The 53,743-nt window shown below is 39.5% G+C and carries 37 protein-coding genes and 1 pseudogene; 17 read left to right on the forward strand and 21 right to left on the reverse strand.

Annotation, left to right across the window (positions count from 1 at the left end; translation table 11 throughout):
- Positions 1-495: alpha/beta hydrolase (locus tag SKA34_RS04930; RefSeq protein WP_006644409.1), on the reverse strand; the 495-nt coding region annotated here is incomplete at its 3' end.
- A 240-nt stretch (positions 496-735) separates the two neighbouring features.
- On the opposite strand from SKA34_RS04930, the gene SKA34_RS04935 reads away from it, so the two are divergent.
- A complete protein-coding gene (locus SKA34_RS04935; RefSeq protein WP_006644410.1) occupies positions 736-1,977 on the forward strand; it encodes an NAD(P)/FAD-dependent oxidoreductase in 1,242 nt (413 codons plus the stop codon).
- Between the two features lie 152 nt (positions 1,978-2,129).
- On the forward strand, positions 2,130-2,345 hold the full coding sequence (locus SKA34_RS04940) for a YdcH family protein (protein WP_006644411.1): 216 nt from the start codon (positions 2,130-2,132) through the stop codon (positions 2,343-2,345).
- A gap of 78 nt (positions 2,346-2,423) precedes the next feature.
- Here the strand turns inward: SKA34_RS04940 and SKA34_RS04945 are convergent, their stop codons facing one another.
- The 7 genes from SKA34_RS04945 to gmtY all read right to left on the reverse strand — a co-directional run bounded on the left by SKA34_RS04945 (position 2,424) and on the right by gmtY (position 12,661).
- Entirely contained in the window at positions 2,424-3,848 is a 1,425-nt protein-coding gene (locus tag SKA34_RS04945) for a sugar porter family MFS transporter (RefSeq protein WP_304412099.1), read from the reverse strand.
- A gap of 637 nt (positions 3,849-4,485) precedes the next feature.
- Positions 4,486-5,556 carry a hypothetical protein gene (locus SKA34_RS04950; RefSeq protein ID WP_006644413.1) on the reverse strand — a complete coding sequence of 357 codons (1,071 nt, stop codon included), beginning with the start codon at positions 5,554-5,556 and terminating at the stop codon, positions 4,486-4,488.
- Positions 5,557-6,330: 774 nt separating this feature from the next.
- The gene (locus SKA34_RS04955; RefSeq protein WP_005366553.1) at positions 6,331-6,552 is read right to left on the reverse strand and encodes a VF530 family DNA-binding protein; all 222 of its coding nucleotides are present in this window, start codon (positions 6,550-6,552) and stop codon (positions 6,331-6,333) included.
- 40 nt (positions 6,553-6,592) lie between these two features.
- A protein-coding gene (locus SKA34_RS04960) for an IS3 family transposase (protein ID WP_086004105.1) occupies positions 6,593-7,770 on the reverse strand; the annotation gives its coding sequence in 2 pieces (ribosomal slippage) (positions 6,593-7,512 and positions 7,512-7,770; 1,179 coding nt in all).
- A gap of 116 nt (positions 7,771-7,886) precedes the next feature.
- Positions 7,887-8,558: a gamma-mobile-trio protein GmtX gene (gmtX, locus tag SKA34_RS04970; RefSeq protein ID WP_006644414.1), complete on the reverse strand. Its 672-nt coding sequence runs from the start codon at positions 8,556-8,558 to the stop codon at positions 7,887-7,889.
- The gene (locus SKA34_RS04975; protein WP_006644415.1) at positions 8,548-11,184 is read right to left on the reverse strand and encodes an integrase family protein; all 2,637 of its coding nucleotides are present in this window, start codon (positions 11,182-11,184) and stop codon (positions 8,548-8,550) included. The genes gmtX and SKA34_RS04975 overlap by 11 nt, the downstream gene beginning before the upstream one ends.
- Positions 11,174-12,661: a gamma-mobile-trio recombinase GmtY gene (gmtY, locus tag SKA34_RS04980; protein WP_006644416.1), complete on the reverse strand. Its 1,488-nt coding sequence runs from the start codon at positions 12,659-12,661 to the stop codon at positions 11,174-11,176. The genes SKA34_RS04975 and gmtY overlap by 11 nt, the downstream gene beginning before the upstream one ends.
- Positions 12,662-12,966: 305 nt before the next feature.
- Between gmtY and SKA34_RS04985 the strand changes: the two genes are divergently transcribed.
- Positions 12,967-13,869, forward strand: a complete 903-nt coding sequence (locus SKA34_RS04985; RefSeq protein WP_006644417.1) for an EamA family transporter — start codon at positions 12,967-12,969, stop codon at positions 13,867-13,869.
- 121 nt (positions 13,870-13,990) lie between these two features.
- Here the strand turns inward: SKA34_RS04985 and SKA34_RS04990 are convergent, their stop codons facing one another.
- From SKA34_RS04990 to trpS, 4 genes and pseudogenes are all read right to left on the reverse strand, one after another.
- Positions 13,991-14,563, reverse strand: coding sequence for a DUF2913 family protein (locus SKA34_RS04990; protein ID WP_006644418.1), 573 nt, complete (start codon positions 14,561-14,563; stop codon positions 13,991-13,993).
- Between the two features lie 280 nt (positions 14,564-14,843).
- The gene (locus SKA34_RS04995) at positions 14,844-15,188 is read right to left on the reverse strand and encodes a hypothetical protein (RefSeq protein ID WP_006644419.1); all 345 of its coding nucleotides are present in this window, start codon (positions 15,186-15,188) and stop codon (positions 14,844-14,846) included.
- 92 nt (positions 15,189-15,280) lie between these two features.
- Entirely contained in the window at positions 15,281-16,939 is a 1,659-nt protein-coding gene (locus SKA34_RS05000; protein WP_006644420.1) for a VRR-NUC domain-containing protein, read from the reverse strand.
- Between the two features lie 100 nt (positions 16,940-17,039).
- Positions 17,040-18,055, reverse strand: a pseudogene (gene trpS / locus SKA34_RS05005) (tryptophan--tRNA ligase).
- A gap of 970 nt (positions 18,056-19,025) precedes the next feature.
- Between trpS and SKA34_RS05010 the strand changes: the two are divergent.
- Positions 19,026-20,555, forward strand: coding sequence for a sodium:alanine symporter family protein (locus SKA34_RS05010; RefSeq protein WP_006644423.1), 1,530 nt, complete (start codon positions 19,026-19,028; stop codon positions 20,553-20,555).
- A gap of 58 nt (positions 20,556-20,613) precedes the next feature.
- Here the strand turns inward: SKA34_RS05010 and SKA34_RS23830 are convergent, their stop codons facing one another.
- Positions 20,614-21,171 (reverse strand): type II secretion system protein, encoded by a 558-nt coding sequence (locus SKA34_RS23830; protein WP_006644424.1) that lies wholly within the window; start codon positions 21,169-21,171, stop codon positions 20,614-20,616.
- Positions 21,172-21,559: 388 nt separating this feature from the next.
- Here SKA34_RS23830 and dbpA point away from each other — a divergent pair, with 388 nt between their 5' ends.
- Both dbpA and SKA34_RS05025 read left to right on the forward strand, forming a co-directional pair.
- The gene (gene dbpA, locus SKA34_RS05020) at positions 21,560-22,945 is read left to right on the forward strand and encodes an ATP-dependent RNA helicase DbpA (RefSeq protein ID WP_006644425.1); all 1,386 of its coding nucleotides are present in this window, start codon (positions 21,560-21,562) and stop codon (positions 22,943-22,945) included.
- A 664-nt stretch (positions 22,946-23,609) separates the two neighbouring features.
- Positions 23,610-25,436 (forward strand): sodium:proton antiporter, encoded by a 1,827-nt coding sequence (locus tag SKA34_RS05025; RefSeq protein ID WP_006644426.1) that lies wholly within the window; start codon positions 23,610-23,612, stop codon positions 25,434-25,436.
- Between the two features lie 479 nt (positions 25,437-25,915).
- On the opposite strand, the gene SKA34_RS05030 is transcribed toward SKA34_RS05025, so the two are convergent.
- Positions 25,916-27,535 carry an ElyC/SanA/YdcF family protein gene (locus tag SKA34_RS05030; protein ID WP_006644427.1) on the reverse strand — a complete coding sequence of 540 codons (1,620 nt, stop codon included), beginning with the start codon at positions 27,533-27,535 and terminating at the stop codon, positions 25,916-25,918.
- A gap of 497 nt (positions 27,536-28,032) precedes the next feature.
- Between SKA34_RS05030 and SKA34_RS05035 the strand changes: the two genes are divergently transcribed.
- Together SKA34_RS05035 and SKA34_RS05040 are read left to right on the forward strand one after the other, a co-directional pair.
- On the forward strand, positions 28,033-28,365 hold the full coding sequence (locus tag SKA34_RS05035) for a tRNA-binding protein (protein ID WP_006644428.1): 333 nt from the start codon (positions 28,033-28,035) through the stop codon (positions 28,363-28,365).
- A gap of 156 nt (positions 28,366-28,521) precedes the next feature.
- Entirely contained in the window at positions 28,522-29,532 is a 1,011-nt protein-coding gene (locus SKA34_RS05040; protein WP_006644429.1) for a substrate-binding domain-containing protein, read from the forward strand.
- 78 nt (positions 29,533-29,610) lie between these two features.
- Here the strand turns inward: SKA34_RS05040 and galM are convergent, their stop codons facing one another.
- The 4 genes from galM to galE form a co-directional block, all read right to left on the reverse strand.
- Positions 29,611-30,672, reverse strand: coding sequence for a galactose-1-epimerase (galM, locus tag SKA34_RS05045; protein ID WP_006644430.1), 1,062 nt, complete (start codon positions 30,670-30,672; stop codon positions 29,611-29,613).
- Positions 30,673-30,713: 41 nt separating this feature from the next.
- On the reverse strand, positions 30,714-31,868 hold the full coding sequence (galK, locus tag SKA34_RS05050) for a galactokinase (RefSeq protein WP_006644431.1): 1,155 nt from the start codon (positions 31,866-31,868) through the stop codon (positions 30,714-30,716).
- 67 nt (positions 31,869-31,935) lie between these two features.
- Complete coding sequence (locus SKA34_RS05055; RefSeq protein WP_006644432.1) at positions 31,936-32,991, reverse strand: UDP-glucose--hexose-1-phosphate uridylyltransferase; 1,056 nt, start codon at positions 32,989-32,991, stop codon at positions 31,936-31,938.
- Between the two features lie 17 nt (positions 32,992-33,008).
- Entirely contained in the window at positions 33,009-34,019 is a 1,011-nt protein-coding gene (gene galE, locus SKA34_RS05060) for a UDP-glucose 4-epimerase GalE (RefSeq protein ID WP_006644433.1), read from the reverse strand.
- A gap of 349 nt (positions 34,020-34,368) precedes the next feature.
- On the opposite strand from galE, the gene ebgR reads away from it, so the two are divergent.
- From ebgR to SKA34_RS05095, 7 genes are all read left to right on the forward strand, one after another.
- Entirely contained in the window at positions 34,369-35,352 is a 984-nt protein-coding gene (gene ebgR, locus SKA34_RS05065; protein WP_006644434.1) for a transcriptional regulator EbgR, read from the forward strand.
- Between the two features lie 293 nt (positions 35,353-35,645).
- A complete protein-coding gene (ebgA, locus tag SKA34_RS05070; protein WP_006644435.1) occupies positions 35,646-38,738 on the forward strand; it encodes a beta-galactosidase subunit alpha in 3,093 nt (1,030 codons plus the stop codon).
- Between the two features lie 3 nt (positions 38,739-38,741).
- Entirely contained in the window at positions 38,742-39,194 is a 453-nt protein-coding gene (locus tag SKA34_RS05075; RefSeq protein WP_006644436.1) for a beta-galactosidase subunit beta, read from the forward strand.
- A gap of 110 nt (positions 39,195-39,304) precedes the next feature.
- Positions 39,305-40,741 carry an amino acid permease gene (locus tag SKA34_RS05080; protein ID WP_006644437.1) on the forward strand — a complete coding sequence of 479 codons (1,437 nt, stop codon included), beginning with the start codon at positions 39,305-39,307 and terminating at the stop codon, positions 40,739-40,741.
- Between the two features lie 631 nt (positions 40,742-41,372).
- Positions 41,373-44,000 (forward strand): alpha-glucosidase, encoded by a 2,628-nt coding sequence (gene ygjK / locus SKA34_RS05085; protein ID WP_006644438.1) that lies wholly within the window; start codon positions 41,373-41,375, stop codon positions 43,998-44,000.
- 483 nt (positions 44,001-44,483) lie between these two features.
- Complete coding sequence (eptA, locus tag SKA34_RS05090; RefSeq protein ID WP_006644439.1) at positions 44,484-46,118, forward strand: phosphoethanolamine transferase EptA; 1,635 nt, start codon at positions 44,484-44,486, stop codon at positions 46,116-46,118.
- A 43-nt stretch (positions 46,119-46,161) separates the two neighbouring features.
- Positions 46,162-46,521, forward strand: coding sequence for a diacylglycerol kinase (locus tag SKA34_RS05095; protein WP_006644440.1), 360 nt, complete (start codon positions 46,162-46,164; stop codon positions 46,519-46,521).
- A gap of 105 nt (positions 46,522-46,626) precedes the next feature.
- Here the strand turns inward: SKA34_RS05095 and speB are convergent, their stop codons facing one another.
- Entirely contained in the window at positions 46,627-47,559 is a 933-nt protein-coding gene (gene speB, locus SKA34_RS05100) for an agmatinase (RefSeq protein WP_006644441.1), read from the reverse strand.
- A gap of 95 nt (positions 47,560-47,654) precedes the next feature.
- Positions 47,655-49,574 carry a biosynthetic arginine decarboxylase gene (gene speA / locus SKA34_RS05105; protein WP_006644442.1) on the reverse strand — a complete coding sequence of 640 codons (1,920 nt, stop codon included), beginning with the start codon at positions 49,572-49,574 and terminating at the stop codon, positions 47,655-47,657.
- A 627-nt stretch (positions 49,575-50,201) separates the two neighbouring features.
- Between speA and SKA34_RS05110 the strand changes: the two genes are divergently transcribed.
- Both SKA34_RS05110 and SKA34_RS05115 read left to right on the forward strand, forming a co-directional pair.
- Entirely contained in the window at positions 50,202-51,116 is a 915-nt protein-coding gene (locus tag SKA34_RS05110) for a DUF808 domain-containing protein (protein ID WP_006644443.1), read from the forward strand.
- A 190-nt stretch (positions 51,117-51,306) separates the two neighbouring features.
- Entirely contained in the window at positions 51,307-51,777 is a 471-nt protein-coding gene (locus SKA34_RS05115) for a glycine zipper 2TM domain-containing protein (protein ID WP_005366456.1), read from the forward strand.
- 370 nt (positions 51,778-52,147) lie between these two features.
- On the opposite strand, the gene SKA34_RS05120 is transcribed toward SKA34_RS05115, so the two are convergent.
- The coding region (locus SKA34_RS05120; protein ID WP_006644444.1) for a flavohemoglobin expression-modulating QEGLA motif protein at positions 52,148-53,743 on the reverse strand (1,596 nt) is incomplete at its 5' end.

The raw sequence follows: 53,743 nt of genomic DNA on the forward strand, positions 1-53,743 counted from the left end.
GGGGGAGTCGAGAATAATACCGTCAATTTCAATGGGATTATCAGCCCAAGCCCGTAAAAAGATATTACTGCCAGTAGAGGTGGCGACAACAAATAACGGCTGGTGGTTATATTGATTGATGTAATTGAGGATAGAAATAGCATCAAGGTATGCATCTTTATCTGTTGCCTTTCCTGTTGAGTGACCAAAGCCTGAATAGTCGAAAGTGATAACGTTAAAACCATAATCTGTCAGCCATGCGACTTTTTCTTGGGTTTGCTCCATTTGTCCACTGTTGCCATGAAAGTGAACCACAGTGCCGCGAGGATCGGCTGACGATATAGAAGAAATAGTTGGATGATAATAGCGATAAGCAATTTTATTGCCAGAGAGCGAATCAAGCCAAACGACCTCTTTACCTGGCTTATCATTATTTGATGGTGAGAAAAATGCTTGGTTTGCACAACCAGATATAAAAGGAAGTAGTAATAGGGTCAGAAGCAAAAAAGAATTCATGGGGATCTTCCTGATTTGTCATGACACATTATTAAGTGTAAGCCTTAAAACAAAAATGAGATCTATCCTTAGAAAAAACAGTACCTCTAATTGCTGCTTTTTAAAATAAAGCTATCCCCTTTGTATGGTGTTAAGAAATAACTTTGTTAAACTCTGCGCTGATAATATATCCAAACAGATCGTTGCTTCTTATCTCACTCCTGTTAGGTAAGACACTTATGGCGTAAACTAAAGGAAAAGATGTTGAACAGTAGACAACGTACCCAAGTTGCGATTATTGGCGCAGGCCCATCAGGCTCTGTTGCAGCAGCCTTGTTAAATCAAAATAATATTGATGTTGTTGTCTTAGAGAAAAACACTTTTCCTCGTTTTTCTATCGGCGAAAGCTTATTACCTGCCTGTATGGAAGTGATCAAAAAAGCCAATATGCTCGATGCAGTAATAGGCGCTGATTTTCAATATAAAAATGGTGCCGCATTTCGTCGTCGCGATATCTACACAGCGTTTGATTTTCGCGATAAATTTACAGCAGGTACTGGTACGACTTACCAAGTACAACGTGGTAACTTTGATAAAGTCTTAGCCGATGAAGCGTCCAAGCAAGGGGTTGAGATTCGCTATCAACACAGCGTAGACGCAATTGAATGTAGTGACACTAGCTCAGTTATTACGGTTCATGATGAGTTAGTAGGGCAAACCTACGAGTTAGAAGCAGACTTTATTTTAGATGCCAGTGGTTTTGGACGTGTATTACCGCGTTTACTCGATTTAGAGTTGCCGTCTTGTTTACCTGTGCGTCATGCTATTTTCACCCATGTGGTGGATCATATTGAAGACAGTGGTGTTGAGCATGATCGTGAAAAGATTCTAATTTCCGTACATCCAACCAATGAAGATGTGTGGTTTTGGCTTATTCCGTTTAGCAATGGTACTTGCTCACTAGGTGTGGTGGCAGAGCCTGAATTTTTAGCCCAATACGATGCTGATGAAAAAACAGCACTGCAGCAAATTGTGGCGCAAGAGCCAACATTAAATAAGCTGCTCAGCAAAGCAGAATACGCGAATCCTGCTGCGCAAATTGGCGGTTATTCTGCCAATGTAAAACACCTAGCGACGAATAACTATGCGTTATTAGGCAATGCGGGGGAGTTTTTAGACCCTGTGTTTTCATCAGGCGTGACCATTGCAATGCAATCGGCAGATTTGGTCGTTAGCGCCTTATTGAAGCAATTAGCAGGCAATGACGTTAATTGGCAGCAAGAATATGCCGATAAATTAATGATAGGCGTAAATACCTTCCGTACCTATGTAGAAGGTTGGTACTCTGGTGAATTGCAAAAAGTGATTTTCTATACCGATCCCGATCCTAAAATAAAACAAATGGTGTGCTCGATTTTGGCAGGTTATGCATGGGATCAGAAAAATCCGTTTGTTTCTCAACCTGAACGCCGCTTAAAAACCCTCGCTGAAATTTGTAGTTAAGACGCCTTGCGCCTATTTCAAGCCATATTCAATGGCTTGAAATAGTAATATTGTTTTTCATAAATAGAGCAGAAAAAGCGTGATTTTTGTCTTAATTTAATTAGATAGAAGGCGTATAACTAAGACATAAGCTATTTTTGAGGAGAGTTACGATGTTTCCAGAATACAAAGAATTAATCGATTCTTTAAAAGGTAAAGAAGTTGCTTTTGATCGTCTATACGATAAACACAGCGAGCTTAATGCTGAAATTGAAAAGATGACAGCGAAAGACGGTTACGACGAAGATATTATTGATAAGCTTAAAAAAGAAAAACTATTGCTTAAAGATGAAATCTTGGCTTATTTGAAAAGTGTAGAAGTAAAATAAAACTGTATTTTTATCGTCTTAAAAAGAAACAGAAAAGATAATCGCGAGCTTTTCTTTTCTGTTTCTACATTGGACGTATTATTTTTTTCCAAGTTTAGACAAAGGTACACCAGTCATTAGGTTTTGCTCAATCTTCTCCAGACTAATCCCTTTTGTTTCAGGGATTAAGATAAGGGTAACAAAAAGGAAGATTATATTAAGCACAGCATAAAGCCAGAACGTTTGCGAATTTCCGAGTACCTGTAAGAAAGTAAGGAAAGTAGCGCCAACAATCATGTTTGCAATCCAGTTAGTTGCAGTACTCACAGTTATGCCAAAGTCACGTGCTTTCAGTGGCTGAATTTCAGAGCATAATACCCAAATAAGCGGACCTGCACTCATTGCAAAACCAACGATAAAGATAAGTAAAACGAAGGCTGCGAAATATTGTTCGAAAGATGTTGTTACTCCTTGGTTTAAAAGAAAACCTAATGTAGCCATACTCGCAGACATGACTAAAAAGCCAAGTTTCAAAATTGGTTTACGACCTAACTTATCAACTAAACCTATCGCAATAAAGGTCGCAAATACATTCACTAAACCTACGATCACAGTTCCCCACATTTGTTGTTCAGTACTTGCAAAGCCGGCAATCTTGAAGATTTTTGGTGCGTAATACATAATTACGTTCATACCAGTAAACTGTTGCATTACCTGCAATGTGACACCTAAATAAACAGCTCGGCGACAATTACGATTGGTTTTAAATAATGACCAGCCACTTTGTTTTACCTTTAAACTTTCACGAATAGCGTCGAGTTCATGTTTTGCAGTCTCATCACTACCACGCAATAATTCAAGCACTTCCTTTGCTTCAGTATGACGCCCTTTTAAAGCTAACCAACGTGGGCTTCGAGGTAGCATAAGTACGCCAATTAATAAAATTAAAGCTGGTACTGTAATCACACCTAACATCCAGCGCCATTGTCCCTCATAGCTAAAAGCGGTATCAGACAAAAAGGCAACGACGATACCAATAGTAATCATCAATTGATACATGGAGATTAAGCTACCACGCAGTTTTTGTGGCGCAATTTCAGACAAATATAATGGGGCAGTGAATGAAGCAACGCCTACAGCTAGTCCGAGGAAAATACGAAATATAATTAATATTTCAGTGTTATTCGCTAATGCACAGCCCAAAGAACCTATCGTAAATAATATTGAAGCAACAACTAAGCTATATTTACGACCAAACTTGTTTGATAGCGGTCCAGAGCCAATCGCACCAAAAGCGGCTCCAAACATCATTGAACTAACAACCCACTCTTGTGTGTGTGTCGCTAAACCGAATTCTTTAGCAATAAAAGGCAACGCGCCAGAAATCACACCAATGTCTAGGCCAAATAATAAGCCCGCTAATGCCGCAATAAGACAGGCAATAAAGACATTTTTATTGAGGTCACTTTTTTCTAAAGAAAGCGTTCCATTGGATCGCTCTTCTGTTATTACTGTCGCCATCATTGAGTCCCTTTATTGGATATTTGGCTGAAACAGATTCAAAAAGTAAAGTAGGTAATCCCTTCCAATGAATGGCCCCTTTAGTTTACTGCTTGAAACTGTTTAAGCACTTTTATCATATTCATAATTTTATTTTTTTAGACTTAACATGAGAGTCGTCTCTGTCTTAGATTTGATCTTTTGACATCGATACAGCGATCACATGCTCAATCATTGAGTGTAATGGTAACGTTTACATTAAGTTTTCAAAGTGACAAGAATCACATATAGAGACATTGTAATAATCATAAGTATGCATACTTTTAGATTGTAATTACTTTGCTTTACCCTAGATTTATTTATTGCGTTAGTCGTTTGGTAAAATCTTTTGAATTGGGACGACGATCTTTATCAGATGATTAAAGGGGAGTGTTATTAGGTTATTGTATAAGGCGAGGATAAGCTGCCTTTAAAAATACGGCTTTTACTATCGGAGTGTTAATTTGACTTTATATTATTTACTATGAGTAGTATTGCTGAGCCTAAGTTAAATCCTCTCCCAAAAAATAGGTCTTGAGAGAGGTAGGTATTGCATGTATACCGAGTAGAGCGTTTAAAGGGCTCTAATTTGATATAAGACTATAAACGATTTAAGACTGGGTTATTTCGTTATATGTGAGTGCAATTTATAGCCGTAAGTATTGTTATTATTATCATTATCTGAACCAAAAAACATTCCTTTCTGTATGCCGTAACCTGTTATTCCTTCAATTTTATCTTCTTTGAAATCAGCAATCTTATCAATATTAACCTTACTGTCAGGTCCAAGTGCTTCCATAAATGGTGTACTCTCAAGTTTAAAGGCTTTGCTACTTCGATATAATGTTGAGCGATGAACGGTTGTCTTATTATCAAAGGAAGCGGCGCCATAAAGAAGATGATCTTGAGTACTATAGAAAAGATCTGAAATATTACGATTGGTTCTCCAATCTTGAGGAGCTTTAATTTCACCAACTTGTTTTAATTCTAGCGTCTCGGAATCAGGGGCTGTAAAGTCGTTAGAGTTTATGCTATCCCAGTATAACTTTCCTGACTCTCTATCTCCTAGCAGGATATTATAGTTGTCAGTCCCATCATTAGCTTTTGCACAAGCTAGGCCTTCAAAATTAACATTTGCAAAGTCTTTTGGATTATTAGCGATATTATAAACTTTTGTAATTTCTAAAATACCATTTATTAATCCATCAGGATCTAATGATGCACTTCGGTGGATAAGGAAAATGCGACCATAAAGGTAATTATCGGTGTTCTTGTCATGGAAATAACCACTTTCAGCGGCTAAATAATAGTCGTTATTTAATTTACAGATAGATTCAAGGTCATTTCCTATAGTGTTACCATTCCATTCAACCTGTTGTGCATTATCCATCTCTTCAACAATCGGTTGGTCATTTTTATCTATATGTAACAAGGCAAACCTTGATTTATTTTCTTCGTTGGATGTATGTTTATTGTCTAGAACGGCTAAGACATAATTATGAAGATTATCTTTACTATCTTCGCTGTTATTCCCTAACGCTAGCCCACTTATTGATTGGCCGATTGGCCCACTAACTTGAATGTCTTTAGTAGTTGTATCTGAACTAGAGTTAGAATCTGAACCGCCACAGCCTGTTAATAAAGTAGCTGAAACCAATAGCCACAGTAAATTTTTTTTATATTTACAATTCATAATTTAGTTATCTTTTTTATTCGATGGTTATATAGAAGTGAACCTTCATTAATCTATTACGCAGCAATAGATTTCCTAAAAATATCATTTATCTTTTGAATGATTGCTGAATTAATATCAATGCGTTAAAAATTAATAGATTAAGAGATTGATAAGTAATTAAATCCAAATATTAGATTGTTGAATTAATATCTATTTTTATAGTTAAACAACTAATAAAGTTAAATTAGATAGTTGAATTCTAAATTATTGTTTTTAGGTTTAATATAAACCATCGGTGTATATTTATTTATTTATATTGATGCTCGAGATGAGTGCTTTTATATTCTAGTATTTCGAAAAGTTATTCAATACGATTTTCTATCGATAGCAGAGATTTTTAGCACTAGGTAGTAATACTTACCTTCTACACCTTTTCTTGAAATTAATGTAATAGGAAAAGTTAGCTGAAGTAAATGTACTTTGATCCCGCCGTAAACAAACCTACTATCAGGTTTGTTTTAATTTCAACGAAAGAGGACTTGCCTTCGAGTCATTCCCTTCAGTGAATTTCCCGTTGAACTTCTTCACCTCAATCAAAGACGGTTTTCATCGGTTGCTATTTTGTCGACTTATGTAGTTCAAACTGAAAACTTTAGCAGTGCTTTTTTTCTAGCGAGTCGTCATCATACCGTTAGCCAAATATTTTGATGGTGTGTTGTTGGAAACTACGAAGAATCGAGGGGAGAGGCATACTTTACTTTTGTATTGGTTAAAGCGCGTATGCCAATCGAGTTATTTACAAAAAGTCTCAATATATAAGGCTTCTACTTTGTCTCTTGCCCATTGAGTTTTGCGTAAAAACTTTAAAGACGACTTAATAGAAGGATCGCTGTAAAAACAGTTAATTTTGATTCTTGCATCCAGCCCTTCCCATCCGTAATGCTCTTGTAAACGTACAAGGATTTTTTCTAACGTTAAACCGTGTAATGGGTTGTTGATTTGCTCTTGGCTCATGATTGAGTTTTCCTACCATCGCGAAGTCTGTCTGTAGTGGTCAACTAAAATTGGCCACGGTTTTAGAGTTTTCCCAATATAATCGTTCTGATTCGTTGGGAGTTAGGCCGCCATTATATTGATGCGGCCTGAGTTGACAGTAATACCCGATAATGTAGCGGATGATCTCTTGTTGAGCTTCAGCAAAACTACGATAACCCACTGTTGGCACCCATTCGGTCTTTAAGCTTCTAAAGAAACGCTCCATTGGTGCATTATCCCAGCAATTTCCTCGGCGAGATAAACTCTGTTTTATCTTAAAACGCCACAGTAATTGACGGTACTTTCGACTTGTATAGTGGCTACCTTGATCGCTGTGGAACATGACGCCTTTCGGCTTACCACGCGACTCATAAGCCATTGAAAGAGCTTTGCCTGTCAGACTGGAATCAGGTGATAAAGACATCGACCAACCAATCACTTTGCGGGCAAAAAGATCAATAACAACCGCTAAATACATCCAGCGATTTCCTGTCCAAATATACGTAACATCACCAACCCAAACTTCATTTGGGGCGGTAACAGCAAACTGTCGGCCCAAGTGATTTGGAACCTCAACATGTTCTTGAGAAGCCTTTCTGTATCGATGCTTTGGCTGTTGGCAACTGACTAAACCAAGCTCTCTCATGAGTTTTGTTGCTCGGTATCGGCTCAGTTTTAAACCCTGATTTGTGACTATATCTGCAATAGTCCTCGCTCCCGCAGAGGCGTTGCTTGCTGCGTGGGCCTCACTAACTAAGCTGCGAAGTTTGACTGTTTCCGCCCTAATCGCTGTTGGACGCTTTAGCCAATAGTTATAACTACTTCGATGAACATTGAAGACTTCGCATAATGTTTTTACGCTATAGCTCTGCTTGAGTTTCTTGATCATCAAGAATTGTTCAGTGAGTCCGACATCAACAGAGCCGTGGCTTTTTTTAATATTTCATTATGCTCTTCAAGACGAGCTAACTTCTTTTTTAATTCCCGAATTTCTATTTGCTCAGGGGTCATAGGCGAAGCTTTTGGCGTTTTGCCTTGTCGTTCTTGTTTAAGCTGACGAACCCATTTATCCATCGTGGATTTACCCACATTCATGGCTTGGGCGGCTTCTGCCACTGAGTAATTTTGATCAATCACTAACTGTGAAGCCTCGAGCTTGAATTCTGCGCTGAATAGTCGTCTTGTACGATTTGTCATAGTGTCACCTGTTAACGTATGAAGTGATGATATCACCTCTAACTAAGTGACCAAATTCACTATGCCACTACAGTTATGAGTTAGGAAGCTAGGCATTAAGCTTCCTACATCAACCTCTATACCTGAGCCAAAACTTTCTGAATAGCCAACACGAACCCATTCTTAAACAGAGGACGACCATCTTCGTCTTTGACCGCTCCATATTTGGATACTGTCCAACCTCGCTGTGCCATTTTGTCTTCGTTGATGGCATCTTCCAAAGCCTCAATGTCACCTTGCAGTAGGACACCATCTAACGATGGTAACACTTCAACGTCTTGATGAACCTGTTCAGCATGGGTGAATTGATTGGGGCGCATATCTACAACGACTTCCGCATTTTGTTTAAGGATACGGTTTTCAGCTTTTAGCTTATTTTTTTCGGCAATGATTTGACCAAAGACAGCTCTCATAGCAGGGTCATCTAATCGCTTTAACAAGTCCATATCAGACGGTGTATCGAGTTTTCTGGACTGAGGCAAAGGCGGCTTTTTCATTGTGGTATTGGCTTTGGTCGCCCATGCATCAATCAATAAACGAAAATGCTCACCTGTTTTGTTACGGATGCTAACTGTACCAACACCGCCTTGGGCTTTTGATACTCGACCAATTGTGGCAATGGAGTAATCTTTTTCACCTGCATTAAATCGAGTTTCTAATAAAGCATTTAGCTTATCTAAAGATTCTTGTGTACGGCTGGTTTTACCCGTTTTAAGGTCATTTAAAATAACGTTAATATCAACCTGCACTTGGGAAGTCTCCTTTAACCACATTGGAAGTCAACGATTTAATTGAAATGCCATCTACAGGCGTATTGATGCTGTTTTCTAAAGCATGAATACCTGTTTCGAGTAGCTTGCTGTCTGCCATAAATTGCCCTAGCTCTAGGTAATTGGCGACTTGTTTATATCCATCCAATTTATCTGTTGGATTGGCTTGTAGAGCCATTTGGCGCATCATGGCGTTGGCAGCAATAAGTTGCTGGTCTTTATCAAGCATGAGTAGTTGTGGCATATAGCCCTTACGCATCATGAATCGACTTAGGCTCTGCGTTCTACGTTCGATAGTCGGTGTTTTCTTAACATCATCGAGCATGTCAGGGTAAAACTCGGCATCCTCACAGAGCAAAGCAAGTTGCAATAGCTCTGATTCGGTTTCCATGAAGCCCACTTTAATGTCGCTTTCTGAGCCAACCGCAACGAGTTTATTGGCGGTATCGCTCTCAGTGCGCCCTTGCTCGATTTCAATAATGCGACGAATCAAACCAAAGGTCGCAATCCAATCTTTCGTGTATTCATCAGCTTCAACCAATTGCTTCTCATATCGACGTTGAAGTGCTTGTAATTCATTATGTTGAGTAAACGGCTTGCCCTCAGATTCCGCTTCGTATTTGAGTTCATCCATTTTCTCAATTTCGCCCTCTAACTTGACCGCTAAATTAGCCGCTTCGTGAGATTTATAACTCATAAAGTTCAGGTGAGCATTGAGTTCAGGAAGATAGCGCGCATCGGTAATGAACCAACGACAACGGGGACAATTTTCAAAGCCGTGAGGGACTGAGGCATAAACTCGTTGTGCTGCATCTCTTGCGTCTTTTAATAACTCACCGCCATTCCAACAGCCTGCAACTGTGTTAGTTTCATCAGAGCGAACTGTATTACCACCCGCTAAACACATACCAATATGACGTTTTTCCCATCCCATCGGGTTTCGATTAACGAGTGCTGCTTCAACGGATTGACCATCGTTATACGCCATTTTGCATTCGATTTGGCGCATTTCAGCATCTTTTAGGAATGTGCGAACGCTTTCTTGTGATTTATCATCAAGCAGTCTATCCGCTTCGGTCATTTTCTCTTTCATTACAGCAGGGGTAAGCTTGGTGTAATAGACCGTCATAATAATGCGTGAATGACCAGCCAACAGCTTTGATACCACAGGCAAGGGTAACTTTGCATCCATGATGTAACAGGTAATCAGAGAGACACGGAGGCTATGCAAGGGAAACTCAGTTTTAACTTTAGGCTCATTATAATCTTCACCATAATCGTGGACTAATCGCAGTGCCGCCCCGTCTGATAAGGTATCACCAGAAACTAAAAGATGTTGCTCAAGTTGTAGGAGCAGTTTGTACCAAAGTTTTTGAATTGGATTATCTTGAATAGGTTTACTTCTATCTTCTTGCTTTCTTGCTGAGGCATCACGAAACAGAAAACAACTGTGACCCATTGGGCTTAAATAGGCTTTTGATTTCTGGTTTCCAGTGTGCTTTTTCTCTAACGTAGTACAGTCCGTCGGCTTGCTTATTGGGTTGTATTTCTCTTGCCAGTTACGCAGTTTTTCAAGCCAATACAACACATCTTCATTTTGCCACGGGATTTCATAACCCCGCTCAAATTCATCCTTGTTTTGGTCTGCGGTTTTGTTTGTGCTGATGTACAAGCCCGTTGATTCAAGCCCTGTCGCATTGTCTTTAAACTGGCGGAATACGCCTTTGCTGTAGTGATTTAAGGCAAAGCCATGCGGGTTTTTAATCCATTTTCCCTTTTCATAGCGAAGTGTATCGGCTTCACCACTATCGAGCATTCGCACCTGATAGGTACGCAGTGGTAGATGCAGCTTAATGAGCAGTACCATGCTGACGACAGGCGACCAGATTTGATGGATAACCGTGGAAACAGCAGTTTTCCCCCCTTTAGGTATACGTAAAACTTCTTTGCTGCGCCACACACAATCAGGGTCGTTTTTATCAATCAGGCTTTCATCGACTTCAAACCAATCGCCACCTTTTTGTCCATGTCCTGTCTGCTCTTGCGCCCACGTCCAATCCGAAAAGTGTCCTCTTGGCTTGGGGCATAAGATATGGCGCAAATCACAAATATAACGATATGGCAGTGGGTTATGAACAGTTTCGGTGTAGTTGCCTTTCTGCTTTACTCGCTCAAAAGGGGTGGCGTACAAGGGGATAGCTTTGCCGTTATCGTTTTTCTCGCTGAAATGAGCTTCTAACACCCAGTCGATGAAGTGTTTGCAATGATTCAATAGTACTGATGTACTTCTATTATCACCACGATTACTCTTTTCTAGCACAACACGTTTCAATTCATCGGTTGAGGCTTGCCAGCCATCCTTACCCTCAAAGAAGCTCGCCACATCGGAGGTAAAAGGCACAGTGTCAACGAGGTAAAGGTCGAGAAACACACACAAAGCATCAAGTTTGTTTGCCGTTGCTGCATCTTGAGTGTTAATCCATTCTTCTGCCAACTGCCGCCATGTTTCCCATTGTTTGCCGTGATTATTTACCAGCCACTGCAAGGTGAAATCACTAGAGCGACCATCAATCTTTTTCTTTCTAGGTGTCGTTTTAGTAGCCATTGCGCTTTCCTAATTTTGGATTTTCACCTGTGAACAGCCCATCGGGGTCAATGTCGTTAAAACCATATTCGGTTAACACTTCCCAACTCGGTGTACCGACTTGCTCAACGGGTTCTGTTGGGTTTAGGAGTTGTTGCGTTGCTGCATTTAAGCAACTTGTCACTTCTTTTGCTGTTGGTGTGGTATACACCGCTTGCGACTCTAAAGAGGCATGGTGTAAACATTTCTTAATCACAATTTCTGATACGCCAGCTTTACGTAGCCGTCTGCCGTAGCTGTGTCGGTGTGAGTGAGGGGATAAGCCATCGTCTTTACACGGCTTTAGCCCAATACGCTTTAAGCCATTACGGTAGCTATCGTGGAACGCATTAAGCGTATAGGGATTGCCTGTATGTTCACGGTGGAAGCTCACAAAGGCATAAGGATGATTGCGCTCAACACCCGTCAGAAATCGAGTGTAGTCTTGCCAAAGTTTGGCAAAGACTTCACCAAAGACAGTCGGAAACCAGTGAACGTCCAGATATTCATCTTTGCTGTCGGTGACTCGACTTTTCCAGCCCACACGTTTCTTACCCATGAGATCATTGCGGGGACTTAGTGCGTATTTCTCTTTAAGATAAGCAGCACGAGTTGTTTTACCTGAGCGTCCACGCCAGTTATTTGGGGCTTTACCGTCCTCTGGATGATAGATACGAACCATTACGCTATCAGGGTTAGACGGGTCGATTAAGACATCTTCAAGCCACAGGTGTAAAGCCTCTGACTCTCGCAAACCCCCGCCATGCATGAGCAGTAAAATCAATTGGTCACGTAATGCAACCCTACGGTCTACAGCACCGCCTAAACCATCGAAGTAAAACGCTTCAAAGTAACGCTCAGGAAACTCTATTGCATCTTGTGACTGCTTACCCAAGGGGCGTTTACCTTGAACGCTACGAGCATAACGGACGGTTGAGTTAATGTGCTTATCTTTGATGTGACCAAGGAAGTTATGTTGATTTTTACGAAACCAAGCAGCGTAGTTAAGGCGTTGTGTCAAACTGTCAGCCTCAACCAGTGGATTCATGGAGGTCGCACCGTGTTTATCAGCTAACCAGTCAGTCACTTTACTTAGGGCATTAATGTGTAATCGGGCAACTTGCTTGCTGCAAGGCAACCAATACAACCCCGACGGATCTAAACCATCATCACCAATCGTGCCTGTGTATAACCGACTACTGAAATTCTCAAATAAGGATTGTGGAGAGTCAAAACCACTAGTGTTAGCAGCCATGTATTCAAGTAGAAGTTGCGTTGCCTTAACGTAATTACTAATGGTTGATTGGCTCATACCATCACGTTTCAACTTCAAAACAAATTCAACCAATGGTTTTACTGGCTCTTTATTCTTATCAAGCAATACAGGTATCTCAGTAAACACCCCTGAATCATCCTGAACTACCTTTGCATTAACCCTTACAACCTCCACCACACTCACTCTCTCTACCTTAATGACTTATGTAAATAATAGTAAAGTAACTAGATTTAACAACTAATAATAAATAAAAAAAAGACCTAAATTAATAGATCTTTTATAAGTCTTATATACTAATAGTCACTAGTAATAATATTTAAATATGCCCTTTAATTGACGGATAAATAACATAAAGAGAATATTTGGAAGCAATGCTTCACTCTTTCTAATTTTAACAAAACATTCAAATCATGTTTGACATAGCTTCTTACTAAATCCTTAAGCTGCGTTTTCAATAATACATATTCAATATCGAGTTGCCTGCTTACATGACTAGTTTTGCTATTGTTCTTGTTATTTTCTCATCATTTTTTCATGCTGGCTGGAATTTACTAGGTAAAAAAAATAAGGGTTCAAGTTTAGCCTTTTGTATTGCTGCAAGTAGTACGGTGTCGATACTACTTTTGCCTTATATTATTTGGTTTTTATTTACTATTGGTATCGGGAATTTCCCTTCTAATTTCTGGTGGCTCGCAATTTTAACGGGGATAGCGCAAGTCGTTTATATCATGGCACTCGTCAAGGCTTATCAATATGCCGATATTGGTATAATTTATCCTATGATAAGAGCTCTTCCTATACTGATAGTCGCGGTTATAACAACTTTACTTGGTCAATCATTGGTATGGTCACAGTGGTTTGGCTTTATTCTCATTACGCTTGGTTGTCTTATTATTCCATTGCAGCGATTTAAGCAGTTTGATGTAGGGGCTTATCTAAATAAGGGGGTCTTTTGGTCATTTATTGCTGCGTTTGGCACAACAGCATATTCTATTATTGATAAATCAGCACTGACCATTGCCACTCATGTTTCAGATTCTGTTTTGGCTAATCAATATACTGCGCTCTTTTATTTAGGGATACAGTTTACAATGATGCTTCCACCACTCCTGATTTGTTGTTGTTATAAATGTGATATTACACCCATCATACAAGCATGGAGAATGAAATATAGTGCTGGTTTGGCTGGGATAGTCATGGCTATAACTTATTGTTTAGTACTACAAGCGATGATAACCACTTCTAATGTCACCATTGTTGTTGCATTAAGACAAATCAGTATTGTGTTTGGTCTTATTATGGGGGTGATATTTTTAGGCGAAAGATGGTATTTAACTCGTAGCGTAGGGGTAGGCTTGATAGTACTAGGGCTTATCGCCTCATTGAGTTGAGGTAGTTATCATAGAAATTCTTATCTTATATTGTAAACAGTCCTATCGCTTTACTTGGGCAATAGGACTGCATTTTAGTTCTGATGATTGTTTGGATCTGAGAAGTTGAAGGTTATTCATTTTATAAACGGAATAGCTCAATTCTAAGGTGACTTTCATCTTCATATGCGATGACTGACTGGAATCCAGCACTTTTTTCGACGATTTCTGAAAAACGTTCTTTTAGCTTCTCATCACCAATAAAAAGGATTTGAGTTGATTTTGTCATCAAGCCATCTTCATCAAAGCTTGATGTTAGATCTTCGTCTACAACACATACCAAGACTTTGCCATAACGCGCATTAAGATCAATGGCATGTGCCAGTGAATACTGTGCTTTAGTATTCAGTTCTGTTTCGATCTCTTGAATAAGGGCAATAAACTGGTAGAGATCGGTTGAGCTCATTTGCTGCAAACGTTCGCGTTCTTGATTTAATGTTGCTTCGAAATCAGTATTTAGCTTTCTACCCATTTGTAGCCAGCTTTTCGTCGTCTTCTTTACAAGTCGATACTGGTGAGATTTAACGATTGGTTTTAGGTATTGAACCAATATATTATTTTTTTCTGCAAGGCTTAATCGTTTATCTAGTTTTTTGAATTCTAGGTGTAGTAAAGCGTGAGTACTAACGTTTAATAATAGTTCTGATTGGTTCATTCGAGTACCGAGTTGAAACAGGTATTAACAATAATATCATACTATTACAGAGGTAATAGTAGAGTCACATAGTGGGCCGTTTTTCAATGACGCTATACTAGCATGTTTGTTATAAGCGTGTCATAAACAAACAGTTACTGATAAAAAGTTTATATTTATAAGCGTGACGTAGGACTTACAGGGATTAATGACGTTAGCAAATAGCGTAATGTTAAGGTTTTAAACGTAGCAATAATGCCTATTATCGTTATTGAGTAATAGGCACTTACAATACGCATTATTAATGAGCGAACATTGTTTTTTCTGCAGGATTGGATGCGGCTAAATCACCTGCGGGGTTCAGTAAATGCGGTAGAATTTTGGGTAGATTTAGCTCGATATCCTTATCTATAACAGGATTAATTATTTTGTTGTACCAGCCAAGCAAGCCTAATACGGCATAGCCGATAGCGTCGTCACTATCACGGTGTTCAATAATGATTTGAAGAAAGCGAAGTATAGCCTTATTCGGTGTTTTTGCTTGTTCTAATGTTTCGTTATACACCGCAGTTGCTTCTGCGATTAGGCCTTCGTACTCAGTATCAATTGCGACCTTAAATGAGCCGCCATTTACAGTAATTTTCATTGTAAACATACCTGTTATTGCTAATCGCAGCATGGTAACGAATTTACGGCTGGCATTTATTACGCTAACGCAAAAAACATCTATTTATTAGCTTAGTCTTCGTTAGGATCTGCAAATGTAATATAAGCTACATGTGCGGGAATTCCATGTTGGTCAAAAAAAGCGAGCCAACGTAGCTGGTGGTCTTGTAACTTATCACCGGGTCCTTTGACTTCTACCCACTGATAACCAGTGTTGTTAAACATGATCAGATCTGGCATTCCTGAACGGTGGTGGCGTAAGTCTTTTAGTAATCGACGAAACATTACTGCTAATTGGGTAGGCGGTATATGGCTTAGTGCTAATGTAAGTGCTTGCTGACTAAATAGCTCCCAATGTACCCAGTAGTTAGAGATCCCTTGTTTTGTCTCAAAGTGTGTTTGCCAACCATCAAAGTGACCTTGTTCAATCGCTTGTAGGCGTTTATCAATTAATTCTTTTCGCTTGAGGTAAAACTCTGAACTGAACATATCTAGTGGCGCTAATTGGTAAGGATTAATAAAGCTGCCTTTGATGGGGGTAAAGATAATATCCCACATTGCTAACCCAAAAAGGCTGTTGAGAAATTGGTTCTCAAGATAGAACACCGTCCAACCTTGGGACTCAAAATAGCGAGCAGTACAGTGTTCAACCCTTTGGTGTTCAGGATTTGCAAGTTGCAGTTGTATAGCTTTTGGAGCAAACGTTTTTGGGGCCGTAAAAATTTGATTTACTGATTTTGCGAGCTTTTTCTCTAACCTAAGACTTACGCCGTATTCATCTTCATTTTTCGGATCATGCTGAATATTTTTCACTACATTATAGGCTGCTTGATATTGCTGCTGTGCCATGAGTATTCGTGCTTGTCGTTCACGGCTTGGTGCACGTTCAGTTTGGCGAAAGAGAGCAAGTGCAGCGTCATATTGATGGTTTCGCTCTAAATCTCGTGCAATATGATTGATAAGTTTTTGGCGTTTATTTTCGAGAGGCAACCATGAAGTAGCCTTTGGCAATAACGGTACAAGGGAAGAAATAGTATCGTAGTCTTTCGTTTCATGTGCACGCCAATATGAGTCAGACAGTTGGGTTAGGGCCAGCCATTGGTCGACTTGTTCTGTGGTGTGGAACAGTTGCGTGCTGGTATCAATCCGGTAATTTTCAAATTTATGTAGCCCTAAATCACTTAATACAAATTGGCTAAGATCTTGATGGCTATTACCAAAAAACAGCAATAGTAACTTTTCGAGCAGTGTTTGTTGTTGCACCATCACAAGTGGCTCGCTAATGATATTAAGCAAGTATTCACTATCATTATTGCTCTCTAACTTTAATAGTATTTCAGCTTTCTTATCTGTTTTTTCAATAAAGGTTGGGAATAAGTGCATTAGCTCTGGTTTGGTATAGAGTGAGAAAATATCACTGATGCTGATAACTTTCTGCTGGTGAAGAACGGTGATCTCTTGGCTAAGAAAATGAGCATGAATAAGCGTATTTTTGGCTAAGTCGATATCTTTAATCTCGCCATAATTGAGCTTGTTAAAACGAAATAAGATCCCTTTACGTGATAGTAAGCGGATCAGTAACATTTGCGCATCGGTTGAAAGCTGGTGGAAAGATTGCAACCAGTGCTTCTCATCAGTAGTTAATAATGAAGCATGATACTGCTCTACGGTTTTAAGCAAAGCCTTAAAGTTATGAAGGTAGTAATCTTGTTCGAGTTCGATGGTTGCCATATAACTGCACTATGTGATTGGACGGCTATGTTTATCTGAAAATCGAGTCAGTATAAACATAGCTTTCTTTATACCCAAGTTACTTAGCTATCGGAAACCATTAGAAAAGGTTAAGCCCAAATGCGCCTTTCACATCATGTAATACGAGCTGAGTTTCTTGATTGGCTTTTTCGGTGCCTTTTTTCAATACTTCAACTAAATATGCTTTATCATTTAAGTATTCTTCACGACGTTGACGAATAGGAGTGATTAAGTCTTGTAAGCACGCTTCTAAGATTTTCTTTGTTGTACCATCACCTAAACCACCACGTTGGTAATGCTCTTTTAGTTCAGCGACATAGTTTTGATCAGGGTGAAAAGCATCAAGATAGGTGAAGACAACATTACCTTCAATGTTACCCGAATCTTCAACGCGAAGGTGGTTAGGATCGGTGTACATTGATTTCACCGCTTGGTTAATTTGTTTGTAGTCTGCGCCTAACGTAATCGCATTTCCCATCGATTTAGACATTTTGTTTTTACCGTCAGTACTGGGTAGGCGTGCCACATTACTGAGTAGTGCTTGGCATTCCACTAAGATCTCTTTTCCGGCAATATGGTTAACTTTCCTAACGATTTCATTGGTTTGTTCTAGCATCGGTAATTGATCATTACCCACAGGGATCAAATTAGCTTTGAATGCCGTAATATCAGCCGCTTGAGAAATAGGATAAGTTAAAAATCCGGCAGGGATTGAACGGCCAAATGCTTTAGATTGAATTTCATTTTTAACGGTTGGGTTACGTTCAAGACGAGAAATCGAGACCAAGTTTGAATAGTACATGGTCAGCTCAGCCAATGCTGGTAGTGATGACTGCAAACAAATGGTGGTTAAGTTGGGATCGATACCTATAGCAAGGTAATCTGCGACCACGTTTAAAATATTAGAAGCGACTTTCTGTGGGCTATGCCCATTATCAGTAAGCCCTGCATATCAGCAACAAGAATGGTTTGTTGATACTGATGCTGTAGTTGAATTCGTTGCTGAAGGGAACCCACATAGTGACCAAGGTGAAGTGGACCTGTTGCGCGATCGCCTGTAAGAATCACATTAGTGCTTTGAATTGATGTTGTCATAGTATTCTCCAGAAACTAATAGTTGCTACCGAAGAGGACTCAAACAAGATAATAATTGTTCATTGCAAACCTTCCGGCAGCGTATGAACATAAAAATAAGGTATGTTAGTTCAGCGCCGCTCTAGTAAGAGCGCCACCAACAAAGAAGGGAGAGAGATGTACTTAATCGTAATGCCATAAAAAAATAATATTCCTCAAATGTTATTATATCAAGCGCTTTATGCTTTACTTTGTTTATTAAAATTGAAAACTAACCACTGATTTTTTGAACATGCGAAAATCGTAATAAAGTATAAAATACCTCACATTAGATTGTGTTGAGGTATAAGCCATGTCATTTAAGTTTACTTATTTCTTTTTCTTAATTTTTGCATCCGTACTTTGGATCGGTATTCCACTACTTGCTGTTTCAGTTTAATCTGTTGTATTTGTTTTTTATTTCGGCTGATTATTCTTATTTAAAAAGAGGTTGTCCGTTAATATTAAGAATATTATTTCACAGTGAATATTCTTAATATTAAGGCTAGTTAAGTAAGCTCATCGCTTTTTTATTCATGAGTATTGATTTTTTATTCTTTATTTTGTGCTGTTACTCTTTCCTTTATCCGATAGTCATCTCATTTATGCAGATAAAAATACTAATCTGTGTAAGATACTCCCCATAATTCGCGCTTTTTTTGTAAGAGATATGCGATTTATATAATTCTTATTCTCATCTTTTTGTTTAACTCCCATTCTTAAAATAGCCGCAGTGGCTGATTTTTTATTTTCATCCTACTGTTTTTAAATGTTTTTTATTTCCCTGTCATTGTTGGTAAGTAAGTTGATTGTTATTTTTGTTATATGAAATGCTTGTTTCATGCCTTTATGATAGGGGCTTTATTCAAATTTAGGATGTTGCTATGTTAAAAGTGTAAACACAATGTAAAACTATAAATGTGAATGTTGAACATTCAAACAAGGATGTTGTATGAATAAATTTTTAATGACAGCTGCCATGCTTGGCGTATCAGGTAGCACCTTTGCTAGCTCTCTCGATGAGAAGATTAATGAAGTTGTTGCCCCGATTGTTAACCCTTTTGTTGGAATGATTTTCTCTTCTATTCCTCTTCCTTTTACTGATGTTCAAGCGCCGTGGATTGTACTTTGGCTTGTTGTAGCTGCTGTATTTTTTACCGCTTACATGGGCTTTATCAATATTCGTGGTTTTAAACACGCCGTTAAAATTGTTAAAGGAGATTATGCTGATCCTAAAGACAGTGGGGATGTCACGCCATTTCAGGCTTTATCAACAGCGCTTTCAGGTACTGTTGGTTTAGGTAATATTGCAGGTGTTGCTGTTGCTGTAACAATTGGTGGTGCCGGTGCAACGTTCTGGATGATCCTTGCTGGTTTACTTGGCATGTCGACTAAATTTGTTGAGTGTTCACTTGCTGTTAAGTACCGTACTTATAATCCAGATGGCACTGTCTCTGGTGGTCCTATGTACTACCTAAGCCAAGGTTTAGAAAAACGCGGTAATGCAGCATTAGGCCGCACGCTTGCAGTTCTCTTTTCAATCTTTGCGATTGGTGGCGCGTTAGGCGGCGGTAACATGTTCCAAGCCAACCAAGCGTATAAGCAAGTTGTTGGTGTAACGGGTGGCGATTTATCTTTCTTTGCTGATAAAGGTTGGTTGTTTGGCTTGATCCTCGCGCTATTGGTGGCTTTCGTTATCATTGGTGGTATTAAGTCGATTGCTAAAGTAACAGCGAAAGTTGTTCCATTCATGGCGATTATCTATGTTGGTGCGGCATTAGTTATCCTACTGATGAACTACAATCTGATTGATGATGCATTTGCTCAAATTATTAATGGTGCATTTACTGGCGAAGGTATTACTGGTGGTGTGATTGGTGTGTTAATCCAAGGCTTTAAACGTGCAGCGTTCTCGAATGAAGCAGGTGTGGGTTCAGCTGCGATTGCTCACTCAGCCGTAAAAACGAAAGAGCTAATTTCTGAAGGTTATGTATCACTGTTAGAACCGTTTATCGATACGGTTGTGATTTGTACCATGACTGCACTAGTTATCATTATTACCGGTCAATTAGGTTCAGGACTTGCAGGCGTTGAATTAACTTCAGCAGCATTTGGTAGCTCAATCTCTTGGTTCCCATTGGTACTTGCTGTCGCGGTTGTTCTCTTTGCTTTCTCTACAATGATCTCTTGGTCTTACTATGGTCTTAAAGCGTGGACTTACCTATTCGGTGAAAGTAAGAAAGCGGAGATGGCGTTTAAACTGATGTTCTGTACTTTCGTTGTTATCGGTGCATCAATGAACTTAGGCCCTGTTATCGACTTCTCTGATGCTATGATCTTCTCAATGGCACTGGTTAATATTGTTGGTCTATACATCATGGCACCAGAAGTTAAACGTGATTTGAAAGATTACCTACTACGTTTGAAAAACGGTGAAATTAAAGAACAAGGTAAAGGTGCAGCGGAACTTACTAAACAATAAGATGTAGCTGTTAGATAAAAAAATGCCGAGCAATATGCTCGGCATTTTTATGTTTGGGCTACTTACAAGAAGTAAACGTTAACTTATAACCTGAGGCTGTTGATGATGCAGGAGTATAGGTTAGGTAACAGTTATCACGATTCATCTTATAACCGATGAAGTCACCGTCATCGTTCTTTGCTTGTTCAGCAAATTGTTTAAATGTGATTCTGTTCTCGCCTGCATGATTGGTGATACGCCAATCAGTAATAAAATTATCAATTAAGTTCTTTAATGTGCCGCTATCATTAAGTGGATAGCCATAAGCAAATACACAGTCATGACCGGGTTTACTCGAACAGCCAGGAATTTTTAGATCTGCGCCGTAAACTCCCGTACCGTCATAGCTACCTTTATTTCTTGTTGCAACGTAAGGCTCATTCTCTAGCCCTGCAACGGCAAGTTTAGAATACGTTGTGCCAAATGCGGATTTTAATGATCCTTCAAGCCCTCTTAATGATGCATCTCTGGCATCATTTTGTAGGTTCATAAATTTAGGCGCAGCGACCACTGCTAAAATACCAAGAATAACAATAACAACGACAAGTTCTATTAACGTAAAACCATTCTTTTTCATCGGGGACAACTCATACATCATTCAAATTGAGTGGTGTTTTTTGTGGATTGTGTTCCTAATTCTCATTTTTGCAACATATTTATTGATTATAGAGGTTTTTTTTGATTTATTATTCATTTTAAGCGCTATTTGTTGGGTCCTAATGAATACGTATTGCTTAAGTTTGTAAAAAGATAACGTTGATATGACGAAAGTTTGATTTTGGTCGGTCAATGAAAACAGATATTAGCGCGGCGTTAAATAAAACAAATGGGGTGTTCCTGTTGAAGTAGATTGTCAGCATGCCCATTAGCTGTTAGTGTCGCACCCCTTACGCATGCTTGCTAAATCAACATGCTGATATTCTAAAAACACGCTGTGGTGTGTTAGTTGTATACAGGACATAATTTTGAGCCAGACTGCTTTTTCTACGTTAAACCTTAACCCTGATTTGCTCAGTAACTTAACGTCATTAGGTTACGACGCAATGACGCCGATCCAAGCGCAAAGCCTACCTTTAATTCTTGAGGGAAAAGATGTTATTGCTCAAGGTAAAACAGGTTCAGGTAAAACAGCAGCATTTGGCTTGGGATTACTACAGAATCTAAAAGTAAAACGCTTTCGTGTGCAGACGTTAGTATTGTGCCCAACGCGTGAGCTTGCCGATCAGGTAGCGAAAGAGATTCGTCGCTTAGCTCGCGCTATTCACAATATTAAAGTTTTAACATTATGCGGCGGTACACCTTTCGGGCCACAAATTGGTTCATTAGAGCATGGTGCACATATTATTGTGGGTACACCTGGTCGTGTCGAAGAACACGTGCGTAAAGGCTTTCTATGTTTAGATGAGCTAAATACGTTAGTGCTTGATGAAGCTGACCGAATGTTAGAAATGGGTTTTCAAGATTCATTAGATGCAATTATTGATGTTGCGCCAAGCGATCGTCAAACGCTACTGTTCAGTGCAACATATCCAACTCAAATTGCTTCTATTGCAAAACGTATTATGCGTAATCCTGTTGAAGTTAAAGTTGAATCTAACCACGACAATAGCAGTATCTCTCAGCACTTCTATAAAGTAGAGAGTAATGATGACCGTTTACGTGCTGTGCGTTTACTACTTAGCCAGCACCGCCCTGAATCATGTGTGATTTTTTGTAATACCAAACGTGAAGCACAAGAGATTTCTGATGATCTTGAAGATTATGGCTTTAGCTCAATTGCATTACACGGTGATTTAGAGCAGCGTGAACGCGATCGTACTTTAGTCTTGTTTGCTAATAAGAGCCGTTCAATTTTAGTGGCAACCGATGTGGCTGCGCGTGGCCTTGATATTGATAATCTTGATGCGGTGATTAACTATCATTTAGCACGTGATACTGAAGTGCACGTGCACCGTATTGGTCGTACCGGTCGTGCGGGTAGTAAAGGTATTGCTTGTTCGTTATTTAGCGATAAAGAGCATTATAAAGTCGCATTACTTGAAGATTACCTTGATCGCCCAATCTCAGGTGAAGCGTTACCAGCCGAGCATCTATTAGATCAACCAACGTTCCGCCCTGAAATGGTAACGTTAATGATTGATGGCGGTAAAAAACAGAAAGTGCGTCCGGGTGATATTTTAGGTGCATTGACGGGTGAAAATGGTATCGCTGGTAGTGATGTGGGTAAAATTAATGTCTTTGACTTCTGTGCTTATGTAGCAGTGAAGCGTGAAGTTGTACGTGCTGCATTGAAAAAGCTAGAAAACGGTCGAATTAAAGGTCGTAACTTCCGCTCTCGTCAATTACGCTAAGTGCTCATTCAATCGAATAAAAAGTCTTAAGAAAAGCCGATAGTAATATCGGCTTTTTTACTATTCAAGAGTAATAAATCACAATATTAAAGTGTTTTATAAAAAATAGTGTTGGTATTGAGAGTAAATTAATTCACTAAGGTAGTAAGTCAGTTGGAATGAATGTTCATCAATACACAAGGTACAGTCACGCTCATCCTCATCAATTGAGTTGAGAGCTATCGCAATTGTTTTCCATAATTGTAATTCGCGATTTAGTGGTATATCAGCGATGAGTTTTTCATCACTATTGAAATTTATTGTTAAAATAGCTATACAGAATAGTGTGGTAGTGAAAGTGAAGCGAGAGTATGCATATATATTCTTTTTAACAATAAATAAAGGTTTTTTATGGAATCAGCATCCCATTTTTTATTCCTTTTTTGTGTTCATCGTGAATGGCTATTACTTTTTATTAGCATAATTACTAAGTTCTATACTGGTTTTCTCTAAATATGAGCAACAAAATGATAAAGTTGAACTCAAAACCTATTTATTAGCCAGTTAGTGGCAAATAAATAGCCTTTAATTATATTGGGCAGATAAGAATATAGGGAGCTATATTCGTTATATTTTAAAACCACATAAATAATGTGATGTGTATTAAGCTATAGAGTATGAACTCATGCATGAAGAAATGATTGGTCTAACCATCGCGGGACTGGGTGTTTTAGGCCTGAGCTGTCAATGGTTAGCATGGCGAATGAAATTGCCTGCGATTTTATTATTATTGATGGCTGGATTAATAATAGGGCCTGTGACAGGAGTATTTAATCCTAATATTCTATTTGGTGATTTACTGTTTCCATTAATTTCATTATCAGTTGCTGTGATTCTATTTGAAGGCAGCTTGACGCTGAATTTTGATGAAATTAAAAATGTAAGGCGTAATGTAAAATCTATTGTCACTGTTGGGGCGATCATTACATGGATGATCACCAGTGTTGCTACCCATTACTTATTGGATTTTAGTTGGCCATTAGCCTTGCTGTTTGGTTCTATGACCGTTGTAACAGGGCCGACGGTGATTGTGCCGCTATTACGTACCGTTAGGCCACAAGCCAAACTCGCTAATATTTTACGGTGGGAAGGGATTTTAATTTATCCCATTGGTGCAATTTTCGTTGTTATTGTTTATGAGTTTATCGTCTCAAGTAGCACCATCCATAGTATTGAAGTTTTTGGTCTTATGCTGCTGGTGGGTCTGGTACTCGGTGGTGTAGCTGGTTGGCTATTAGCACATGTGTTACGTCGTCATTTATTACCAGAATATCTCCAACCTTTTGCTGTTTTAGCATTAGTACTTGGCGTATTTTCAGGTGCCAATGCGTTAGAGCCAGAAGCGGGATTATTGGCTGTTACAGTGATGGGAATGTGGCTGGCCAATGCGAAAGACGTCAATATTCAGCATATTTTGCACTTTAAAGAAAACTTAACAATCTTACTGATTTCTGGTTTGTTCTTGATCCTAGCATCACGCATTCAAATGTCTGACTTCCATGCATTAGGTTGGGGAGCGATCACTGTATTTGTAGTGATTCAACTTGTGTCTCGCCCAGTATCGATTTTCGTTTCCACTATGTTTAGTCAGCTAGCTTTTAAAGAAAAACTGTTTTTAGCTTGGGTAGCACCGCGAGGTATTGTTGCGGCAGCTATTTCAGCCTTGTTTGCGTTAAAGCTTTCAAATGATGGGGTAGCTGGTGCTGAACTATTAGTTCCATTAACCTTTATGGTGATTATTGGCACAGTGGTATTGCAAAGTTTAACTGCACGACCAATGGCTAAATTACTGGGCGTTGCGGAGCCTTCACCTAAAGGCTTTATTATTGTTGGTGCCAATGACGTTGCGCGCAATATTGCGTTAGCATTAAAAAAATATGATTGCCGTGTCGTAGTGACAGACTCTAACTGGGACTATATTCGTGCTGCACGTATGGCGGGGCTTGAAACCTATTATGGTAATGCTGTATCAAGCCATGCGGATGAGTATTTAGATGTGATTGGTATTGGTCACTTGTTAGCGTTAACACCAGATAAGCATTTTAATGCGGTAGCAGCTATGCACTTTGAAAGTGATTTTGGTGGCCGTAATGTGTTCCGTTTGAACGGGCGTCGCCATAATAGTGGTTTAGAGAAACACTCAGCATCTCAAGCGCATAATGGTGCAGCTTTATTTGGTGAGGATATTAGTTATAAGAAATTAGCGAGTTTGATTAACCAAGGTGGTGAGATTAAGCATACTAAGTTGAGTGATAACTTTACGTTAGAAGATTATTACGCGCAGTATAAAGCAAGCCAACTTATTCCAATGTTTGCGATTGATCCTAAAGGTTATATTTATACATATACGATTAACGATGAATTTGCTGTGAAGGCTGGTTGGACAATAGTTTCTCTAATTAAAGAATTAAAAGTCGCAGAAGAAATAAAAGAGATAAAAACAGAAGCTTAGATCTTTTAACTATCATCATAATGATAAGGGCACGTTAAACGTGCCTTTTTTTATATGTTAAAATCTATCACTGATTTCTTAGAATATCGTAGCTTAGCGTGAAATAAAAATAAGCATTTACTTATTAATCTCATCAATTGTTTTACTCGTTATAACATCGATCGTTGTGGTGGGGGAAAAACACTGTAATTAACGATTATTTTTTATCTAATACATGGCCCTGATCATAAGTCGAGCTATTAGGTGCCATTCTTTATTCTTTTGAGTGATAGCCATAAGCATCAGAGACTGTGGTTAAAATAGAACGTTAAATAAAAAGTACATTGAGAATAGGAAAAAGCAGAGATATGAAAGTATATCTGCTTTTTTATCGTTGTACGTCATTATAAATAATAATATTGTCAGGTAGAGAATTATTGAATGATAAAGGCATAATTTGCCTTTATCAAATTATATTGATTATTCGTTTTATTGATAGATTATGGATGTAGATTACGAGTAACAACGGTATTAAATTCTTTAACCCCTACAATATCAGGTAAGCCATTACCATCAATATCACCTATTAATCTAAAATTATCGGCTGAATCAAAACTAGCATCTTTAACAAAGTTTTTCCAGTGGTCTGTCGCGATTGGTAAACGGTTATTTAAAGTATAGACTGATGTAACAGAGCCTAAGTATTCGTAGCGTTTACCTGTTGATAAAGCAATATATATTTCTTGTCTACCAATATTAAGTAAATCGGCACGTCCATTACCTGTCATATCAACGGCTTTTCTGACGTAGATTTTATTTGACCAATCAAGAAAATCTTCTTTATCACCCTCTCCATCATCAGCACGAAGCCATTTTGAACGTAAACTAAAGTCCCCATCATTATCTTGCAAAGATACATAAATACCATGATGTCCATAACTGACAATATCTTGACGTTTATCACCATTAACATCGGCAAATTGTCTTATTGTTGTTTCTTCTGTATCGTTATCAAATGTTTCTGAATGTGCTGGATCTGTCGTACTTTTATGTCCGTATGAATTTGAAATTTTTTCAGGTTTTTCAAAATGGTCACCTTTATTAAATTGAGCATAAGTACCATTTTCACTGAAGATACCAATATCAGTCAGACCGTCACCATCAATGTCTGCCATCTGAATAATATCTTTTGTTAAATCGAAGTTATTTTCCCCCCAAGATATCTCATCATCAAATTTACTTCCTGTTGAGAGTGCTACTTCTATATTTTCATTATTAATTGAAATGGCATCGGCAAAATGATCTTTATTTATATCCGCAACAAAATATCGAATTGGTTTTTGATCATCACTAACATAGCTTCCCCAAGATTGAGGTGAATTGAATTGTTTCCCTGATGATAATCCAACGACTAACTCTCCTGATTTAAAGCCAACCAGATCACTTTTTCCGTCACCATTAATATCTCCTAAAGCTAGAGTACTTTCTTGAGGTGACCAGCCATCCTGAATATTAAATTCTGAAGACCAAAACTCATCTTTACTGAATTCGCTAGAACGATAACTATTTTTCGGTGTAAAAAAGTTCTCACCAAACTGAGCATTAAATGATTTCATTGCTGATTTATCGATTGTTTCATTTCCACGAAAGATATGATAATGGCTTGATACAAGTTGATAAGAGTTAATGTTTACGCCTTTATCTTTTAATTTATCAATAATTATTTTTGCTTCAATTGCATTTTCGTCTGTTGTTGTTGAATTTTGCTCAAGAATTATTTGGTTTTCCTTAACATGGTGTTTTTCTATTAATATTTTTTTAAGAGCTTGAGCTTCGGTACTTTTGCCTTTAATTACGCAAGTTTGAACTGTTGTGGGATTGCCTTTTCCTGTCAATAGGTATATTGGGTTTTCTAATGATTTAGCTACTTCATAAGCTCGATCTGCTCGATACTCTAGTAGCTGTCTAGGTGTACAACTTGTACGATTTACCTCAAGGCCAAGAGTGATTATTAAGTCTATCGGTTTTTCCATCGGGCTTATATTCTTATGCTCTGAATGGCACGCAGTTAAAGATATAGAGATTGCTGTTGAAAACAAAAGTAATTGCTTAAGTGACATATATATTCCATTATCAAATATAAAATATCATTATCTTTACTTGGTGGGATAACTGTAAGCTGGAAATATTCCTATTGGGATGTTAATTCAAGTCTGTATTTATTTAAAAGCTAATTACTTGATATAATTCAAAATAAAATACTAATCTAATTGTTATTGGTAAATCTATCAGCTATCTAAATTTGAATTAATATTTATACCTCTAATTTCTTTTTAACTTATTAATCGGTCTTAAAAATACGTTTTTGTTCTTTGATGTTATAAAGATTATATTTTTATGTTGAGCGTTTCTATTTTCACGTTTTGATGTGTTAATTAAGCTAAAGCAGACACTATCGGATCGTAAAAATATTTTTGTATATCGGCACGTATTTAATGTCACAAATTTCAGAAATAAAGTGTGATCAAGCAGCGTTATAATTATAAATTTTGTTGTTAGTGTAATCGTTTCCACTAGGCTGTTTTTATTCAATAATTAATTAAATATGAGAAAGTCAATGGAAACAATTCAATACGGTGATTTCGCGAAACTAGATATTCGTGTAGGTAAAATCATTGAAGTTTCACGTCATAGCAACGCTGATAAACTTTATATTGTTCATATTGGTGTAGGGGATCAAACGTTACAAACAGTAACGAGTCTTGTACCTTATTATACTGAAGAAGAGCTAATGGGGAAACATGTCGTGGTACTGTGTAATTTAGCCAAAGCGAAAATGCGTGGTGAAATTTCTGAATGTATGTTGCTATGTGCTGAGACTGACGATGAATCTGAAAGCGTATTGCTTACTCCTGAACGCTTCATGCCAGCTGGTGTGAAGGTAGTGTAATGATTAAATAGCTTTTGGGTTTTTGTACTAATCAGGAAGATTTTCTTCATGTAGTATGATGAAAAAACATCAACGAACAATTATCGTATCTTAAAAGTTATTCCGTTATAGCGGTTAGCACAGTTAAATGAGTACCGTTTTAAAAAGAGAGCAATTATGGCAACCATTAAGGATGTCGCTCGTGAAGCTGGGGTGTCGATTGCCACTGTCTCGCGGGTGATCAACAAGTCTCCAAAAGCAAGTAAACAGTCTATTGAAGCGGTAACTAATGCTATGAAACAGTTAGGTTATCGTCCCAATGCGGCAGCCAAAGCGTTAGTGCGACAAAATACCGATACCATTGGTGTATTAGTGGGGGATGTATCTGATCCTTTCTTTGGCACTTTGGTTAAAGCTGTCGATGTTGTGGCTCATCAACATGGTAAGCATATTCTGATCGGTAACGGTTATCACAATGCAGACGATGAACGGCATGCCATTGAGCATTTAATCAACAGTCGTTGTGATGCGTTAGTGATCCACGCTAAAGCACTAACTGACGAAGAACTGATTAACTATGCCAACGAACTGAAAGGCTTAGTGATTATTAACCGTCATATTCCAGCTATTGCTGAGCGTTGCATCTCTCTTGATAACCATAAAGGTGCGTATTTAGCGACCGAATACTTGATCCGTCATGGTCATAGCCATATTGGGTGTATTGCCTCTAACCATGATATCGAAGATGCCAGTGAACGTGTGCAAGGCTATTTGGATGCGTTAGCGGATAATAATATAAGTTTATCAGCAAGCTATATTGAAAAAGCGACCCCAGATAGCGAGGGCGGTGAAACAGCGATGATAAATTTGATCACCAAGTCTTTACCGATGACTGCTTTGGTAGCTTACAACGATTATATGGCTGCGGGCGCATTAGCAGTACTGCAAGAAAACGGTATTACATCTCCGCAGAAGATGTCGCTGGTGGGGTTTGATGATGGCTTAATTGCGCGTTATACCACTCCAGGGCTAACGACTGTTCGTTACCCGATTCAGATGATGGCAGAAAAGGCTGCTAATCTTGCTTTAGCTTTGGCTGATGAGCAAGACGTTGATACTGAAGCAATGCGTTTTTCTCCAACCTTAGTGCGTCGAGGCTCCGTTGAGCGCTTAACATCTGAGTTGTAGTGTCTAATTGATTTAACAAAGCCGACATGATGTCGGCTTTGTTGTTTAGTAGATGAGAGAAATATATCTTAGTGTATGTTATTCATAATCAAATGTGTAAGTTGTGTAATAACTATATTGTTCATTAGGCTTTAGCAAACAACTGGGTTGGTCCCATTCAGGATGGTTAGGGGAATCTGGTAAGAACTGAGTTTCTAACGCTAATCCTGCGTAATCTTGATACTGTTTACCATCTCGGGCTGGAGTACCTGCTAACCAATTGCCGCCATATAGTTGCACTGCTGGTTTATTGGTTTTTACCGTCATGGTTACCATGCTATCAGGGGAAATTACTTCAGCAATAATCTCATCAGGCTTTCTTGCTGGGTTTAACACAAAGCTATGATCGTAACCTTTAGCTTGTTGCTGCTGTTCATTTGCGAGTAAGTTTTTACTTAATGATTTACCTGAGCGGAAATCAAAGCTAGTATTTTCAACTGGTTGTGGCTTATCGAGCGGTATACCAACGCTATTGGTCGGTAAATAGTCGTCAGCATTAATACGCACTGTATGTGAGCGGTTATCACCATCCCATGTCGCCCCTTGCAGGTTAAAGTAACTGTGATTGGTTAAATTAACGGGGGTGATTTTATCGGTGTCAGCAAGATAGTGAATAGTTACGTCGTTGTTATCAGTTAAGGTATAACGCACAGTAACATTCAGTGTGCCGGGAAAGCCCTGATCGCCATCTTCAGAGACTAAACTAAATAAAATGCTATTTTGGTTTTGCTCTACTATGTGCCAACGGCGTTGATTAAAGCCATCTTCACCACCGTGGAGACAGTTGCCGTTTTGATTGATCGATACTTGGTATACTTGATCATCAATACTAAAGCGACCATTGGCAATACGGTTAGCATATCGACCAACAGTTACGCCCATGTAGCTTTGTTGGGCATAAAAATCAGTTAGGTTATCGACACCTAATAGCACTTCACGTTGTTCGCTGTTACTTAAGGGAAGGCAACAACTTAACCAAGTGGCACCAATGTCCATCAGCACGATACGCATTCCATGGTTATTAGTGAGTTCAATTACATTAGCTGGCTTTCCATCATGGGCGAGCTGTTGAGTCATAGCGTGCATTAGTGGATTTTGCATTGGTGCTCCTTACCTGTTAATTGTTTAAGCGACTTAATGAATTAATCAATCTTGCCTGAGCCATCTTTAGCTTGGCATACGTAAATTGACTCTTTTAGCTCTGTTGCTGCTTGGTATTTCGCTTCAACGGCTGCCTTTACATCATCCACTAATGTTGGTGGAACGAGTGCGACAATACAGCCACCAAAGCCGCCGCCGGTCATACGTACACCGCCTTGCTCGCCAATCACGTCTTTCACGATATTAACAAGGGTATCGACTTCAAATACTGTGATTTCAAAGTCATCGCGCATAGAGGCATGAGATTGTGCCATTAGTTCACCCATACGCTTCATATCGTTATTACGTAAGACTTTTGCTGCTTCAATGGTACGATCGTTTTCAGTGATCACATGGCGAGCACGTTTTGCTACGAACTCATCCAACTCATGCGCTTTGGCGTTAAATTGCTCAATGGTGACATCACGTAGTGCTTTAACGCCAAAGATACTGGCGGCTTCTTCACATTGTTGACGACGAGTATTGTATTCGCTGTCTACTAAGCCACGTTTTTTATTGGAGTTGATGATCATAACTGCCATGTCTGCTGGCATGGATACCGCTTGGGTTTCTAGGCTGCGGCAATCTAATAACATCGCATGATTTTCACGACCTTCAGCAGAGATCATTTGATCCATAATGCCGCAATTACAGCCAACGAATTGGTTTTCAGCTTGCTGACCATTCAAAGCGATTTCTGCTTGGCTGATCTCAAGGTTGTAAAGCACTTTAAAGGTTTGAGCAATCACTACTTCCAGTGCCGCAGATGAACTTAATCCTGCACCTTGAGGAACATTGCCTGTTACCGCGATATCTGCACCTTTAAAATTAAAACCACGTTCAAGTAAGCATTTCACTACGCCACGAATGTAGTTTGCCCACATTTTATCTTGTTGGAATTCGATAGGTTGGGTGAGATCAAATTCATCGGTAGCATTGCCATAATCAACAGATACCACACGAATGATGTTGTCAGTACGAGGCGAGGCTGCGACCACGGTTTGGTAGTTGATAGCACAAGGTAAAACGAAGCCATCATTGTAGTCGGTATGTTCGCCAATCAGGTTTACACGCCCCGGCGCTTGAATTAGGTGGCTTGGTTGGTAGCCTAACACTGTGGTGAAGGCGTGTTTAACGTTTGAAATTAAATCTGACATAAAAAACTCTCACAAAATAGGGGAACTCATGCCGCAGTAATATGAGCAGCACGGTGTAAGTAATAACTTATAGTTTTTCTTTATAGTGAATATCGCTGAGATCGCGTAGGCGAAGTGCTGCTTGCTCGGCGGTTAAATCACGTTGGCTCTCCGCTAACATTTCATAGCCAACCATGAATTTACGGACGGATGCGCTACGTAGTAGTGGTGGATAAAACAGCGCATGTAATTGCCAATGATCAATATCAGTGCCTTGCTCAAAGAAAGGGGCGTAATGCCAGCCCATGGAGTAAGGGAAAGAGCATTGGAATAGATTGTCATAACGGCTTGTCAGCTTTTTGATCGCTAACGCTAAATCGTCACGTTGCGCCTCTGTTAGTTCACTCATACGACGGATATGCGTCTTTGGTAAAAGCATGGTTTCAAATGGCCATGCTGCCCAGTAAGGCACTAACGCTACCCAATGTTCGGTTTCAACGACAATGCGTGAACCGTCTTTCAGTTCGGCTTCAACGTAATCGACCAATAAGTTACGACCATTTTCTTGGTAATAAGTCTTTAGGTTGTATTCTTTACGTTCGATTTCATTAGGTAAAAAGCTATTTGCCCAAATTTGGCCATGTGGGTGAGGTTGCGAGCAGCCCATAGTCTCGCCTTTGTTCTCAAATGCTTGTACCCAAATGTAATCTTTTCCAAGCTCTTCAATTTGTTCGTTCCAGGTATCAATTACGCCGCGAATTTTTTCAACGGGTAGCTCAGGTAAGGTCTTACTGTGATCGGGAGAGAAACAGATCACACGACTTAAACCACGTACCCCTTGGGTTTTAAACAACGGATTAGTCGATTGTGGTGCTTCAGGTGAATCTGCCATTAGTGCGGCAAAATCATTACTAAATACATACGTGCCTTGGTAATCAGGGTTTTTATCGCCAGAAATACGTTCGTTCGTTGGGCAAAGGAAACACTTCTCGTCATAGGTTGGTAGTTGTTCGGCTGATAGCTTTTCATCTTGACCACTCCAAGGACGTTTAGCACGGTGTGGTGAGACTAAAATCCATTGACCAGTCAATGGGTTATAACGGCGATGTGGATGATCAACAGGGTTAAATTCAACTGCAGACATATGTTTTACTCTCTTAATTAGTAACCGTTAGGATTGTTTGATTGCCAGTTCCATGTATCGACCGTCATTTCTTTTATGCTGCGCGTCGCTTTCCAATTGAGATCACGTTCTGCTTTGTCTGTGCTTGCCCAACATTCTGCAATATCACCCGCACGACGAGGGCAAATAATATAAGGCACTTGATTGCCGCACGCTTTAGCAAATGCATCGACCATTTCTAATACGCTTGAGCCTTTGCCTGTGCCGAGGTTATAGATATGTAATCCAGCTCTATCACACAGGGCGTTGAGTGCTGCAATGTGACCATCAGCAAGGTCCATGACGTGAATATAGTCTCGAACACCTGTACCATCTGGGGTGGGATAGTCGTTGCCAAAAATAGATAACCGATCACGGCGACCAATCCCCACTTGGGCAATAAATGGCATCAGGTTATTAGGGATACCTTGTGGATCTTCGCCCATGGTACCTGAAGAGTGTGCTCCTACTGGGTTGAAGTAACGGAGTAGGGTAATGCTCCAATCGTTTTCAGCATGGAACAGATCTTTAAAGCACTCTTCCACCATGTATTTGCTACGACCATAGGGATTGGTGGTTGCTCCTGTTGGTGAGTCTTCAGTGATTGGTACAATCTCAGGATCGCCATACACGGTAGCCGATGAGCTAAAGACAATGCTTTTCACACCAGCTTTACGCATTGCGCGAGCTAATACTAAAGAGCCATTGACGTTGTTATCGTAGTATTCTAATGGTTTTTCGACTGATTCCCCCACCGCTTTTAAGCCAGCAAAGTGGATCACTGCTTTGATGTCGTGCTTAGCAAAGACACTATCGAGAAATGCTTCATCTTGGACGTTACCTTGATGAAACACTGGCATCTTACCGGTTAACACTTCGATACGTGCCAATACTTCGATTTTTGCATTGGATAAGTTATCGATAATGACTGGAGTGATGCCTGCTTGGATCATTTGTACGCAAGTGTGGCTGCCGATGTATCCCATGCCGCCGGTAACTAAAACTTCCACTATTTCCGCCTCTGCTGAATTTTGGGAGAGAAGAGCCGCGCTTTGCGGTTCTCGACTTTCTGCTAAAAAGTTTATCAATTAATTGAACTTACGATCTGTGATCTACCTTGCAATGTGTAAACGTTTACACTTCGACCATAAGAGTTTGAGTGTTGAAGAATAAAGGGAAAATACTGTATTTGTTGTAAATTATTGAATATTAATAATTTTATGCGTTTTATGGGTTTTTATATAATGTGAGGTTTTTTACTAAAATAATCAGGAACAATATAAAACAACAATAAAAAGTGTTATTTTTAATAATATATCACTAGGATAGTGAGCATTGTTGATGGGAAGCAAAGTAAGTATGGCGACATTAAAAGACATAGCTAATGAAGCAGGGGTTTCTCTTGCAACGGTATCGCGTGTACTTAACGACGATCCGTCATTAAGCGTAAAAGAAGAAACCAAACAACGAATTTTTGAAATTGCTGAAAAACTCGAATATAAAACCAGCAGCTCAAAAAAAGCCGTAGCCGAAAAAAAGCAGCAACATTGCTTTGTGGCGCTTTATAGTCATAAGCAAGAAGCAGAAGTAAATGATCCGTATTATCTTTCTATTCGTCATGGGATTGAGACCCAATGTGATAAGCTAGAAATTGATTTGATCAACTGCTACAACGGTAAGTTAGATGCCCATAATTCAAAGGTTTCAGGAGTACTGATTGTTGGGCGATGTTCAGATAAGTTATTGAAAGAGTTATCAAAGAAAACAGATAATATCTGTTTTGTGGATTTTTCTGATAATTCAAAATGTTACGACAGCGTGGATATTGACCTCGAAAGGATTAGTAAACAAATTGTCGATTTCTTTATTGAACAAGGCTACCCACGCATTGGCTTTATTGGTGGAGAAGATCAGGCAAATACTGCTGATATTCGTGAAATCGCGTTTTCTGAATACGGTCAGTTAAAAGGTGTTGTTGATAATAAAGACATCTACCGTGGTGATTTTTCTAGCGCTTCTGGTTATGAGCTAGCCAAGCTAATGTTTGCTAATAGTGATTATCCCAGTGCGCTGTTTATTGCTTCTGATTCTATTGCCATTGGTGTTCTGCGAGCGATCCATGAGCAAGGACTGGCTATTCCAGAAGATATTGCGCTGATCAGTGTTAATGATATACCGACGGCTAAATTTACCTTCCCCTCACTGTCTACCGTGCGTATTCATGCTGAAATGATGGGGATACAAGGGGTGAATTTACTGGTGGAAAAGTCACGAGATGGGCGGGTTCTGCCACTACAAGTTTATGTACCAAGTAAGTTAAAGTTACGCGGTACCACTAAATAGTATAAATTAAGTAGTTATAAGGCACTGTTCTTACAGTGCCTTTTTATTTTCTGTGAAAAGTGTTGTGTTATTTACACTGTTTTCTTTCTTTTATCTTACCTTCTGTCACTTCCTTTAAGCCGATCACAGGATTGGTCTAAATCCCTTCGTAAAATGTGACTCGCTTAATGTAAAACGTTTTCACTAATTTATTTTAGTAAAACTTTTACTAAAATAATTCCCAGCAGATTAATCATCATTATTGCGATTGATCACAGATTAAAAAAATGTCAGTTTGAGCCGGGAGGCATAATTTGAACAACTGGGAAAACTTCCAACATCTGCATGAGAGCCGCATGGCACCACGTGCTTATTTCTTCTCATACGATTCAGTTAAGCAAGCAACGACTTTTCAACGTGAACTAAGTAGCCGTTTTATGTTGCTTAGTGGTCAGTGGAAATTTGAATACTTTTCAAATCCATTATTAGTACCAGAAGAATTTTACAACCAGCCAATGACACAGTGGAAACAAATCACGGTTCCTAATATGTGGCAAATGGAAGGTCATGGCGAGCTTCAATACACAGATGAAGGTTTCCCATTCCCAATTGATGTACCGTTTGTGCCGTCTGATAACCCAACAGGCGCTTACAAACGCACATTTACATTAAGTGCTGATTGGAATAATAAGCAAACTATTATCAAGTTTGATGGCGTTGAAACTTACTTTGAACTGTATGTGAACGGTCAATACGTTGGCTTTAGCAAAGGTAGTCGTTTAACCGCAGAATTTGATATCAGCGCGTTTGTTAGACAAGGTAATAATTTACTGTCTGTTCGTGTAATGCAGTGGGCGGATTCAACTTATATTGAAGATCAGGACATGTGGTGGACTGCGGGTATTTTCCGTGATGTTTACCTTGTGGGTAAAGAGCAGTTAAATGTACGTGATTTTACTGTACGTACTGACTTTGATAGCGCATACCAAAACGGCATATTAAGCTGTGTTGTTGAGTTAGAAAATTTAACGGCAAGCGCACAAACTGGATTGGTCGAATACCAGTTAATGGATGGCACAACACTTGTCGCAGAGGGTGCTGTGGCTGATATTCATGTTGTTGATAGAATTAAAGTGCAGTTTGTCATTGACGTTACAGCACCTGTGCAATGGAACGCTGAAAATCCATACCTTTACCAGTTATTGCTGACGCTAAAAGACAGCCAAGGCAATGTACTGGAAGTGATCCCGCAGCGTGTTGGTTTCCGGGACATAAAAGTGCGTGATGGTCTGTTCTATATCAACAACAAATACGTGATGCTACATGGTGTGAACCGCCACGATAACGATCATCTTAAAGGTCGTGCGGTGGGTATGGATCGTGTCGAGAAAGATTTAGTGCTGATGAAGCAGCACAACATCAACTCTGTACGTACGGCTCACTATCCCAATGATCCACGTTTTTACGAATTATGTGATATATACGGTCTGTTTGTAATGGCTGAAACCGATGTGGAAACACACGGCTTTGCTAACGTCGGCGATTTAAGCCGTATTACTGATGATGCAGAGTGGGAAACGGTGTTTGTTGATCGTGCTGTTCGTCATGTTCACGCCCAGAAAAACCATCCATCAATCATCATGTGGTCAATGGGTAACGAATCGGGCTACGGTTGTAACATTCGTGCTATGTATGCGGCAACTAAAGCAATTGATAACACTCGCTTAGTGCATTATGAAGAAGATCGTGATGCTGATGTGGTGGATGTGATCTCTACTATGTATTCACGTGCACAATTGATGAATCACTTTGGCGAGTTCCCGCATGCGAAACCTCGCATTATCTGTGAATACGCACACGCAATGGGTAACGGTCCCGGTGGTTTAACTGAATACCAAAACGTGTTCTACAAGCACGATCATATTCAAGGTCACTACGTATGGGAATGGTGTGATCACGGTATTCTAGCTTGTGATGAAAACGGCACTGAATTCTACAAATACGGCGGTGACTACAACGATTACCCGAACAACTACAACTTCTGTATGGATGGTTTAATTTACCCAGATCAAACTCCGGGACCTGGCTTGAAAGAATACAAGCAAGTGATTGCACCTGTGAAAATCCGTGAAGTAGATGCGAAACAAGGTCAATTCATGGTTGAGAATAAATTATGGTTCTCAAACATTGATGATTACACCATCACCGCAGAAGTACGTGCTGAAGGTGAAACCTTGTCGGTTGAGCAGATCAAACTAACGGATCTGGCTGAAAACTCAGAGCAGATGATCACCTTGGCGTGGCCAGAGCTTGATGAGCGTGAAGTATTTGTAAACTTCATTGTACGTAAAGATTCTCGCACTCGCTACAGTTTAGCAAACCATGATATTGCGGTTTATCAGTTCGAGCTAAAAGCGAATACCGCACAGTTGGAAAGCTTTATTAATCAAAATGCGATTGAATTAGCGATTGAAGAAACACGTTTAGATTATGTTGTTAAAGGTTACAACTTTGCGCTTAACTTCTCGAAAGTGAACGGTAAGTTAACGTCTTGGTTAGTCGATGGAAAAGAGCTTATTCAATCGGCCCCTAAGCTGAATTTCTTCAAACCAATGATTGATAACCATAAGCAAGAATATGAAGGTCTTTGGCACCCAGCTCACCTGCAAATCATGCAAGAGCACTTCCGTAGTCTAAATGTGGAAATGATCGATGGTCAGTGTGAAATCATCGTCACTAGCATTATCTCACCGCCGGTGTTTGATTTTGGTATGCGTTGTCATTACCGCTACCAAGTGAATGCACAAGGCCAGTTAAATGTGGAATTAAGCGGTGAACGTTACGGTGATTATCCACATGTGATCCCAGTGATTGGTTTGGATTTAGGCATTAATGGCGAGTTTGATCAGGTGCAATACTACGGTCGTGGGCCTGAAGAAAACTACCAAGATAGCCGCCAATCTAACATGATTGATGTTTACAGCACCACGGTTGCTGACATGTTTGAAAACTACCCGTTCCCACAAAATAACGGAAACCGCCAACATGTTCGTTGGGCTGCATTGGCTGATAAACATGGCACTGGTGTATTAGTGAAACCACAGCAAGAAATTAACTTCAGTGCATGGTTCTACACTAACCAAAACCTTCACCAAGCACAGCATACTCATGAGCTTGAGAAGAGTGGATACATCACGTTAAACCTAGATCACCAAGTGATGGGCTTAGGCTCTAACTCTTGGGGTAGTGAAGTGCTGGATTCATTCCGAGTGTACATGGATAGCTTCCGCTACGGTTTAACGATTCTGCCAATCACTGCTGGCGATTGCCGACCACAAGCTTTGGCGAATCACAACTTTGATTCAGCGTTTTTCACAACAAAGGCTCCAAAAACGAATAAGGCGTAATCCATGATCGTATTAAATAGCTTAGCGCAATTTAAATTGGTGTACCGCAATGGACGTAAATGGAACCGTTGTGTAGAAGCCATTGAAAATATAGAAAACATCAAAGAGGGTGTGATGCATTCGATTGGCGATTCATTGGTGTACATGGTGCAAAACGGTGTTACGCCAACCAATGGTATGTTTAATGGTAACCGTCGTTATTTTGATGTGCATTACTATCTTGACGGTAGTGAGCAAGTGGAAGTCTCAGAGAAAGCACAATTAACCACTGAAGTAGCTTATCAAGATGAAACAGACTATGAAACTTTGTTGGGCGGTGGTGAAGTCATTGTGTTATCACAGGGGCAAATTGCGATTTTTGAAAATGATAAAGCGTACCGTTTCTTAGGTGAAAGCAGAGTAAGGAAAGTGGTGCTAAAAGTGACCATCGAAGATGGCTACTTCTTGAATAAATAGTTCCAAGCAAGCGTAACAATCAGGCTCACAGTGTGGGCCTGAACTTTTGATATTTATATTCATGAGATTGGCAACGAGTTCCATGGATAGTTTGTTTTTTTGGAGTAAACATGACGGAAGCAACACGAGGCACGATAGGTAAATTTGCCTTATTGTCGATGACATTCGCAGCGGTATTTAACGTTCGTAATATCGTTAACAACAATATCGAATTAGGATTAAGCTCTGCGCCAATCTTCTTATTGGCGACCATGATCTATTTCATTCCTTTCGTATTCATTATCGCTGAATTTGTATCTGCGAATAGAAACTCAGAATCAGGCATGTACGATTGGCTAAAGCAGCCGTTAGGTACCAAAATGGCGTACATGGGCTCTTTCTTATACTGGTTCGTTAACCTATTTTTCTTTATCTCATTACTGCCAAACGTGATTGCTTATGCTTCATACGCCATGATGGGGTATGAGTACAGCTTCTCACCAATTGTAACGTCAGTGATTTCGATTGTGTTATTTGCCGCAGCAACCCATATTTCAACCAAAGGCTCATCATGGTTAGGTAAGATAACCGAAGTGGTGGCTTATGGTGTTTTCTCACTGTTTGCGATTTATGTAGTAGGTGCATTGCTGGCGCTTGGTAGTGATCACCAACCAGCACAACCAATCTCATTAGAAGCGATGAAGCCAACCATTAATTGGGCAACATTAGGTATCATGTGTTGGATTTTCCAAGCCGCTGGTGGTGCAGAAACTGCAGCGGCATATCTTAACGATGTCAAAGGTGGTCATAAGTCATTTATTAAAGTGATTATTGTAGCGGGCATCATAATTGGTGGTATGTATGCGCTTGGTTCGCTACTTGTGAACGTATTCGTTGCTCGTGAAGATTTAACTTATGCGGGGGGGATGGTTGAGATCTTCACGGGTATGGGGAACTACTTTAATATATCTGAAGCCTTAGTGGGTCGTTTGGTGGGTATCGTACTATTCATAGCGATGTTTGGCTCAATGATGATGTGGACGGCTGCACCTGTGAAAATCCACTTCTCTGAAATTCCTAAAGGTGTTTATGGTGAGAAAACGACGGAGTTAAACGAGCATGGTGTGCCGGTACGTGCAGAATGGTGGCAGTTTGCGTTTGTATTCGCGATGTTAGTGGTTAATGGTTTTGGTTCTGAATCAGTACAGCAGATGATGAACACCGCTATTAACTTAACCGCAGGTACGGCAATGTTACCGCCAATTCTTATCATGATCGCTTACTTTGTTTTCCGCTGGAAACATGACGATACGCCACGTGATTTCCGTATGGGCTCACAAAAAGTAGGTATGAGTGTGGTATCTGTTCTTATCGTGATTTTTGTGGTGAGTATGACTGCATCTGCGTTCCCTCAGGGTGTGGATTTAGTTCGTGCATTCTTTATTAATGTCTTTATGACGGCGGTATTCTCTGGTCTTGCTTGGTTGTGGATTTCTCGCTTTGAGAAAAAACAACAAGTCATTATTCAAGCTGAAGAAAATAAACCGACAGTGGTAACACAGCACTAAGCATTACCGCTAAATAACTAAGTAAATAAGCCGTTCATTTTTGTGAACGGCTTTTTTATTTTAACGAAAACCGCTGTTTTTACCCTTTGACTATTATTTTTTACTGAAATTTTTAGATTTATGTAAATCCGAAACAACAAGTAACAACAAAATAAAGATAAATGCTGAAATGTCGTATTTTAATGACTGTGATGTATCTCATAAAATACTACAAAAGTCAGAGCTTTAAACGGTTACACTAAGCTCTTTCGCTGTTGCGAATGTTACATAAGTTATATGTTTTTAAATGATATTTTTCAGTTTATATTACGGTGGATATTATTATTTTGGGCGAAGATCTACTTTTTTATTTCATGAGTTAAGATAGATAAATAGATAAGCAATGGCTGTAATTTAATAGTGTGAAATTTCTTCAAAAATAAAAATAACATTGCTTTTTACCTTTATTTAAAATTGTCACACGGCATTATAAAATTTAATTTTAGTAAAATAATATATGTGATTTACTTCAATTTTAGTTTTTTTATTTGTCTTTAATATTCCCTCTGCTTATAGCGTAATACCAAAATACTCTATCCATAAAATAATATTAATTCCATACGGAATGTCTCTTTATACTGAGGTTGTAATAATGACGAATAAACAAATAATAACTAATAAAACATTACTTGCAGCAGTGATCGGTTCTTTACTCTTTGCTACTGGGTGCAATAGTGATTCGTCAAACTCATCGTCTGATGAGAAAAAGAAACCAGAATTAGCTGCACAGTTTAAAGATATTATTGATCGTACTGGTACGCCAAAACATCTAGCAGAAGTTGGATCTGGTAATCACATGGCTTATACGCCATTGCATGATGACGGTGCGTGGCATGGTCACCTATTACCAGATTTAAAAGCAAATCCAGAAAATAAAGGTGGCTTTGGTGTGACTGCTATTGCTGAAGAATATAATACTTCGGTAGCAGAGTATTTCGATAAATTATCTATTTTAAAAGATGGTCAGACTGTTGATTTTAAAGCGGTTGCTTACAGTATTCCAGGCGCGTTAATTCAAACATTAACCGCCGATGGTATTCGTGTTGAGATGACGTTGCAGTTTGTTTCTTCTCGTTCATCATTAGTTGAGACGGTTGTTACTAATAATAGTGGTCAAGATCTTACGTTATTGTGGGACGGCAAACTAGTTGAAGGTTTCTATGCTAAAGATGGTGTTGAAAATCCAGAGGATTATAGAGCGACGGTTGCAGAAGAGTTACCAGATTTAACTCGTACTTTAACAACGGATAATCATGGGGATATTACTCTGCAGTTTGGTAAAGAACGTGATTCATGGTGGGTGAGAACCCGTGGTGATTCAGCTTTTTATATTGATCGTAGTATTGCAGCTAACACAACAGTACAAGGCTTAGAGTATCAATCAACGTCAGATATTGGTGACGAGAAAGAAACCAAGATATATACCGTATTTAGCCATACTTTAACCGCCGATGAGTGGAAACAAGAGCAGCCAGTTGTGACTGACATTTTGAAAAATCCAATAAAATACATGAATGCAACTACAACGCGTTGGGAAAATTACTTAAGCCACGGTTTAGTTAATGATAATGCCACTGCAGATCAAGAGCGTGTTGCGGTGAAAGCGATTGAAACCTTAACCGGTAACTGGCGAAGCTCTGCAGGTATGGTAAGCCATGATACGGTAACGCCATCTGTAACCGCACGTTGGTTCTCTGGCAACTTAACATGGCCGTGGGATACATGGAAACAAGCGTATGCAATGGCGCATTTCAATCCTGATCTGGCAATGGAAAATATTCGCACAGTATTTGAACACCAAGTTCAGGCTGATGATGTGCTGCGCCCTTACGATAGAGGCTACTTGCTAGATGTTGTAGGGATGAATATGTCTAAACAACGTGGTGACGCTCTGGGCTTAAGTGAATTTAATGATGCACAAACATGGAATGAGCGAAATACCAAACCATCATTGGCTTCTTGGGCGGTATGGGAAGTTTATACGTCACTGAAAGATAAATATAACCGCCCTGATGATGCTAAAGCGTGGCTTGAAGAAATGTATCCACAGTTAGTGGCTTATCATGATTGGTGGTTAGCTGCGCGTGATACTAACAGTAACGGTATTCCTGAATACGGTGCAGCGGTCGACCCTGAACATACAACTGACGATGGCCAGATGATTTATCAATATAAATTAGAAGGAGATTCTGAGTGGAGAGTGGACTCTGGTATTGAAAAATACAATGCGCTATTAGAATCTGGTGACTATGTTGCAATTAGCAGCCCGGCACAAACGGCAGCGTCTTGGGAATCAGGTCGTGATGATGCAGCGGTATTTGGTTTTATCGACACCATTGCTGATGCACAAGGCTTAACTGATGCTAATGAAATAAAAACTATTGATCAGTTAGGTCGTTATGCTAAAGATAAGTACGGTTTTGATAATAGATACGTAATTAACGATGGCACGGTTGCTTACAGTAATAACAATACTGATAACACCGATAAACTGAAACTTGCGAAAAAAGATTGGCAGGTGAAGTTTAGTGAGAACAAAGATGCTTCTGGAGAAGTGATTGGTTACTCATTACTGCAAGAATCTGTTGATCAAGCGTCATATTGGTACAGTGATAACAAGTATCTTGCTCAAATTGCCGAGGTATTAGGTCATGACGATGCTGCTGAAACATTCACGCAAAAAGCAGCAGAGACGAAGGACTACATTAATAAATGTATGTTTGATACTGAAACTGGTTTTTACTATGACATCAGTATTGATAGTGCAGAAGCGAATACGTTGAATAATGGATGTGCTGGTAAGCCAATTGTTAATCGAGGTATGGGGGCTGAAGGTTGGTCGCCATTGTTTAATGGAGCAGCAACTGATGCAACCGCTAAAGCCGTTGTACAAAATATAATGGATACCAGCAAGTTTAATACGACTGTGCCACTGGGTACGGCATCGGCAGATAACCCCGCTTATGGTGCTGATATTTACTGGCGTGGCCGTGTATGGGTTGATCAGTTTTATTTCGGTGTGAAGGGGATGGCGAATTATGGCTACACCAAAGAAGCGAACGAGATGGTCAATAAGCTATTTACTAATGCAGAGGGCTTAACTAAGCAGCTTCCAATTCAAGAAAACTACAATCCAGAAACGGGTGCAGTGCAGGGCGCAAATAACTTCTCATGGAGTTCAGCTCACCTGTACATGTTGTACAACGATTTTCTAAAATAACCCGTTTAGTAGCATTATGATTTGATCTGCACTTATTCCTTTAGTGCTGACAAAAAAACGCCGATACCTATGTGTGTCGGCGTTTTTTTATCTATTTCTATACAAATAGAGCTTATAGCGATATCTACATATCTTTTGTCAGGATACTAACAGCTTGGTTGTTCATAATACGGCGGCGTTGATGTACCTCTTCAAGTTTTTACTTATCGATAGAGGTGCTAACAGCATATTTCTTTTATTTTTATTAAAGGAGCAAGGAAACCGAGATGAGAATATTACTTTTCATTAATTGAATCTTTGTTTTTATTTTAAACGTCATTCAATATATATAGATATTAGAGAGTTATATGTTTTTGGCTATATAATTCGCCGCCAAAATGGAACCCGTTCGCCAAGGCTGGCATAACCTATATCGTGAACATCTTCTATCATGGTTATGTTGACGTTATATAACTATGATAATTATTCTTGGGAATAGATATAATGAAACTCCGCTTAACCAGTGTATTATATACACTGCTTGTCGCACTCTTTTTTACGGCAATACAGAATATTGCGCTATGGCAACATATCACAGAGCTATTTGAGAGCCAGCCCCCCAAGAGCATTATTTTTGCTATTTCTATTCCTATTTTTATTTGTGCAGCGCTGAACCTTATTTTCACACTGCTCATTTGGCCTCGCATATATCGCATACTTATTCCGTTACTGATTGTTTTGTCATCATTGGCAACATATGGCATGTATAGCTATGGTGTGTTCTTTGATTACGGCATGATCGTTAATATTTTTGAGACGAACACTGGTGAAGCAGCAAGCTATTTATCTTTAGATGGTGGGTTATGGTTACTAGCCATAGGTATTGTTCCCGCGATTATCTTTACTTCGATTAAGGTACAATTTAAGCCTTTTATCAAAGAGCTTGCCTCTAAATTTCTATCAATTGTGATTTCGTTGGCAGTGATCGGCATTATTGCGGCTGGCTATTATAAAGATTACGCTTCATTAGTACGTAATCATTCAGAAATAAAAGCCCTAATTAATCCGACCAATTACTTATCAGCGACGTATCGTTATGCGCATTACCAGTTAATTGAAGCGAATATGCCATTTACCCATATTGGTACTGATGCAGTAAATGAACATGCGGCAATCACAGCGAAAACCAATAAACCCAATGTGATGGTAATGGTACTTGGTGAAGCATCACGTTCTATGAACTATTCATTAAATGGCTACACGCGTGATACCAACCCACAATTAGCAACCCGTAATGTGATCAGTTTTCTCAATGTGAAATCTTGCGGTACAGCAACTGCCGCTTCAGTGCCATGTATGTTTTCTGACATGACCAAGGCGAATTATGATCCTGTTAAAGCACGTCATCAAGATGGTGTGTTAGATGTTTTGCATCATGCAGGTATTGATGTGTTATGGAAAGATAATGATGGTGGCTGTAAAGGGGCTTGTGATCGTGTTAAGCATATTGAAATGAGCGCTGAGATTGATCCTAGCTTATGTCATAACGGCTCTTGTTATGATCAGATTTTACTTAAAGGCTTACAGCAATATATTGATGATGCTAAGCAAGATACGATGATTGTTTTACATATCATTGGGAGTCATGGACCAACGTATGACGATCGCTATCCGGAAAGATTTAAAGTGTTTACCCCCACGTGTGATACTAGTGATTTACAAAACTGTACTGAGCAGCAAGTGAAGAATACGTACGATAATACGATTCTATATACTGATCATATTTTGAGCCAAGTGATTGATATATTGAAACAAGATGATCACCATGCCAATACAGCGATGTTCTATATGGCCGATCACGGTGAATCTTTGGGTGAAGATGGTGTGTACCTGCATGGTTTACCTTATGCTATTGCACCGAAAGAGCAAACGACGGTACCACTGATATTATGGTTATCACCTGAATACCAAAAAAGTCAGCATATTAATCGTGGGTGTTTAGAAAAAGAAGCCGCCGCAGGGAGATATTCTCAGGATTATTTATTTCATTCATTGCTTGGCATGATGGATGTTAAAACGAACGTTTATGATCCTAAGCTAGATATATTTTCACAATGTCGTAATATTAGCGCCCACTAAGGCAGTACTCGCTAATGATTAAAAATAAGAGAGATAAACAACAATGAAACCGGGCGCAACAGGGATTACTCGTATAATTAATGCTGCAGGCTACTCGGCAAAAGGGCTAAAAGCTGCATGGATAAATGAAGCAGCCTTTCGTCAAGAATCAGTGTTATTAGTGGTGATGACTGCGATTAGCTTTTTCTTACCTGTAACGGGGTTAGAGCGAGTGATCATGATTGCTTCACTGTTATTAGTGATGATTGTAGAGCTGGTTAACTCGGCAATTGAGGCGGTGGTTGATCGTATTGGTCCTGAGCATCATGAGCTGAGCGGTCGAGCTAAAGACATTGGTTCAGCGGCGGTATTTGTTGCTATGGTTGTGGTTGTATTGGTGTGGGGCGGTATCTTAATTAGTTAATTAAGTAGCAAGACTTATAGCGATACAAAGAAAATACTGAAAAAAAGCCAGAGCTTAGCTCTGGCTTTTTTGTTTGTAACTTGCCACGTTTATTCAAGCTAAAACTTATTTGATGTCTGCTTTTTTATGTGTCAGTGCCCATAGGTGAAGCATATCGGTTGCGATTGTTGCTGCAGCCAGTGATGTCATGTCAGCATGATCGTAGGAAGGGGCGACTTCTACCACATCCATACCTACAAGGTTAATTCCTGCTAAAGCGCGAATCACTTTTAACGCTTTATCTGATGTCATACCGCCACAAACAGGTGTTCCTGTTCCTGGTGCAAAAGCAGGATCTAAGCAATCAATATCAAAGGTTAAGTAAACAGGCATATCGCCCACTTTCTCTTTGATCATGGAAACGATTTGATCTACAGACCAATCATTGGCTTGACCTGCATCTATTACATTAAAGCCCAGCTTATCGCTGTGCTCAGTACGAATACCTATTTGTACGGAATGCTGAGGATCAATTAACCCTTCTTTTGGCGCATGGTAGAACATGGTGCCGTGATCAAACTTGCTACCTTGATCATAAGTATCGGTATGCGCGTCAAAGTGAATCAATGCCATTTTGCCGAACTGTTTAGCATGTGCGCGTAGGAGAGGGAGTGTCACAAAGTGATCACCACCAAAACTTAGCATTGCCTTACCTTGCTCTAATAAGCCTGTCGCGTGAGCTTCTAGACGTTCACACATTTGTGCGGCATCGCCACAATCAAACACCAGATCACCACAGTCAGCAACCTTGATTGTTTTAAATAAATTAAATGTCCACGGCCAGCGTTTACCTTCCCAAGCAAGATTAGTGGATATTTGACGAATTGCGCCTGGGCCCATGCGACTACCCGAACGACCAGTGGTTGCCATATCAAATGGTACACCAGTGATCACCACATCAGCATCTGACTCCACTGGAGAAAAGTTTAGTGGTTGACGTAAAAAACCAAACGCATTGGCGTATAGTGAGTAATCTGGGTAGTTAGCTAGTGTTGTCATGGTTTTCTCCTAACAACAATCTTGGGCAAAGCCCCGTTAAGACGGCCTACTACACATGACCTGTGTAGTAGGAACCTTTTTATTTAGTACTTTAGTTAAATAGCGCGAACATCTTCGAGGTAGGTATAACCTTCGAGGCCTTCAGCTAATTCTTGTAAAATTGCATCACGTTCGTGATTCGCTAAGTGTTGCCCAGCCATTATTTGGTATTGGCGTAAAAACTCTTGCGAGTCTAAATGCACGTAACGTAAAACATCGCCAACACTATCACCACGATCAATTTTTTCTATGTTATAACCACCGTCACTACGGGTACGGACAACGGCAGTGTCGGTATCACCAAAGAGGTTATGCATATCGCCTAAGATTTCTTGATAAGCACCGACCATAAAGAAACCAATACGGTAAGGCTCTTCAGCTGACCATGCTGGAACCGACATTGTTGTTTCAATACCTTGGCTTTCAACATATTGATCAATGGCGCCATCTGAATCACAAGTAATGTCTAAAATAATGGCACGACGCTCAGGGGCTTTATCCAAGTTGCTTAATGGCAAGATAGGGAAGATTTGATCAATTCCCCATGCATCAGGCAATGATTGGAATAAAGAGAAGTTCACAAAGAACTTATCAGCCAAGCGCTCGTGTAGTTCATCTAAAATCGGGCGGTGTGCACGATTTTTATCTGATAGTTTTCTTTCTAATTCATAGCATAAGCGTAAACTGACTTGCTCTGCCCACGCACGATCGATAAAGCTAATCATTCCAACCCCAAATAAGGCGTGAACTTCGGCTAAATCATTTTGGTTATCATGATAAATCTCGACCAACGAACGTTGCTCTGCTTGTTGTGAGAGCTCATTCCACGACATCCACATGTTATGTAGCACTTGTGGTGCGTCAAATGCTGGGGCTGAAATATTCTCAGGTTTGTAACTTTCAATCCCCACAACATCAGTGATTAGGACTGCGTGATGTGCCGTTAAATTACGCCCAGATTCTGAAATAATGCGTGGCATAGAGATATCGTATTCAGTACAAATGTCGCCTAATACATAAACAATGTTGTTTGCATATTCGTTAATACTGTAGTTCATTGAGCAACTGTTCTGACACCGGGTACCTTCGTAGTCCACGGCCAAACCACCACCAACATCGACAGTTGTAATACCGACACCGATTTTTTTCAATTCTGCGTAAACACGGCCAGCTTCACCCACACCATTTCTTACATCACGAATGCTGGCAATTTGCGACCCTAAGTGGAAATGCAGCAATTGCAAACAATCTAGCATATCGCGTTGGCGCAGTTCATCTACCACAGTTAAAACCTGAGATGCCGATAACCCAAACTTAGACTTCTCGCCACCACTGGCTTGCCACTTGCCTTTACCTTGCGAGGCTAAACGTGCACGTAAACCAAGACGTGGAGTAACGCCAAGCTCTTTCGCTTGTTCTAAGATAATGCGTAGTTCTGATAGTTTTTCTAGGACGATATACACTTCGTGTCCTAGCTTTTCACCAATCAGTGCAAGACGAATGTATTCTTTATCTTTATAGCCATTACAGACAATGACGGAGCTCGCTTCTTGTGCCATAGCCAGCACAGCCATAAGCTCGGGTTTACTGCCTGCTTCTAAACCTAACTGACGTTGTTGCTTAGCGTATTGGCTTTTAAGAATTTCGCTAACGACTTCTTGCTGTTGGTTGACTTTGATTGGATAAACCGCAAGGTAGTCACCGGTATAACCATAATTTTCAATAGTTTGGTTAAACACACTACATAAGCTATCGACACGGTGATGCATCACTTCAGGAAAACGCACCAATACGGGTAATGAGGCGCCTGCAGCAATCAGTTCATCAGCAAGTTGTGATAAACAAATAGTATTGCAGGGAGCTTGTAAGTTAGGACGCGCAACCACTGAACCGTCTTGTGCAATATCAAAATAGTTTTGGCTCCAGTAAGGCGTATTATAAACGTCACGTGCGTTATTAATTGTCCACTCACTCATAGTTTTAATCCTTGTAAAGTACGCGGTCAGTTTTTAAGGCGAACAGAAGCCCTACATAACTGCAGAAAATATCAAATTAAATAGAAGGTTATGGTTGCTGACGTAATAAAAGTCAGGATCTAAAGGTTACGCTTATAAAAAAGCAATCCACATCAAACAATAATGTGTTGCATTTAATTACACGTAACTGGGACTGTCTGAGTTCGTTTCATTATTAATAAACATACGTGTCGATCGTCTAGATTGGTTTGGTCTGATGTTGTTGGCTGCGTTGTCGCATACTTTATTCAGACAAGAAAGTGCCTGTAGGTATAGTGCTGCGAATAATTTCATTGTCATTTCCGAACAGGTCGTGCATAGCTATTAGACAATTGAATGAGGTTAACTGCAATCAAAAAAGATTTATCGTTATGATAAGAAAGATTAGCCATTCGGCTTTAGACAGACTTTAATTGAAAAAGGCGCTAAAGCGCGATAAAAAACGCTGATTTTTATTTTTGTCGCATAGGCAGTATAATGCTTAGCGGTATGTTGGATGAAGTCAGCATTAATGTTTTTGAATTAACATCATATTGTTAGTTTGTGTATTTAAGAGCAACGGGCTCTTAATGAAAGGAGTAGTAACCTGTGGCAGGTGCAAGTTTATTAACTTTGTTAGATGACATCGCGACCGTATTAGACGATGTTGCTGTGATGACGAAAGTCGCAGCACGAAAAACAGCGGGTGTGTTAGGCGATGATTTAGCATTGAATGCCCAACAGGTAACGGGGGTCCGTGCTGAACGCGAAATTCCTGTTGTATGGGGCGTCGCAAAAGGCTCATTTAAAAATAAGCTGATATTAGTTCCCGCAGCGTTATTGATCAGCGTAATCGCCCCATGGTTGATTCAGCCAATGCTGTTATTAGGCGGCTTATTCTTATGCTTTGAAGGTGTTGAGAAGATCGTTGAGAAATTATTTCATTCTGAGGCAAGCACTGAAGATAAAGTTGATGTGTTAGCACAAAGTGATGTTGATATCGCAGAGTATGAAAAAGAGAAAATAAAAGGGGCTATTCGTACTGACTTTGTTCTTTCTGCTGAAATTATTGTGATTTCTTTAGGGGTTGTGCAAGATCATCCATTTTTAACTCAAGCCATTGTTGTTAGCGTAATTGCCGCGGTTATGACGGCAGGAGTTTATGGCTTGGTTGCTGGTATTGTGAAGCTAGATGATGCGGGTTTATATCTTGTAAATCATAGCGAACAAGCGAGTTTGAAAAAACGATTTGGCTCGCTATTGGTGAACATAGCCCCTCATCTTATGAGGGCTCTGGCGTTCGTAGGCACAATTGCGATGTTTCTAGTTGGTGGCGGTATCGTTGTACATACGTTGCCGCATTCCCATGAAATCGTAGGGAACATTGTAAAAGCAGTCAATTTCCCTGGTGCAGCGTCTATTCTACCACCATTAATGAACGGTATTGTGGGTGTTATTGCAGGGGCTGCGGTGGTTGCTGTGGTGACATTGATTAATAAAATTCGCGGTAAAAAAACACACTAAATCAAATGTTTTTTACCTTAAAAAAGAGAAACTAATTGTAAAGCTTTGCTTTTTTTTACGCGTGTAAATTGTAACACATTGTTTTTATTAGTCCATTCAGTGTGAATACAGGGTTTGTGAGCAAAATGTTAATTTAACGTCCAAACTTATATCGTTGTAATAGCAGATTGCTTTATTGACGGAGGTTATATTGAAAAAGTATACAGTAGCATCTTTATGTCTAGTCGCAGCGCTGGGTGTAACCGGTTGTGCGCAAAATCCATATGGTAATGCTTATGATGTCGGTGAGGCACGAACAGTACAAAATGTATTAACCGGTACGATTACTAAATTAGATGCCGTAACCATGAGCGGTGGCGGTGAGAATATGATTGGTACTATTGCAGGTGGTGCCATTGGTGCCATTCTTGGTTCGAAAGTTGGTGGCGGTAGTGGTTCTGATATTGCAGCTATTGGTGGTGGTTTAGCTGGCGCTGCTTTAGGTAACAAAGCCGGTGATGCAGTAAGTAAACGTAATGGTGTCAATATCGTGATTAAACTTGATAGCGGTAGAACCATTGCTGTTGTGCAGGAAGTCGATCCAAATATGATTTTCCGTGTAGGTCAACGTGTTGATATTTATCAGCAGGGTAGTACGACACGCGTTGTTCCTGGCAACTAATCGCTAAAAATAAAATATCTATATATTCGAAAGGCAGCCCATCAGGCTGTCTTTTTTATATTGTTAAATCATATTTGAATAAATATCTAATAAGAGATACTCATTATTCTAGTTTTATGTTTTTAATTAATTATTGCTCTTATTTTTGATTAATAGCATCAGCTGTTTTTCCTTTCACGGGTAATTGGTGCTATGCATTGATAAATATGAGTAACTAACCTATCTCTATATACCTTATACACTTTCAACTAGAAAGAGTAATCGTACGGGTTAATCGTAAATGTTTATAAATGTAATGTTAGCGCATTAATAAAGCATAAAAAAAGCGACCGATTGGTCGCTTTTTGTTTATGGTTTATGTTCTTGTCGATTAACGAATCGAGTTAAGCATAAATTCCATCACTGGATCGATATCCGCATCTATCTCTAGCGCTTTTGGTAAGTAATCGGGTTGTTTTAAGATTCCACGCTCGATGAGTTCATCAAGCAGGGGTTTAAATTCAAAGCCAGTTTTACCAATAAATAATGATGTTAGATCTTCATTCTTATACGCCTGAATGGCATCTTTTAAGCCACGAAGGTATAAGAAATCTTTAGTGAAACCACCACCACGATAAACACGTGCAGTTACTGTAAATGCTTCATCATTACTGATACCGTATTCATGCTTCAAACTGTTGAAACAGGCATTGAAGGTGTCACCATTTACCATCATTTCTACAGCTACAACACGTAACGCCAATGTTTTTAGGCGGTGAAGTGGGAAGCTACCTGATAAGTGTTCACAAAGAATCGCAAGGCCTTCTTGTGTATGCGTATTACCGGGTAAACCCAGTTGTAGGATCTTCAATGGTTGACGTTCAGCATTCACTGACGTAACTAAGTGCACACCCAGTTCGTGATGAATTAACGCATCCAAATCACCTTGTGTAAAACGGCTGTTTGGGTTCACCTTGATCGTTTTACCACTGACCATTGCACGTGCGATTAGCTGCTTAGAGGAAACGACTTTACAAGGAATATCGTACTCTTTAGCGGCTTCTTTAAACGCTTCTATTGCTTCATTGGCTATGATTGTTGCAGGTTGCTGCTCTTTGTATTCACAAGCATGAAGAATAAATTTTGCATTGGCAATATCGCGTTCATCAGGCTGACCGTAGTAACGTAATGAATTATATAAGAACTCATCAGTACCAATACTACAAAGTAGATCAATACGTACCGCTAATTGGTCGATAACCTTGCGATACATTTTTTGTACGTCAGCATCTCGGATACCTTCTACTGGTAGACGGTAAAGTTGCTCACGGAACTTGTATGGATCTAAATCAAGTTGACGATAAGTAAACTGTGGCTGATAGCTATGCGGCTTATTTAAAAAGCGTCGTTTTTCTTGCTTAAGGTTAGTTGGGTTGATGTAGCTAAGTGTATTGATACCACGAGCAATACGATATAGCTGACGATCCAGTTTGAGTACTTCTTTCGATAAATTCGAAGCAAGCAGATCATTACCTGTTAAACCTTTGGCTTTTGTACGTTTAGTGATAGTGAAAGCAGCATGTTCCGTAATCACGGTTTTCATAGATTCTTTAATCTTTTCAATCACTAATGGATACGCTTCGCCACCTTCTTCATTCATGAATACTTTTTTTACTTCAATCGGTAAGATTAATGTGTTTTTAAAGTTTTCTTTAATAAAAGCAGCTTGGTAACCCATGCCTTTAAAGACATCGTTTTCTAATGCTGTTACTTCAAGGTTAGGTAGCTCTATGCTATTTAGACCTTCAAGCATGACATCTATTTCTTTACGCCAACGACGACAATTAACTTGTTTAGTACCGACATTGAATGTCGGTGTTGTTTCGTTAATACGTTGGTAGTTATATGAATGGATGTCATATAACAAACATAAACCGAACTCTTTTTCTAATGTTTCAATTAAACATTTAAGAATACGATAGTAGCG

Origin of the sequence: Photobacterium sp. SKA34, assembly GCF_000153325.1 — a bacterium.
Lineage (GTDB): Bacteria > Pseudomonadota > Gammaproteobacteria > Enterobacterales > Vibrionaceae > Photobacterium.

What these genes read in the sequence shown, in the direction of transcription:
- SKA34_RS05095 (WP_006644440.1), top strand. Translation starts at nt 46,162, where the DNA reads ATGAAACCGGGCGCAACAGGGATTACTCGTATAATTAATGCTGCAGGC.
- ygjK (WP_006644438.1), top strand. Translation starts at nt 41,373, where the DNA reads ATGACGAATAAACAAATAATAACTAATAAAACATTACTTGCAGCAGTG.
- SKA34_RS05025 (WP_006644426.1), top strand. Translation starts at nt 23,610, where the DNA reads ATGCATGAAGAAATGATTGGTCTAACCATCGCGGGACTGGGTGTTTTA.
- ebgR (WP_006644434.1), top strand. Translation starts at nt 34,369, where the DNA reads ATGGCGACATTAAAAGACATAGCTAATGAAGCAGGGGTTTCTCTTGCA.
- SKA34_RS05075 (WP_006644436.1), top strand. Translation starts at nt 38,742, where the DNA reads ATGATCGTATTAAATAGCTTAGCGCAATTTAAATTGGTGTACCGCAAT.
- SKA34_RS04975 (WP_006644415.1), bottom strand. Translation starts at nt 11,184, where the DNA reads ATGGCTACTAAAACGACACCTAGAAAGAAAAAGATTGATGGTCGCTCT.
- SKA34_RS05040 (WP_006644429.1), top strand. Translation starts at nt 28,522, where the DNA reads ATGGCAACCATTAAGGATGTCGCTCGTGAAGCTGGGGTGTCGATTGCC.
- speA (WP_006644442.1), bottom strand. Translation starts at nt 49,574, where the DNA reads ATGAGTGAGTGGACAATTAATAACGCACGTGACGTTTATAATACGCCT.
- speB (WP_006644441.1), bottom strand. Translation starts at nt 47,559, where the DNA reads ATGACAACACTAGCTAACTACCCAGATTACTCACTATACGCCAATGCG.
- SKA34_RS05080 (WP_006644437.1), top strand. Translation starts at nt 39,305, where the DNA reads ATGACGGAAGCAACACGAGGCACGATAGGTAAATTTGCCTTATTGTCG.
- SKA34_RS05010 (WP_006644423.1), top strand. Translation starts at nt 19,026, where the DNA reads ATGAATAAATTTTTAATGACAGCTGCCATGCTTGGCGTATCAGGTAGC.
- SKA34_RS04935 (WP_006644410.1), top strand. Translation starts at nt 736, where the DNA reads ATGTTGAACAGTAGACAACGTACCCAAGTTGCGATTATTGGCGCAGGC.
- SKA34_RS05055 (WP_006644432.1), bottom strand. Translation starts at nt 32,991, where the DNA reads ATGTCTGCAGTTGAATTTAACCCTGTTGATCATCCACATCGCCGTTAT.
- SKA34_RS04985 (WP_006644417.1), top strand. Translation starts at nt 12,967, where the DNA reads ATGACTAGTTTTGCTATTGTTCTTGTTATTTTCTCATCATTTTTTCAT.
- SKA34_RS04945 (WP_304412099.1), bottom strand. Translation starts at nt 3,848, where the DNA reads ATGATGGCGACAGTAATAACAGAAGAGCGATCCAATGGAACGCTTTCT.
- SKA34_RS05035 (WP_006644428.1), top strand. Translation starts at nt 28,033, where the DNA reads ATGGAAACAATTCAATACGGTGATTTCGCGAAACTAGATATTCGTGTA.
- galK (WP_006644431.1), bottom strand. Translation starts at nt 31,868, where the DNA reads ATGTCAGATTTAATTTCAAACGTTAAACACGCCTTCACCACAGTGTTA.
- galM (WP_006644430.1), bottom strand. Translation starts at nt 30,672, where the DNA reads ATGCAAAATCCACTAATGCACGCTATGACTCAACAGCTCGCCCATGAT.
- SKA34_RS04940 (WP_006644411.1), top strand. Translation starts at nt 2,130, where the DNA reads ATGTTTCCAGAATACAAAGAATTAATCGATTCTTTAAAAGGTAAAGAA.
- SKA34_RS04995 (WP_006644419.1), bottom strand. Translation starts at nt 15,188, where the DNA reads ATGAAAATTACTGTAAATGGCGGCTCATTTAAGGTCGCAATTGATACT.
- SKA34_RS23830 (WP_006644424.1), bottom strand. Translation starts at nt 21,171, where the DNA reads ATGAAAAAGAATGGTTTTACGTTAATAGAACTTGTCGTTGTTATTGTT.
- eptA (WP_006644439.1), top strand. Translation starts at nt 44,484, where the DNA reads ATGAAACTCCGCTTAACCAGTGTATTATATACACTGCTTGTCGCACTC.
- SKA34_RS05030 (WP_006644427.1), bottom strand. Translation starts at nt 27,535, where the DNA reads ATGTCACTTAAGCAATTACTTTTGTTTTCAACAGCAATCTCTATATCT.
- SKA34_RS04955 (WP_005366553.1), bottom strand. Translation starts at nt 6,552, where the DNA reads ATGAGCCAAGAGCAAATCAACAACCCATTACACGGTTTAACGTTAGAA.
- SKA34_RS04990 (WP_006644418.1), bottom strand. Translation starts at nt 14,563, where the DNA reads ATGAACCAATCAGAACTATTATTAAACGTTAGTACTCACGCTTTACTA.
- SKA34_RS05000 (WP_006644420.1), bottom strand. Translation starts at nt 16,939, where the DNA reads ATGGCAACCATCGAACTCGAACAAGATTACTACCTTCATAACTTTAAG.
- SKA34_RS04950 (WP_006644413.1), bottom strand. Translation starts at nt 5,556, where the DNA reads ATGAATTGTAAATATAAAAAAAATTTACTGTGGCTATTGGTTTCAGCT.